The sequence below is a fragment of the Streptomyces auratus genome, from assembly GCF_050433025.1.
GTDB lineage: Bacteria > Actinomycetota > Actinomycetes > Streptomycetales > Streptomycetaceae > Streptomyces > Streptomyces sioyaensis.
The window spans coordinates 3,107,183-3,162,688 of sequence record NZ_JBNGCB010000001.1 but is presented as its reverse complement, the minus strand read 5'-3'; the positions used below and the strand labels follow the sequence as shown (position 1 = coordinate 3,162,688).

The following is a 55,506-nucleotide window of genomic DNA, read 5'->3' as shown; positions in this document are numbered from 1 at the left end:
AGAGGTTGGCTCCCCAGTGCCTCTTCGGTGCCGCCGCCGCTGCGTTCGAACTCATCGGTGTCCTCCCGGCAGTCGGCCCGTCGACAACCGCCCTGGTGCTTGCCGCATACTGGTGGTGTAGACCACTCGTGGGTGCGTTCCGGCCGGTCTTTCCGGGCCGTCCGGTGCGCACTCCGGTGATCGCCATCCTTCGTCAGACAGCGGACAAACGCCCACATAGTTGGGCCGAACGTGCGTTACGGTGTGAAACCGCCCGGCGGAACCGTCGGCGGCCGAGACAAGCAGGAGTGGACATGGCCAGCAAGGCTGAGAAGATCGTCGCCGGGCTCGGCGGACTCGACAACATCGAAGAGGTCGAGGGCTGCATCACCCGCCTCCGCACCGAGGTCGTCGACCCCTCCCTCGTCGACGAGGCCGCCCTCAAGGCCGCCGGCGCCCACGGCGTCGTCAAGATGGGCACCGCGATCCAGGTCGTCATCGGCACCGACGCCGACCCCATCGCCGCCGAGATCGAAGACCTGATGTGAGGACCTGAGCCCCGCTCAGCGCGCCTCCTTCCGAAGGCCCCGCACATCCGGTGTGGCGCCTCCCCCGAAGGCCCCGCACCGGACGATCCACCGCCCGGAGTGGGGCCCTCGCGTTGCCGATAGGGTCTACGCCATGTCTCGCATCGACGGCCGCACCCCCGAACAACTCCGCCCGGTCACCATCGAACGCGGCTGGAGCAAGCACGCCGAAGGCTCCGTCCTCATCTCCTTCGGCGACACCAAAGTCTTCTGCACCGCATCCGTCACCGAAGGCGTCCCCCGCTGGCGCAAGGGCACCGGCGAAGGCTGGGTCACCGCCGAATACTCGATGCTGCCCCGCTCCACCAACACCCGCGGCGACCGCGAATCCGTCCGCGGCAAGATCGGCGGCCGCACCCACGAGATCAGCCGCCTCATCGGCCGCTCGCTGCGCGCCGTCATCGACTACAAGGCCCTCGGCGAGAACACCATCGTCCTGGACTGCGACGTCCTCCAGGCCGACGGCGGCACCCGCACCGCCGCCATCACCGGCGCCTATGTCGCCCTCGCCGACGCCATCACCTGGGCCCAGGGCAAGAAGCTCATCAAGCACGGCCGCAAGCCCCTGACCGGCACCGTCTCCGCCGTCAGCGTCGGCATCGTCGACGGCACCCCCCTCCTCGACCTCTGCTACGAAGAGGACGTCCGCGCCGACACCGACATGAACGTCGTCTGCACCGGCGACGGCCGCTTCGTCGAGGTCCAGGGCACCGCCGAGGCCGAGCCCTTCGCCCGCGACGAGCTCAACGCCCTCCTCGACCTCGCCGTCGCCGGCTGCGGCACGCTCGACGCCACCCAGCGGGAAGCGCTGGCCCGCACGCTCTGAACACCCGCCGCAGGGGGGAGGGGCTGCCCCTCCCCCCTGTGCCCCATTTCCCCTGTGACCCTTTCTCGCAGGAGCCTCCTACCGCCGCATACCGCTGACGTGCTGGCCGGTTCGCGGCCTCGCCTGCGGCCGGGCAACCGAACGGCCGCATACCGCTGCGGCTTGGCCGGTTCGCGGCCTCGCCCTGCGACCGGGCAACCGAATCGCCGCACCCTGCGTGTCTTCCCTCGTCCGCGTACGACGCCAGGGAAGGAACCACCCATGCCGCTCCGCCCGCGCCGGCCCGGCCGCCCCGCCACCGCCGCACTCGCCGCGTCAGCCGCCGCCCTGCTCGCGATATCGCTGCTCGCCGGTTGCGGAGCGGTCCAGAAGGCCATGGACTGCACCCGGGCCGCCGGCTCCGTCGTCGACGCCGTCGACAAGCTCCAGCAGGCCGCCGGCCACGCCCTCGACGACCCGCAACAGGCCCGCCAAGCCCTCGACAGCGTGGAGAGCAACCTGCGGAAGGTCGGCAACGACACCGGCGATCCCGACCTCGCCAAGGCCATCCACGCCATGAACAAGGGCATCACGAACGCCCGCCGGGCCCTCGACCGCAACCAGGTCCCCGATATCCAGCCGATCGCCGACGGGGCCGGGGACATGGCCGAGATCTGCACACCGGGATAATCACTGCCCATGCAGCCTCACACCGGCCCTGACCCCGCACCCCAGCGCCTGATCCTCGCCACCCGCAACGCCGGCAAGATCAACGAGCTCCGCGCCATCCTCGACGCGGCCGAGCTCCGCGTCGAACTCGTCGGCGCCGACGCCTACCCCGACGTCCCCGACGTCAAGGAAACCGGCGTCACCTTCGCCGAGAACGCCCTGCTCAAGGCGCACGCCCTCGCCAAGGCCACCGGCCACCCCGCCGTCGCCGACGACTCCGGCCTCTGTGTCGACGTCCTCGGCGGCGCCCCCGGCATCTTCTCCGCCCGCTGGGCCGGCCGGCACGGCGACGACCGCGCCAACCTCGAACTGCTCCTCGCCCAGCTCGCCGACATCGCCGACGACCACCGCGCCGCCCACTTCGCCTGCGCCGCGGCCCTGGCCCTCCCCGACGGCACCCAGCGCGTCGTCGAGGGCACCCTCGACGGCACCCTGCGCCACACCCCCACCGGCACCGGCGGCTTCGGCTACGACCCGATCCTCCAGCCCCTCGGCGACACCCGCACCTGCGCCGAACTGACCCCCGCCGAGAAGAACGCCATCAGCCACCGCGGCAAGGCCTTCCGGGCACTGGCACCGGTGGTGCGGGAGTTGTTGGGCTGAGGCCCACGCAGCAAGGTGGCCTCTCCGTCCGAAGAGGGGGAGGCCACCTGGATCTGTGGGCCCGGCGGGACTCGAACCCGCGACGCACCGGTTCTAAGCCGGCGTCCTCTTGCCAGCTGGGATACGGGCCCGCGGCGCCCACTCTACTGTGCTGGACTGCGCGGCTGTGAGGGGATGGTCATATGCAGCGATCCCCGGGAGAACGTCCTGGTCTGGCTATGGCAGGAGGGGCACAGGTAGCGCAGGTTCTCCTGGCGATTGTCCAGACGGTCACCGTTGATGTGGTCGATCTCCAGGACGAGCCGCCTGCCCTGCCAGGTGTCCCCGAGCCCGCACTCGGCGCACTGACGGGGTACGCCCAGCTCGTCGAGTGCGCGGCGCAGCATCCCGGTCTTTTCCCGCTGCGAACCTGGATCGAGTCGCCGCAGGATATCGTCCGCCGATTTGCGGTTCGGGGCGGGAAGGCCGCGCCTGTGTGCCTGGCCGGTGAAGTGCGCTGTCGAGAGGCTGTACGCCTCGATGCTCTGTTTCACGGCCCTCCGGGATGTTCCGTTGTCGGCCTGCGCGAGACGCCTGAGGACATCTGCAATGCTCCGCGAGGCTGCTACGGCCTCTGCCAGTTCGTCGCGCGGCAGCAGGAGAGAGCCGTTTCTGCGGCTTGTGAAATGCGATGTGTCGATGTCGAATTGATCCAGCTTCTTGCGAAGGTGGGTGTATGCGCTGTCGTACAGCGGAACCTCCATGTAGTCCAGCATTTGCCGGATGCTGTGGGAATGAGCGGCGGCTTCTCTCAGCAGGGCTTCTGTGTATGAACGGTGCTGACGACGTGGAAGCGGTTCGTTGACAAAGTGCGCGGTGTTGATGCCGTAGTGCTTCAGTCGGTCGCGTAGATACCGGTGAGGACCGCTACCCAAAGGAGTGCCGAGTCTGCGCAGCATGTCGACCAGACTGGTTGAGACGGCTGCCGTATGGGCGAGCAACTCGCTGGTGTATGAGATACGCCGGGTCATGGCCGACACGTCACTTCCGCCGAGGCTTGCGGCCGCGGTAAGTATCCGTCATCGCATGGCAGTTGGGACACAGGAAACGTAAGTTGTCCGGACGGTTGTCCCACCATTCGCCGTTGAGATGGTCGACTTCAAGGTGTAACGGCTTGCCGTTCCATTCTGTGCCCACGTGGCACATCGCGCACCGCTCCGGCACTGCCAGCCGCAGTAATTCTCGACGAAGGCGCTGTCCCCCGACCCGCCCGTCGGACGGCGACCCCAGAATCAGACCATGGCGTCTGGTGGCCTTGATGTTCCGTCGAGGCATGGGGGTGAAATGGGAGATGTCGATGCGCAGTTCGGCGATGCGGCGGCCGATGTGTGCCTGATTGCCGCCGACCGGATTGATGCCAAGACGGCGCACGACCTCGGCGACGCTGTGCGAGCAGGCCACCAGTTCGCGGAGTCTCGCCTCGGTGTGGCGTACGCCAGCGGGCGCGAAGTGTGTGGTGTCGAGGCCTGCTTCGAGGAGCTTGGCGCGTAGGTACCGTCTGCTGCCCGGTGTTGGTGTGCCGCCGAGCCGTCGCACGGCCTCGTCGTACGACGACGATGCCCGCGCTGCCTCCGCGAGCCGCTCGCGGGTGTACTTGACCGGCATGCTTCCCCGTCCCGCGCACCAGGCCCACCCCGTGCGCTCTCTCGAACAGAACAACGATCGAACGTGGGCGCGGTTACGCCGGGTTATGGAACAAGAGCAAAGGGCCCCGGAGAAGGAATCCCCGAGGCCCTGTTCGTCCGACGGCTCGCAGATCAGAAGCGCGGCTCCGTTGTCTGGGCGGTGATGAGTTCCACCGCCTCCTCCTTGGTGGCCACGGAGGGTGGGGAGCCTTCGAGGGGCTGTTGGGCGGTTTCCTTCATGCAGGCGACGGCGATGACGCCGACGAGGGCGGCGGCCATCGTGTAGTAGGCGGGCACCATGACGTTCTGGCCGAAGGCGTCCATGAGGGCGGTGATCACCAGGGGGGTGGTGCCGCCGAAGAGGGAGACGGCCAGGTTGTAGCCGATGGAGAGGGAGCCGTAACGGACGTTGGTCGGGAAGAGGGCCGGGAGGGCCGCGGACATGGTGCCCAGGAGGCAGACCAGGGAGAGGCCGAGGAGTGCCATGCCGGCGCAGACGGCGGGGATGCTGCCCTGCTTGACCAGGAGGAAGGACGGGATCGCCAGGACGAAGAAGCCGAGCATGCCGGTCATCAGCAGCGGCTTGCGGCCGTAGCGGTCGTTGAGCTTGCCGACGGTGCTGATGACGCACATCAGGGCGGCCATGGTGCCCAGGAGGATCAGCAGGCCGTGGGTCTCCTCGTAGTGGAGGGTGTCCGTCAGGTAGGTCGGCATGTACGACAGCAGCATGTAGTCGGTGATGTTGTAGGCGCCGACCAGGGCGATGCAGAGGATGAGGGTGGGCCACTGCTGGGCGAAGATCTCGCTGATCTTCTTCTTCGGGGCGTTCTCGGAGAGGTGCGAGAACTCGGCCTCGGCCTCGACGACGGACCCGGTGGCGCTGTGGGTCTGGGCGGCCTCGAACTTCTGGAACGCGGGCGTCTCGTCGAGCTTGACCCGGAGGTAGAGACCCACCAGGCCGAGCGGACCGGCGATCAGGAAGGGCAGCCGCCAGCCCCACTGGAGCATGGCGTCGTCGCCGAGGGTGGTGTTGAGCAGCAGCACGATGCCGGCGGCGCCGGTGTAGCCGATGAGGGTGCCCATCTCCAGGAAGCTGCCGAAGTAGCCGCGCTTCTTGTCGGGGGCGTATTCGGCGATGAAGGTGGAGGCGCCGCCGTACTCACCGCCGGTGGAGAAGCCCTGGACCAGGCGGAAGAGGATGAGCAGGGCGGGGGAGAAGAAGCCGATGGTGGCGTAGGAAGGGATCAGCCCGATGCACAGGGTGCCCAGCGCCATCATGATCATGGTGAGGGCGAGGACCTTCTTGCGGCCGATGCGGTCGCCGAGCGGGCCGAAGTAGGCGCCGCCGAGAGGGCGTACGAGGAAGGCCACGGCGAAGGTCGCGAAGGACGACAGCAGGCTGGTGGTGTCGCTGCCGCCGGGGAAGAAGACCTTGCCGATGGTGACCGCGAGATAGCTGTAGATCCCGAAGTCGAACCACTCCATGGCGTTGCCGAGCGCGGCCGCCTTCACGGCGCGCCGGACGACGCGTTCGTCGGTGACGGTGATGTCGGTACGCCGCAGTCTGGGGTTCTTGCGCCGGGCGACGGCACGGAAGAGCACCCGGTGGCGCTTGCGCGCTTCCCGGTCCTGGTCGGGAGCGGCGTCGGCGTCAGTGCTGCCGGTCGGCACGAGGCGGTCCTCTCGGTCTGTCGGCGCGCGGGTGCGCGCGGGATACGACAGGTGCGCCTGCGCAATCGCGCGCGGATCAAACCACTCTGGCGGGATGAAGCGAGGTACGTCACGCGCGGCTGCGCCGTACGGAGCACCGGGGCGTGCGGCGGGCAGTGCGGTGACGGGGACACGCCAGGGGTCTCACAGGGCTTGTTACAGGACTGGTACACAGCCGCGCGGTCACCGCCGTGTTCGGGCAATCAGCTTGTGTCCAGGGGACGGGAGAGTGGCAGCGCCGGGCGCGGCATTCGTGTTTGCTGGTGGGGGTACGGGGCCTGGTCCTCGGGAGGAGATCGTGATGACGGACCGCGGAGGGCCCCGGTGGGGTCGGGGGCGTACGGCGCTGCTGGCCTTTGCCGTGGTGACGGCGCTGGCGGCCGGCGGGGTGTGGCTCGGCCAGACCTCGGACCGGGCGTCGGCGGTGGACGCCGCACCCAAGACGTCGGCCGCGGTGCAGGACGTCAAGGAGGACAGCAAGCCGTCGGACGGTCTGCCCACCGTGCGTGACTGCGGTATCGGTGCGCCCGAGGTCAAACCGCGAGTGATTACGCTGACCTGCACGGACGTCGGGATGGTGGCGACCGAGATCAGCTGGAAGAAGTACGGCGCGAAGGATGCGTTGGGGGTCGGTGTGGTGCAGGTGGAGAAGACCGCCGGCGGAGCGGAGACGGATGCCGGATTCCCGGCGACCTTCCGTCTCTACGGTCCGAAGCGGGTCGACGGCAGGCTGGCCTTCACCGGCCTGGAGGTGACGTACGAGGGCTCGACGCCGCTCGGGGACACGACGGAGATGTACAACCTCGCGTGATGGGCATTCGAGGCCGGATCGCCCTGGCCATTTCCTGTATGACGGCTCTGGCCGTGGTGGTGCTCGGGTTTTCCGTGCACCACATAGCGGATGCGGAGCGGGAGCGGTCGGCGCGGGCGTATCAGGACGACCGGCTCAGTTCGGCGCTGCAGATCTACGAGCGGGACGGCACGCTGGCGCTGGGCGCGCAGTTGGACGACGGGACGCTGCCGTCGCCGTTGCGTGCCGCGGTGTTCAAGAGGCAGTCGGGGACGTATGTCAGCGGCGGTGAGGACCCGCGGGTGTGGGCGGCGACCGGGGTCGGTGACGGCGCCGGGAGCGGCCCGGTGCGGTCGCTGTCGGTGTCGGCGCCGTATCCGGACGACGATCCGGCGCAGCTGGCGCTGGACCGGGCGCTGTTGATCGCGGGGTGCGGCACGGTCGTGCTGATGGCGGTGGTGTCGTGGTTCGTCTCGCAGCGGCTGTCGCGGCGGCTGCGGCTGAGTGCGGCGGCGGCGCGCCGGATCGCGGCGGGTGCGGAGCCGGACGCGGACGCGCTGGCCAGTCAAGGGCGCGACGAGGTGGCCGAGTTGGGCCGCAGCGTGCACCACATGGCGATGTCGCTGGCGGCACGGGTGGAGGCGGAGCGGGAGTTCACCGCGGATGTGGCGCACGAGCTGCGGACGCCGGTGGCCGGTCTGGTGGCGGCGGCGGAGCTGCTGCCGCAGCCGCGGGCGGTGGAGCTGGTGCAGGACCGGGCGCAGGCGATGCGGCGGCTGGTGGAGGATCTGCTGGAGGTCTCCCGGCTCGACGCCGGGGTGGAGCGGGCGGATCTGGACGCCTGTGAGCTGCCGTCGCTGGTGCGCGGGATCGTGCAGCGGGCGGCGCGGCAGCGCGGGGTGGACGAGGTGTCGGTGACCGTGGAGGGCGAGCCGCGGATCGTGGAGACGGACCGGCGCCGGGTGGAGCGGGTGCTGGTGAATCTGCTGGCGAACGCCGCCAAGCACGGCAAGCCGCCGATCGAGGTGGTGGTGGCCGGTGTGCGGATCGTGGTGCGCGATCACGGTCCGGGCTATCCGGCGGAGCTGTGCGCGGAGGGGCCGCGGCGGTTCCGTACGGCGGCGCCGGAGCGCGGTACGGGGCACGGCCTGGGGCTGACGATCGCGGCCGGGCAGGCCCAAGTGCTGGGCGCGCGGCTGGACTTCGGCGCCGCCGCGGAGGGCGGCGCCGAGGCCGTGCTGGAGCTGCCCGAGCGGGCGGGCAGGGTGTGCCCGACCGAACCGTGAGGCGAGTGCCGGTTGCGGTGGCCGTTCCGTGCGGCGCGCCCGCAGCCCCGGCCCGGCCGGGCGTGGTGCCTACAGCCCCAGATCCTTGATGATCTTGGCTACATGGCCGGTGGCCTTGACGTTGTAGAGCGCGCGCTCGACCTTGCCGTCCTCGTCGAGGATGACGGTGGAGCGGATGACGCCGGTGACGGTCTTGCCGTAGAGCTTCTTCTCGCCGAAGGCGCCGTAGGCGGTCAGGACGGACTTGTCCGGGTCGCCGAGCAGGGTGACCTTCAGGTCCTCCTTCTCGCGGAACTTGGCGAGCTTCTCCGGCTTGTCGGGGGAGATGCCGATGACGTCGTAGCCGTGGCCGGCGAGGAAGTCGAGGTTGTCGGTGAAGTCGCAGGCCTGCTTGGTGCAGCCGGGGGTCAGGGCGGCCGGGTAGAAGTACACGATGACCTTGCGGCCCCGGCGGTCGGCGAGCGAGACCTGCCGGCCGTCCGCGTCGGGGAGGGTGAAGGCGGGGGCGGTGTCGCCGGGCTGCAGTCGCTCGCTCATGGCTCTCCTCAGGCATGGATCCGTACGCTCCGACATTAGCCAGCCCCGCCGGGCGGTGCGGGCCCGGGAGTCCGGGCGGCGCGAAACGGGGGTGCTGTGGGGCGCCCGGGGGTGGGAGCTGACAGACTGTCCATCACGAATCGGCAGTCAGCTATGTGGCCGGTTCCGTACGGGGCCCGGTGCCCGGTCCCGTACGCATCGGCGCGAGACGACGGAGGCAGCGCGGTGGCGGAAGCCAGGACCCCGGCGCAGATCGAGGCGGATATCGTCCGCAGGCGGCAGGAGCTCGCCGTCACGCTCGACGAGATCGGTGTGCGGCTGCACCCGAAGACGATCATGGATGAGGCGAAGGCGAAGGCGGCGGAGGCCGTGGACCGTACGGCGGGGCGGGCCTATGTGGCCGCCAACCGCGCGGTGTCGGACGTGCGGGCGCAGCTGGTGTCGGAGAACGGGACGCCGCGGCTGGAGCGGGTCATTCCGGTGGCGCTGGTCGGGGTGGCCGTGATCGGCCTGCTGGCTCTGCGCACCCGGCGGCGCCGGTAGTTCCGTCCGGCGGAGGCCGCCCGGAGCGCCCCCGCGGCGCCCGTGGTGCGGGACGGACGGCGCCGGGCAGGTACGGTCATGCCGTGAGCCCGAATAACACCAAGGACACCCACGACAAGCTGCCGATCCGGATGCTGCACGACCGTGTGCTGGTCCGGACGGACATCCCCGAGGGCGAGCGCCGCTCGTCGGGGGGCATCGTCATTCCCGCGACCGCGGCGGTCGGCCGGCGCCTGGCCTGGGCCGAGGTGGTCGCGGTCGGGCAGAACGTGCGGACCGTCGAGGTGGGCGACCGGGTGCTGTACGACCCGGAGGACCGGGCCGAGGTCGAGGTGCGCGGCGTGGCGTACGTGCTGATGCGCGAGCGCGATCTGCATGCGGTGGCCGCGGAGCGCCTGGAGGGCGCGGAGGACGCGACCGGGCTGTATCTGTGATCTCGTAGTTTTTGGCCAGTGCCCCTGAAGCGGGGCGGCGGCGGGCGGTGACCGAGGTCACCGCCCGCCGTGCTGCGCTTTGCTAGCCTCGGAAGATACCCGACGAGACGCGCCGTACCGGGTCAGGACAAGACGACGCACCCCTGTTGAAGCTCTTTTCACGGAGGTGCCGCCATGGCATGGATCCTGCTCCTGGCCGCCGGTCTGCTGGAGGTCGGCTGGTCGGTCGGCATGACGTACACCGACGGGTTCACCCGGCTGTGGCCCAGTGTGTTCACCGGCGCGGGCATCGTCGCCAGCATGCTGCTGCTCTCGTACGCGGCCCGGACCCTGCCGATCGGTACCGCCTACGGCGTGTGGGTCGGCATCGGGGCGGCCGGTGCGGCGGTGGCCGGGATGACGCTGCTCGGCGAGCCGGCCACCGCGGCCCGGATCTTCTTCATCGGCCTGCTGCTGGTCGCGGTCGTCGGGCTCAAGGCGACGTCGGGGCACTGACGGCGGGAGGCCGGGAAGCCGGGAAGCCGTACGGGCGCCCCGGCCCCGGGCAGCAATACACCTAGTCGCCCCACTCCGGTGGCAGGTGCTGGTCCAGGTCGTAGGCCTGGGGGGCCACCGTCGGGAAGTCGTTCGTGGGCTCCGTGGTCGGGGTGGGCTCGGCGGGGACGGTGGGGGCGGGCGGCTCGGTGGGGGGCCGGGTGGGGGCGCCGGTGGGCGGGGTGGGGAGGGTGGCGGAGTCGCTCGGGCCGGTGGAGGGCGAGTCCGACGCGCCGGGCGACTCGGAATCGCTGGTGGACGGCTCCGGGGACGGCGACTCGGCGCCCTCCTCCAACTGGAGATCGAAGTCGCGGACCGGTTGTCCGTTCAGCGCGGCCGCGGTGTAGTCGGCCCAGATCTGGGCGGGGTAGTCACCGCCGTTGACCCGGGACAGGCCCCCCGCCCCGTACAGCGGTTCCTGTGCGGCGCTCTCCGGGTTCTGGCCCAGGACGGCGACGACGGTGGCGAGATCGGGGGTGTAGCCCGCGAACCAGGCGGCCTTGTCGTCCTCCGCGGTGCCGGTCTTGCCGGCCGCGGGCCGCCCGGCGCCCTGGGCGGCGGTGCCGGTGCCGCCGTCGACGACGCTGCGCAGGATCGAGGTGGTGGTGTCGGCGGCGGCGCGCGGGACGGCGGTGGTCTCCTCGCGCTCGGGCAGCTCGACGTCCTCCTCGTCCTTGGTGACCTTGTCGACCAGGGTGTACGGCCGGTGGCTGCCGTGGTGGGCGAGGGTGGCGTAGACCTGGGTCATGTCCAGCACGCTGGGGGTGGCGGTGCCCAGCGAGATGGCGCCCTGGGACGAGGCGAGGCTGGGGGTGTCGGCGGGGATGCCCAGATCGACGGCGGTGGCCTTGACCTTGCCGGGGCCGACGTCGATGCCCATCTGGGCGTAGACGGCGTTGACGGACTTGTCGGTGGCCTCGCTGACGGTGATCGGGCCGTACGAGCGGTCGTCCTCGTTGGCGGGGGCGAAGCCGGTGGGGTGGCCGTGACTGGTCGTCATCCGCTTGTTGGTGCCGTCGTAGACGGTCTGGGGGGTGATCCTTTCGCCGTCCTGGGTGGTGGAGCGGTGCTGGACGGCGGCGGCGAAGACGATCGGCTTGAAGGTGGAGCCGACCTGGTAGTCGCTGCGGGTGGCGCCGTTGACGTACTGCTTGGCGTAGTCGATGCCGCCGTAGAGGGCCACCACCCGGCCGCTCGCGGGGTCGATGGAGGCGCCGCCGGCCCGGACGTAGCGGTCGACCGTCCGGGAGTCGTCGAGCCGGTCCATCACCCGGGTGTTGACCGCCTTGACGAAGGCGTTCTGGCGTTTCTTGCTGATGGTGGTGGTGATGCGGTAGCCGCCGGCCCGCAGGGTCTCCTCGTCGAGGACCTTGTGGTCGGTGAGGTAGTCCTTGACCGCCTCGACGAGGTAGCCGCGCTGGCCGGTGAGGCCCGCGGAGGCCTTGGCGGGTTTCGGTTCGGGGAAGCGCAGCGCGGCCCGCTCGGCGGGGGCGAGCCACTTCTTGGTCACCATGCCCTTCAGGACGTAGTTCCAGCGCGCCAGCACCCGTGGGCGGTTGCCGGGGTGGGCGGTGAGGTCGTACGCGCTGGGGGCGTTGAGGAGGGTGGCGAGGTAGGCGCCCTGGGCGGTGGTCAGCGCCTCGGCGTTGCGGCCGTAGTAGGACTGGGCGGCGGCCTGGATGCCGTAGGCGTTGCGGCCGTAGTAGCTGGAGTTGAGGTAGCCCTCCAGGATCTTGTCCTTGCTCACCTCGCGGTCCAGCTTGATGGCGATGAAGAACTCCTTGGCCTTGCGGGTGACGGTCTGTTCCTGGCCGAGGTAGTAGTTCTTCACGTACTGCTGGGTGATGGTGGAGCCGGACTGTTTGCCCTTGCCGGTCACGGTGTTCCAGGCGGCCCGGAGCATCGCGGCGGGGTCGACCGCCGACTCGGCGTAGAAGTCGCGGTCCTCGGCGGCGAGGACGGCCTGCTGGACGGACTTGGGGATCCGGCTGAGCGTCACGTTCTGCCGGTTGACCTCGCCGTCGCGGGCCAGCTCCGAACCGTCGGAGTAGAGGTAGACGTTGCTCTGGGCCTTGGCGGCGCTGTTGGCCGGCGGGATGCCGACCAGCAGATAGCCGGCGATCATTCCGCCGACGATGAGCAGCAGGAACAGCAGCACGGTGCCCAGCACCGTGCGCCAGGTGGGGAGGACACGGCGCCAGCCCGTGCGTTGTCCGCTCATGTCGGTTGGACTCCTCGGACGCCGCCGGAGGTTGTACTGCAGCGGGTCGGTGTCATATCGGGATGTGTGCGCCGCGCGGGGGAGCAACTGCCGCACACGGGGCAACTCTCGCATCATCCGTGCCGGTCAGGAGGGGTGGCGCGCACCCGCGGCCGCCTCCTGACCGGCTGAATGGCGCCCACGGCTCACCCGAAGCGGTGATAATTCGATGGTGCCCGCCCCACCCGCGCCCTAGGCTCCGGTGTTTTGGGCGTCCGGCCCGAACGACGTGCGGGAGGGTACGCGGCGTGTGGTACGCGGCGGTGGCGGCCGGCAGCTTCCGGCGGTACGCCACGTATCAAATCGCCACCGTGGCGGGCGTGTTCACCAACACCGTCTTCGGCTTCATCGTCGCCTACACCTATATCGCGCTGTGGGACGAGCGGCCGCATCTGGGCGGCTACGACCAGGCGCAGGCGCTGACCTTCGTGTGGACGGCGCAGGCGCTGCTGGCGACCGCGGCGCTGATGGGCGGCGGCGGCCTGGAGGAGCTCCAGGAGCGGATCCGCAGCGGGGACATCGCGGTGGACCTCTACCGGCCCGCGGATCTGCAGCTGTGGTGGCTCTCCGCGGACCTGGGGCGGGCCGCGCTGCAGCTGCTCGGCCGCGGGGTGGCGCCGATGGCGGTGGGCGCCCTGGCCTTTCCGCTCGCGCTGCCCGGCGATCCGCTGACCTGGGGCTGCTTTCTGCTGTCGGTGCTGTTCGGGGTGCTGGTCAGTTTCGCGCTGCGGTATCTGGTGGCGCTGGCCTCGTTCTGGCTGCTCGACGGCTCGGGCCTGTCCCTGATCAGCGGCCTGGCCTGCATGTTCTTCTCGGGGATGCTGCTGCCGCTGCGGGTCTTCCCCGGTGGCCTGGGGGAGGTCGCCCAACTGTTGCCGTGGGCCGCGGTGCTGCAGACGCCGGCCGATGTGCTGGTGGGGGCGCTGAGCGGGGGCGCGCTGGTGCGGGGGCTGGTGTTCCAGGCGGCGTGGGCCGTGGCGCTGCTGGCGCTGGGGCGGCTGGTGCAGTCGGCGGCGACCCGCAAGGTGGTGGTGCACGGTGGCTAGCGAGCGGCCGGCGGCCCGGCCGGGGGCGGCCCGCGGCCGGGTGGCGGCGCTGGGGCAGGGGCTGTCGGCGTACGGGCTGATCGTGCGGATGTGGGTGCGCTCCAGCCTCGCCTACCGGACCTCGTTCGTGCTGATGGCGTGCGGCAACTTCGCGGCGAACGCCCTGGACTTCGTCGCGATCATGCTGATGTTCTCGCAGATCGATGCGCTCGGCGGCTTCTCGCTGCCGGAGGTGGCGTTTCTGTACGGCACCTCCGGTGTCGCGCTGGGCCTGGCGGATCTGGCGCTGGGCAGCATCGAGGGGCTGGGCCGACGGGTGCGCGACGGCACCCTCGACGCCCTGCTGCTGCGTCCCGCACCGGTCTTCGCGCAGATGGCGGCGGACCGTTTCGCGCTGCGCCGGCTGGGCCGGATCACCCAGGCGCTGCTGGTGCTCGGCTGGTCGCTGCCCCGGATCGAGGTGGACTGGACGGTGGGCCGGGTGCTGCTGGTGCCGCTGATGGCGGTGTGCGGCACGGCCATCTTCGCGGCGGTGTACACGGCCGGTGCCGCCTTCCAGTTCTGGGCGCAGGACGCGGCCGAGGTGCAGAACTCCTTCACCTACGGCGGCAATGCGATGCTGCAGTACCCGCCGACGGTGTTCGCGAAGGAACTGGTGCGCGGGGTCACCTTCCTCGTCCCGCTGGCGTTCGTGAACTGGCTGCCCGCGCTGCGGCTGCTGGGGCACCCCGATCCGCTGGGGCTGCCGGGCTGGGTGGATTTCCTGGGGCCCGTGGTGGCGGCGCTGATGTGTACGGGGGCGGGACTGGTGTGGCGGCTGGGGCTCCGGGCGTACCGCAGCACCGGAAGCTGACGGAGGGTCATGTGGCGGGCGGGCAGCACAGGACGACAAGGGGGCGGTTGCGGTGGGTGCCGAGACGGAGCAGCTGATCGAGGTGGACGGCGTCGAGAAGGTCTTCTCGGTGCGGCGCAAGGCGGGCCGGCTGCGCCGGGTGCGCGAGGAGGTCCGGGCCGTGGACGGGATCTCCTTCCGGGTGCCGCGCGGCGAGATGGTCGGCTACATCGGGCCGAACGGCGCGGGGAAGTCCACCACCATCAAGATGCTGACCGGCATCCTGGTGCCCAGCGGCGGCCGGCTGCGGGTCGCCGGCCTCGATCCGGCGCGCGAACGCACCCGGCTCGCCCGCCGGATCGGCGTGGTCTTCGGGCAGCGCACCACGCTGTGGTGGGACCTGCCGCTGAAGGACTCCTACGAGCTGGTGCGGCGGATGTACCGGGTCCCGGACGCCGTCTACCGCACCAACCTGGAGCGCTGTGTCGAACTCCTCGACCTGGCCCCGCTGCTGACCGTACCGGTGCGCCAGCTGTCGCTGGGGCAGCGGATGCGCGGCGACATCGCGGCGGCGCTGCTGCCCGACCCCGAGGTGCTGTATCTGGACGAGCCGACCATCGGCCTCGACGTGATCAGCAAGGCGAAGGTGCGCGGGTTCCTGCACGAGGTGAACGCCGAGCGCGGCACCACCGTCCTGCTGACCACCCATGACCTCACCGACATCGAGCAGCTGTGCCGCCGGGTGATGGTCATCGACCACGGCCGGCTGGTCTACGACGGCGGCCTCGACGGGCTGCGGACGGCCGGCGGCGGCGAGCGGACGCTGGTGGTGGAGCTGGAGCGCGAACTCCCGCCGATCGAGGGCGTCCCGGGTGCCCGCACGGTCAAGGTGGCCGGCCCCCGGCAGTGGCTGGCCTTCCCGGCGTCGCAGAGTGCGGCGCCGCTGGTCGCGGCGGTCGCCGCGCGCTATCCGCTGGTGGATCTGTCGGTACGGGAGCCGGACATCGAGTCCTTGATCGCCGAGTTGTACGCGGGTGGCGGGAAGCGCGTGGATGCCGCTGTAGACGGGGGAAATATCGGCCGCGCCCTCTAACCTGTCCGCATGACTGAAGACCTCCCAGAATTGCGCGCCTCCGACGCCGACCGTGAGCGGGTCGCCGAGATCCTGCGGGACGCCGTCGCCGAAGGGCGGCTGGCAATGGAGGAGTTCGACGAGCGGCTGGAGGCGACGTACCGGGCGCGCACCTACGGGGAGCTGGAGCCGCTCACCGCCGATCTGCCGGCGGCCGCGGCGGCCCCCGCGCCGCTGTCGCTGCGCAAGGACACCGCGGCGGTGACCCGGTGGTCGGAGCGGATCGTGAGCGGCACGGACGGCTCCGGCGCGGGCATCGGCATCTTGGGCGGCTTCCAGCGCAAGGGGCGGTGGACCATCGGGCGCCGCTTCACGGCGGTGTGCCTGATGGGCGGCGGCGAGCTCGACCTGCGCGAGGCGAACTTCGCCGGTCCCGAAGTCGTCATCACCTGCTGGGCGTTGATGGGCGGGGTCAGCATCGTGGTGCCGCCGGGCGTCGAGGTCGATGTGCGGGGCCTGGGCATCATGGGCGGCTTCGACGCGCAGGAGGACGGGGTGCCGGGCGAGCCCGGTGCGCCCCGGGTGATCGTCAAGGGGGTGGCGCTGATGGGCGGCGTCGCCGTCGAGCGCAAGCTGCTCAAGGAGGAGCGGCGCCGCCTCAAGGAAGAGAAGCGGCGCCTGAAGGACGAGCGGCGCAGGGAGCTGGACTAGGCCCTGAGCGGCGGCGCCTGCCCCGCCGGTGTCACAGCGAGGCGGGCGCGCCCTGCTTGAGGTGCGCCAGATTCACGGCGTTGGCCATCGCCCGGAAGCCCTCGTCGCTCGGGTGGAGATGGTCACCGGAGTCGTAGGAGGGCCGCAGCCGCACCGGCACCGACGGATCGCGCAGCGCCTTGTCGAAGTCCACGACCTCGTCGTAGACGGAGCCGGCGCGGATGATCCGGTTGACCTGCTCACGAACCGAATTCAGCTGATCGGAGTAGCCGCGGTGTCCCCCGAACGGAGTCAGGGTGCTGCCGGTGACACGCAGCCCGCGGGCATGCGCCTGGCGGACGATCTGCCGCATCCCCGCCACGATCTTCTGCGGGTCGAGCTGACGCGGTGACTTGAACAGGTCGTTCAGCCCGATCTCGACGATCACCGCCTTCACCCCGGTACGCGACAGCGCATCGCGGTCCAGGCGGGACAGCACGCTGGGCCCGTTGTTCGGCGAGAACCTGCTGCCGTTGACCAGCAGGCGGTTGCCGCTGATGCCCTGGTTGAGGACGCCGTAGCGGGGCGCGCCGGGCTCGTTGCGCAGCCGCGCCGCGAGGAAGTCCGTCCAGCGGTGGTTGGCGCCCGCGGTGGAGGTGATGCCGTCGGTGATGGAGTCGCCGATGGCGACGACCGCGCCGCGGGCCTGGGTGCTCCACACGTCCACACCGGTCAGATAGCGCCAGTACGGGCTCTGCTCGGTGTAGGCGGCGCCGGTGGCGTCCTCCGCCCGGTCGCCGCGCGCCAGGTAGGAGGTCTGCCGGGCGTACGGGTGATAGGTGGCGGGGCCCGAGGCCGACGGGGAGTACGTGGTGACCAGCAGGTCCGCGTCGCCCGGCACCGTCAGCCGGGTCGGGTCGCTGGTGACCGCGCCGCCCGCCGGGATGGTCACCGCCGGCTTGCCGCCGAAGGACAGCCGCCGCATGGTGCCGGTCGCGGCGGTGGGGTTGCTGGGGGCCGCGGCCAGCGCCAGCGAGGCATGGCTGACCACCAGCGGGCGGGTGCCGTAGAGGTTGGAGAGCTGGATGCGCACGCCGGAGCCGCCGACGCTGGTGTGCACGACGTTCCGTATCGACATGCCCGCGTAACCGGCCAGGGTGCCCGGCTCGGCCGCCGCGGCGGCCGCCGACCAGGTGCCGACCCACTGCCCGGACACCGCCGGGGCCGCCGGGTCGCGGGGCTTGTGCGGGGAGCTGCCCAGGCCGCCGCCCTCGCCGCCGAAGCCGACGAATATGGCGGTCGAGATCAGCACACACACCGCCGCCAGGCCGGCGAACAGGGCGTAACCCACACTTTTGCTCATGCGGGAGGGGTCTCCTGGGGAAAGCGGAGCAACACGCTCCGGGCGGGCAAGGGCAGCGGATGATCAGCGGCACCGTTGCGGTCCGATCGGTCCTTCATGATCCCACGGACCTCCGGGAAGCCGCCCGGCGCCCCGGACCGTGCCGCCATGGCATGGACGCGGGGAACTCGTGCTTCGTTCCGGGAGTAGGTCACAGTGGGACACGGGGCCGGACCGGAGGCCGGTCCGGAGCAGCATAGGCCGTCGGGATGACGGGGGGACGCGGTGGGAGCGGTGGAGCGGATGGAACGGACAGATTCGGACACGGCGGCGGATGCGGCGCGGACCCCGGTGACGGATGCCACGTCCACGGGCCGGCTCGCAGCGGCCGGTTTCGCCTACGGTGCCGCCGACGAGGAGCGCCGGCGCGCGGTGCGCCGGATGAAGACCCTGGCCACCGGCATGCTGCTGGCCGTCGCGCTCGTCTACGTCCTGGCGAAATGGGCGGGATCTGCTGGGGCGGGTGGCTGGACCGGGTTTGTCGCGGCGGCCGCGGAGGCCGGGATGGTCGGTGCGCTGGCCGACTGGTTCGCGGTCACCGCGCTGTTCAAGCGGCCGATGGGCCTGCCGATCCCGCACACCGCGATCATCCCCACCAAAAAGGACCAACTGGGTCAGAGTCTGGGGGATTTCGTCGGGGAGAACTTCCTCTCCGGCGAGGTCGTCCGCCGCCGGCTGCACTCCGTCGCCGTCGGCCGGCGGCTCGGCGGCTGGCTCGCCGAACCCAAGAACGCCGACCGGGTCACCGCCGAGGTGTCCACCGCGCTGCGCGGCGCGCTGACCGTGCTGCGCGACTCCGACGTACAGGCGGTGGTCGGCGAGGCGATCACCCGCCGTGCCGACGCCCAGGAGATCGCGCCCGGTCTCGGTGGGCTGCTGGAGCGGATCGTCGCCGAGGGCGGTCACACGCGGGTGGTGGATCTGGTCGTCGCCCGGGCCCATGACTGGCTGGTCGAGCACGGCGATTCCGTGATGACCGCGGTCTCCGGCGGCGCCCCCGGGTGGACCCCGCGGTTCGTCGACCGCAAGGTGGGCGACCGGGTCTACAAGGAGTTGCTGCGCTTCGTCACCGAAATGCGGGACATGCCCGAGCATCCGGCGCGTGGCGCGATCGACCGCTTCTTGCGGGACTTCGCGGACGATCTGCAGTCCGACCCCGATACCCGGGCCCGCGTCGAGCGGCTGAAGGCCGAGGTGCTGGGGCGCAGCGAGGTGCAGGATCTGATCGCCTCGGCCTGGGGCTCGGTCCGCGGGATGATCGTCGCCGCCGCCGAGGACGAGCGCAGCGAACTGCGGCTGCGGGTGCGGGCGGCGCTGCTGTCCCTGGGCCGGCGGCTGGCCGCCGAGGAGCGGCTGCAGGGCAAGGTGGACGGCTGGCTGGAGAACGCGGCGGTCTATGTGGTGACGACCTATCAGAGCGAGATCACCGCCCTGATCACCGACACCGTCGCCGGCTGGGACGCGGAGCACACCTCGAAGAAGATCGAGGCGCACATCGGCCGTGATCTGCAGTTCATCCGCATCAACGGCACCGTCGTCGGCGCCCTGGCCGGCCTGGCGATCTACGCCGTCTCGCAGGCCTTCGGCGGCTGACGCCCCGTTCGCCGCGCGGGCCGCGCATGCCTCTGGTGGCTTGTGCCCGCAGGGCTTACGGTGCCCGCGTGCGCGAGCGGATACCGGTGGTCGTACAGGGGCGGCGGCGCCGTCGCCCTGCTGTCGTACGGGTGTTGTGGACGGGTGCGGAGCTGGCCGTGACGCTCGGTGCCGTCCTGCTGCTGCTCGTCGTCCACCAGCTGTGGTGGACGAACCGTCAGGTGCAGGAGGCGGCCCGGGACCAGGTGGACCGGCTGGAGCGGCAGTGGGAGGCTCGGCCGCCGTCGCCCGATGCGTCCGCGGCGCCCGGGGGTGAGGCGCCCGACGGGGCGCGGAGTGCCGGGCGCTTCCCGCCACCCGGCGCCCCCGGACACCGCGCCGCCGCCCCGGACCCGCCGCCCCGCGCGGACCTGGCGTACGCCGTGCTGCGCATCCCCCGGCTCGGCCTGACCGTCCCCGTCGCCCAGGGCGTCGGCAAGGCAGCGGTCCTCAACAGGGGTTATGTGGGCCACTATCCGCACAGCGCGCAGCCCGGCGAGTGGGGCAACGTCGCGCTGGCCGGGCACCGCAACACCCACGGCGAGCCGTTCCGCCACCTCGACCGGCTCCGCACCGGCGACACCGTCGTCCTCGACACCGCCCGGGCCCGCGCCACCTACACCGTCCGGCGCATCCTGCCGCGCACCACACCCGGCGACGGCACGGTGCTCGCCGCGGTGCCGCACAGCGGGGTGCACCCCTCCTACCGCTTCACCGCGCCCGGTGCCTATCTGACCCTGACGACCTGTACGCCGGCCTACACCTCGACCTACCGGCTGGTGGTGTGGGGCGTGTTGCGGTCGACACAGTCCCGGTGAGCGCGGCCGCGTGTCGCTAGGCTCTCGCCTCGTGCCTCACCAGACCTCCCCAGGGCGACCCCCGGGCTCCCGCAAACGTCCCGCGCTGCTGTGGCTGTTGCTGCCGTATGTGCTGTTCCTGGCGGTGCTGCCGCTGGTGAACCGGGTGACCCCGACGGTGCTCGGGCTGCCGTTCCTGTTCTTCTGGACGCTGCTGGCGACGCTGGCGACCCCGCCGGCGGTCTGGCTGGCACGGCGCGGTGACCGTGCGCGGGGCCGGGGATGAACGCCACGGTGTCCACCGCCGTGTTCGGCGGATTCATGGTGCTCACCGTCGCCCTCGGACTGCTGGCCGTACGCGGGAGCGGCACAGCTGAGGGGCAGCCCGAAGGGCTTCCAGGGAAGGGCGGTGGCGGGCGACGGGCGGGCGGAGGGCTCACCGAGTGGTCGGTGGGCGGCCGGAGCCTGGGCACCGTCTTCATCTGGGTGCTGATGGCCGGCGAGAGCTATACGAGCTTCAGCTACCTCGGCGCGGCCGGCTGGGGCTACCAGTTCGGCGCCCCCGTGCTCTATGTGCTGGCCTATATGTCCTGCGGCTATGCGCTCGGGTACGTCGTCGGCCCGATGCTGTGGGGCTACGCCCGCCGGCACGGCCTGGTCGGCCTCACCGACATCGTGGCGCACCGCTACCGCCGGCCCTGGCTCGGCGCCGCCGTCGCGCTGCTCGCCACCGTCTGTCTGCTGCCGTACATCCAGCTCCAGATCACCGGCATGGGCGTGGTCGTCTCCACGATCTCCTACGGGGCGATCAGCCTGAACTGGGGCTACTTCCTCAGCTTCGCGGTCACCACCGCCTTCGTCACGGTCAGCGGGCTGCGCGGCAGTGCCTGGGTCTCCGTGCTCAAGGACGTCCTGGTCATCGCCACCCTCGGCTTCCTCGCGATCTATGTGCCGTGGCACTACTTCGACGGCTACGGGCCCCTGCTGCACCGGATCGTCGCCGAGAAGCCGCAGTGGCTGACCTTCCCCGGCCATGCGTCGGGCGGTCTGGGCCAGGTCTGGTTCGTCACCACCACCCTCGTCAACTCCCTGACGGTGGTGATCTTTCCGACGACCGTGGCCGGCTATCTCGGCGCCCGCAATGCCGAGGCGCTGCGCCGTAATGCCATGTATCTCCCGTTCTACAACGTGCTGTTGTTCGTGCCGGTGCTGCTGGGGATGGCCGCGCTGTTCGTGGTGCCGCGGCTGACCGGTGCGGGCTCCAATCTCGCGCTGTTCAAGCTGGTGGTGGACTCCCTTCCGGCCTGGGCCGTGGGGCTGATCGGGGTGGCCGCCGCCCTCTCCTCCATCGTGCCGATGGCCGTGTTCATGCTGGTCATCGGCACGATGTGGGGGAGGAGCGTGCTGGGGGCGATACCGCGGCTGGGCGCCGGGGCGACGGGAGCGGCCGAGGGGGAAGAGCGGGGAGCGGCGCCGGAGGGCCGGCAGAAGCTGTTCTCGCAGCTGGTCGTGGTGGTGGCCGGAGCCCTGGCGCTGCTGCTGACCTACACCGCCCCCGACACCCTCGTCCGGCTGTCGCTGATCTCGTACGAGGGCATGGCACAGCTCGTACCGATGGTGCTGCTGGGGCTGGTGTGGCGGCGGCTGACGGTGCACGCCGCGGTGAGCGGCCTGGTCGTGGGCCTTGTGCTCGTCTGTGTCCTGGTCTTCGGGGGACACGACCCGGTCTGGGGGGTGAATGCGGGGCTGGTCGGCCTCGCCGTGAATCTGGCGGTGGCGCTCGCGGTCACCTGGCTGGGGCCGCGGGGGACGGACGAGCGGCCGGACGCCGAAGTCCTGGCGCTGGACGAGGAGTTCCCCCGGCAGCGGACCCCTCCGCGGGACGCCGATGTCAGCCCGCCGGCGTCGACGTGATCTTCTTGCCCTCCTTGGAGACCGCGAACCACAGGCCCATCTTGCCCTGGCCGTTGATGTCGCCGGGCTGCTTGTCACCGGTGAAGGTGTAGACCGGCCAGCAGTCGACGGCCAGCTGACGGAGGCCGTCGGGGCGAGTGACGGTGGAGATGAGCTTGGACGGGATGCCCTTCAGCTTGGAGCGGTCGGCGGGCTTGGCGGGCTTCCAGGTGTCCAGGCAGGCGTCGTTGCAGCCGAACTTCATCGGCCAGGCGCTGTCCTTGTTGAAGCGGTAGAGGGTCATGCCCTTGCCGTCGACGAGGATGTCGCCGAGCTCGGGCTGGTTGAGCACCGAGACGTCGCCGGGCTCCTGGGCGACGGCCTTCTTGCCGTCGGCGGCCAGCGCGTTCCAGGTGCCGCCCACGCCCTGGCCCTTGGTGTCGCCGGGCTTGGTGTCCTTGGCGTAGCGGTAGGCGGGCCAGCCGCCGATGGTGAGCTGCTTGGTGCCGTCGGCGCGGGTCACCGAGCCCAGTGCGCTCTTGGCGATGCCCGCGGGGGCCTCGGCGCCGTCGGCGGGGACCACGGGCCAGGTGGTGGCGCAGGAGCCGGAGCAGTTGGACTTCGGCGGCTTGGCGGTGTCCTTGTCGAAGCGGTAGAGGGTCATGCCCTTGGAGTCGGTGACGACCGGTCCGAGCTTGGCGTCCTGGTGCAGTGCCAGCGTCCCGGCGCGGGGCGCGGACTGGGGTGCCGCGCCGCTGTCGCCGCCGGCCTGGCCGCCGTAACCGTCGCCCTGGCCGGAGCCGGAGGAGCCGTACTTGTAGTCGCTGCCCGCTCCGGCCGGCTGCACCTGGTCCTGGGTGGGGGTGGTGCCGGCGCTCTGGTTGTCGCTGCTGCCACAGGCGGCGGTCAGCGCCAGGGTGGCGACCGCCATGGCCGCAAGACCCGCTCGACGTCGCGTGATCATGATGTCTCCTCTGACGGTTGGTCGTTCCGTGCTTGCTGAGGTGGAGCTGAGGTGCCTGTCCGGGAGCCCGTGCCGCTGTGGGCCGGGGCCGGCGGGGTGCCGTCGCCGGGGATTACGGGCTACGGGGGGCCGGGCGTTCAACGGCGGCGAAGAATTTTCTCCACGCGCAAAAACCCTGCGGGCAGCGTCAGTTGCCGCCCTGCACCCGCAGCGCCAGCGCCGGGCAGCGGCGCACCGCGAGCTGCGCACGGCGCCGCATCCGGGCGGGCAGCACCATGCTGGCCTTCTCCGGGTAGCCGTCCGGGCCGAGCTTCACGATGCCGGGCACCACGTCCGCGCACAGGCCGTGGCCGCGGCACAGCGTCCAGTCGACCAGCAGCCGTTCCTGCGGCGGCGCGGCGGGTGCCGACGGTGCGGCGGCGGACGTGACGGACGGCAGCAGCGGCAGGTGCCCGGTGACCGGCAGGGCCCCGGTCACCGGGCGGCCGCACCCGAACCCCCGCGCATGGCGCTCGAACTCCTCGGGGAAGGCGGCGAGGGCCGAGGCCACGAAGCGGGCGGTGCCGTCCGGGTGGCTGCAGGCGCCGCGCTTCTCCACGGCCCGCATCCGGGCCTGCACGGCGTCCAGTGCGGCGTCTCCGCCGCCGCGGACCGCGAGGTCGAGCTGGTCGGCGAGCGCGGGCAGGCCCAGCACACAGGGGCCGCACTGGCCGGCCGACTCGGCGCCCATCCACTTCGCGACGCGGACGGTCTCGCCCGCCGGACAGGTGTCGTACGGCAGCGGGAGGACCGCACCGGCGCCCAGCACCGCGTTGTAGGTCTTCAGGTCGTCCCGGGACAGCGTCGCGGTCAGGGCGTCGACGGGCGAGATGAACGTGCCGTGGTAACCCCCGATCAGCACGCCCTGCCCCGCGTCCATTCCGCACAGCGCGAGCACCCGGTTGAGCGGGACGCCGTAGGGGACCTCGACCACGCGGCTGCCGGCCACGGTCAGCAGCAGCGTGCCGGGCTCCGTGGGCAGGCCGGCGGTGCGGTAGCCGAGCGCCCCGAGGCGGGCGGCCACGGCGAGCTGGGCGTAGGTCTCGGTGTTCGACAGCAGGGTCGGCACACCGTTCAGCCCGCGCTCGCTGGAGCGGATCTTGCGGCCCGAGGGCAGGCCGGGCCCGCCGCCCAGGCCGTTCGTCATCGCGGAGCCCTCGCCGGTGACGAACCGCTCGGTCAGCAGGGTGACCCGTAACGTCGGCCGCACCGGGCCGCGTTCGTCGATGGCGCGCTGTACGGAGTGCAGGACGTCCGTGCGGGTCACGCCGATGGCGACCTCCTGGGCGCCGAGGGAGTCGGCGGCCAGCAGGGCGCCGTCGATCACCAGATGCGGGGCGTGCAGCAGCATCGCGGTGTCCTTGAGGCAACTGGGCTCGCCCTCGCTGCCGTTGACGACGATCGCGCCCTTGCCGTCCGCCCGCTGCATGCCGTCCAGGACCGCGGACACCTTGCGGGCGAACGGGAAGCCCGCACCGCCGCGGCCGCGCAGATCGATGTCCTCGGCCAGCGCCACCAGCTCCTGAGAGGTCAGCTGGGGCAGGCTGCCGTGCCGGGCCAGATGCGCCACCCGGTCCATGCGGGGCATCTCGTCCAGGCCTGCCAGCAGCCGCGGCGGGCCCAGCGACGCCAGCGTCGGGACGGGCTCCGGACCCGGGAGGGCCGGCAGCATGCGGGTGGGGGCGGGGGCGGTCATGGGAGTTCTCCTGATTTCCTGCGGGTGTCGCGCATCCGCAGCGCGAGTCGTACGGCCACCGCGGTGAGGCAGATGGCGTAGCCGGCGAGGGCATAGCCGGCCGCGGGGCGGCCCGCCCTGAGGCCGTGCACCAGGGCCAGCCCCCAGGCGACGTACGCGCTCATGTGCAGCGCCCGCCACCACCGGGAAGCGGTGGTGCCGGTAAAGGCGCCGCGCACCGCGCCGGTCACCGCCACGGCGATGAACACGTAGGCGGCGAGGCTGCCGAGGCCGATGAGTCCGGGGCGGGCGCCATCGGTGAACGGCACCGCGGCGGCCGTCGCATCGGTGTGGCCCTCGGTGACTTTGACCCAGATGTGCAGGCCCAGGAAGCCGAGGCCGGCGACGCCGGTGCCGCGGTGCACGGCCTGGGCGAGCAGCCGGTGGTTGGAGCGCAGCACCATCCGGTCGGTGGCGGCCAGGCCCCACAGCACGGTGACCGACAGGGAGACCAGCGTGAGCACCCCGGCGGCGTAGTCGAGGAAGTTCAACAGGCCGTCCATCGCGCCGGAGCGCATCAGGACGGCGAGGAAGAGCAGCAGTGCGGCCGGAAGCGCCGGGCGGAGTACGGCGGTTCCGGCGAAGCCGCCAGCCGGTCGGCGGGCCGGCGGCCCGGGTTCGTTCGGAGGGCGCCGGGGGCGAGGCACGAAGGGCGAGGACCGGGCACGGTGTGCGCGACGGCCCTGACGGGACTGCAGACGCGGAGTCGACATCGATCCTCCCGGTGTTCGGGCACGGGTACGGGATGCGAATTTCCATGAAATCTCCCGGCGGCGGTATTTGCCCCGGGGCTTTTGTTCGGGTGACCCCCGGTAACACTAAACATTCTGTAACCGGGTGGATACGCAGGGCCGTAATCCGGATGTCAAAAGCATCTACGAACGTGTTCAGGATTTCGTAAGGTTTATCGCGCTGTGACAAATTCCTGCAGTGGCATCGCGGGCGCGCGGCACGACTCCGGATGATGCCCAATCAGGCGCACGGGGTGCGCCACCCCCCGTAACAGCCGCATCCCCGCCAGGATCGAGGTAGCGATGTGTGATCTCCTGAACCGCATCTGGTCGCGTCCCCGCGGAGAGTGGACCCGGGTAGTCAGAAATGAACTCCCCGATCTCTCCGCGAAGTTGGTCGCAGAGTTGCAACGCGGATTTCCCGCATTGTCCGCACTTCTCGGGGATACTCCCGTAGAAGAGGCACATTGGGCGCTTGAACAGGCCTTGCTGACAGTTCTTGGGTACCAAAAAGAGTCGGAGAGTAAACCTCCGGCAGGACCTTCTGTGGTGACCCCGATGCCCGTAGCCCGGGCTCGCCAGGACCTGTTCGATGTGCTCGCCGGGCAACGCGAGGTGCCGGAGGAGGGGTTGACCGAGCTGTCCCGCGCGGCCGGCTGGCCCGTCCCCGAGACCCTCCAGGCCGTAGTGCTTGCCACCCCCGCCGAGGCACCGCAGTTGGCCGCGGCACTGGGACACGCCCTCATCGGCAGTGTCGACGGCTACACCTGTCTGTTCGTCCCCGACCCGGCCACCCAGACCCGGGCCCGCCTGGAGGCGGCGCTCAAGGGACGGCCGGCGGCGGTCGGACACGTGGTGCCCGCCACCGACACCGCCTCGTCGCTGCGTTGGGCCCGCTATCTGCTGACGCTGGCTCCCGGCCGGGTCGGCCCGGAGACGCGGCCCGCGTTCGTCGACGACCATCTCTCGGCGCTGCTGCTGCTCCAGGATGAGTCGCTGGCGGACGCGCTGACGTCCCGCTGGCTCGGCCCGCTGGAGGAGCTGACGCCCCGGCAGAGCGAACGGCTCGAAGTCACGCTGCTGGCATGGCTGGAGGGCGGCGGAGCGCCCGAGGCCGCCAAGCTGCTGCATGTGCACCCGCAGACGGTCCGTTACCGCCTTCGTCAGATAGAGAAGCTCTTCGGCCCGGTGCTGCGCGATCCGCGGACCCGCTTCGAGCTGGAGATGGCGCTGCGCAGCCGCCGCCTGATGGCGCATGTCCGCAGCTACCGCGCACGGGCCGGCCGCCGTGCCAGGGCAGTCGCGTCCTCCATCCGTCCGCTGGGCGTGGCCCGCGAGGCCCGCGTCAACGGCCTTTGACGTACCGGCGGATGAAGCACCACACCCCTTGAGCTGACAGCCGTCCGGCCCGGCGAGCGCCCACCGGCACCCCGGCAGCCACCCGGCACAGCGCAGCGGCCCCGACCTCCGGAAACCCCGGGTCGGGGCCGCTGCTCTGCCGTGCCCTGGGGGCCGCTGTGCTGTCATGTCCTGGGTCCGCCCCTTCGTCTCATGGCTCCGAGCCGCTGCTGTGTCGCGGTCAGGGGCCGGCGGTGCCACGGTTCCGGGGAGTGCGCTGCCACGGCCCCGGGGGCTGCGGTGCCACGGTCCCCGAGGGGCTGCGGTGCCACGGTTCCGGGGGAGGGCACTGCCACGGCCCCCGAGGGGCTGCGGTGCCACGGCCCCGGGGCGCCCGGATGCCCCTCAGGGAGGTCTCCCTGAGGGGCATCACGTCCGTCAGATGCAGACGTCGGTCAGGTGCACTCTTGCCCGTTGTTGATGCAGTCGACGGCCTTGCTCATCAGGTCGTCCGGCATCACGTTGATGAAGTCACCGTGGTCGGTCACGGGTTTGTGCAGCTGCTCGGGGAAGCTGTCCACCGCGAAGCTGTCGCCCTGCGGGACGTCGTAGGTGATCCGCTGGGTGAGCTGCGGGATCGCCTTGAAGCCGTTCGGGCAGTTGCCGTTCTGGTCGGAGAACGCCACGTGGTCGCGGTGGTTGCCGCTGTCGATGTTCTGGCCGTCCCAGCAGTTCTGGAACGCGAAGGTGCGCACGACCTGCGAGCCCTGGGGGCACAGCGGGTACTTGTCCTTCAGCTGCCGGTCCTCGAAGCCGGTGCAGCTCCACGAGGCGTTGGCGTTCTTGGTGCCGTTGGTGAACGCCTTGGCGTCACCGGTGATGATCCGCAGGAAGCGCGGCATCGCGGTCACTTGGCCGGCCTGGCTGCCCCGGAACTTCAGGGTCACCGTCGCCGGCGTCAGCGTCGTGCCGACGTTGGCGTCCTGCGCCGCTCCCGGCTTCTGCTCCGCGTTCCCGTCCAGCTTGCGCAGCACCGGCCAGTAGTGGGTGGACTGGTCGCCGTTGGTGCAGGTGGTGTCGGAGGCGGCGAGCTTGTTGTCGTCGGAGAAGGCGTCGGTGGCCTTGTTGCCGACGTAGTCGTGCGTGTGGTGGGCGCCGTTGCTCACGCCCGGCGTCACGATGACGTTGTCGGAGTTGAAGTGCCCGTCCTCATTGCGGCCGCACTCGGTGGTGAAGCTGCCCGTCGTGGCGTTGCCTCCCTTGGGGGCGGCGAACGGCGGGGCGTCCGCGTTCGGCTGGACGGTGGTGATGTCGACGAAGTCGTCGGGGGAGGGGCCGCCCTGCTGGCCCTGCTGCTGGCCGCCGTTCTGGTTCGGGTCCTGGCTCGGCTGCTGGCTGCCGTTCTGGTTCGGGTCCTGCCCCTGGGTCTGGTCCTGGGTCTGGCCCGTCTGGGTCTGGGTCTGCCCCTGGTACCAGCCGTCCTTCACGGACTTCGTGGAGTCGTTGCCGCCCGCGCCCGCGCCCTCAGTGATGGGCTTCATGGTGCAGCCGCTCATCTTGAGCAGGTAGCCCGGCCGCTTGGCGTCCTTGGCGATCGCCGTGACCATCATCTTGATGGTCTTCTGGCGCTGCGCCTTGAGCCCGCTGAGCACGCTGGAGCCGCTGCCGCCCATCATCTTGTGGTAGGCGTCGTGCACCTGCCGGTCGAGCGAGGAGAGCCCCTTGGAGACCGGGAGCTGGGCGCTGTGCGGCACCTGGCGCAGCCGCTCGCCCACATCGGGGCAGGAGATGGTGAAGGCGGCGGCCGCGGTGTGCTGGTGGCCGGAGCCCGCTTCCGGGTGGGAGTTGCCGGCCAGCGCGGTCGTGGCGACCACGGCCAGGCCGCCGCCGCCGAGCAGGAGCGCCGCGGCTCCCACGAGCATTCTGTTCGTCAAACGCGAGCGTTTATGGGCTTGTTGCCGTTGCCTCATGAGATCACTTCGCTTCGTCCGATGTGAGGGGTGTCGTCGTCCTGTTTCGTTTCACAGAGGAGCGTGACGGGCGCCTCCCGGTGCGGGTGGCTGCACAAGGTCAGCTGGTGTGCAGGGTGTTGAAGTCGACCTGACCGGTCTTCTCCAGGACCGTGATGTGGTCCAGCACGACGTCGTTGGCGCGGTCCGCCAGAGCACGCACCATCGTGTTCTTGGTCTGGTCACGCACCAGGGCAATCAGCCCGAAGACCTTGCCGTGGGCCCGGCGCAGCAACTCGGCCAGCGTTGCGTCGAACTCCTTGCCCTGGGCGGCCTTGAGCTGCCCGAGCCAGCCCTGCTGGGCGACGTTGGGCTCCGTGGGCAGGTCGATGCCCAGTGCCCGCCCGGCCTCGTTCGACCGCCGGTCCAACTCGGTGTGTCCTGCCACGAGATGGTTGCCAGCCGTGCGGACGGCGACGGTCGTCCCGCGCTGCTGCGCCATCCGGCCCGAGGGCAGCTCCCACAGCCCGGCCAGCTTGACCTTGCGTACGAAGTCCCGGTCCATCGCGGTGAGCGGACCGTAGCGGGTGCTGACCGTGCCCCCGCCGTCGTCGTCGTACGTGAGCGTGGTGGTCGCCGCGGCTGCGGTCTCGCCGAAGAGCTGGACGGGCAGCAGCAGTGCCGCCAGTGTCGCCACGAGCGCGGCTACCACCAGTCCGGTGGCGATGGTCCGCCCGGATGTCGCGGAGTTGCTGAGGATCCGCACAGGGCCTCCCGGTTCGTCTTACTGGAACGCCACCGGACGCTAAATGCCGCGCGGGCCCCGCGGTCGCGGGTCCTCACCCCTGGACAAATAACGGCCGGGCCCGCCGCGGCACTGCTACGGTGCCGCGTGCGGGCCCGACCGGGTGAACGGGTGACGTGCGCCGGATACCGTATGCCCGGTTCGGGCCCGCACCAGCGCTCCGCCCTGCCCGCTCAGCGTGCGTACAGGCTCGCCGCCGTCCACCGGCGGCGCTCCCGCCGCGACTCGGGCTCCTCGCTGCGGCCCTGGGCGTACAGCGCCTCGATCTCCGCCGCGTACGCCCCGACGATGGCCGCCCGCCGCAGCTTCAGCGACGGCGTCACCAGCCCGGACTCCTGGCTGAACTCGCCGGGCAGCACCCGGAAGGCGCGGATCGACTCGGCCCGCGACACCGAGGCGTTCGCCCGCGCCACCGCCCGCCGCACCTCCGCCTGCAACTGCTCCTCCGGCGACGGTGCCGTACTGTCCGGGCTCGGCTCGTCCCGCAGCTTGCGCCAGTGCGTCAGCGCATCCGGGTCCAGGGTGATCAGCGCGGTCACATAGGGCCGGTTGTCGCCGACGACCACACACTGCGAGATCAGCGGATGGGCGGACAACCGCTGCTCCAGCCCCTGCGGCGCCACGCTCTTGCCGTTGCTGGTGATGATGATGTCCTTCTTGCGGCCGGTGATGACGAGATAGCCCTGCTCGTCCAGGTGCCCGAGGTCACCGGTCGGCAGCCAGCCGTCGTACAGCCCGCCGCCCGGGCTGCCGCCCTCGTCGAGGTAGCCGGCGAACACCACCGCACCGCGCACCCACACCTCGCCGTCCAGCGCCAGATGCACCGCACTGCCCGGCAGCGGCAGGCCCACTGTCCCGAACCGCACCCTGCCGGGCGGCTGTACGGTGATCGCGCCGCTGGTCTCGGTCAGGCCGTAGCCGTCGTAGACGGTGATCCCCATACCGGCGAAGAGCAGCCCCAACTCCCGCAGCAGCGGCGAGCCACCGGAGACGGCCGTCCGCACCCGGCCGCCCAGCATCTCGCGGATGCGCGAGTACACCAGCCGGTCGTAGAGCGCATGGCGGGCGCGCAGGAACGGGTCGGGGCCGCGCCCGGTGCCCGCTTCCTGCTCCGCGAGCGCCTCCGCGTAGCGCACCGCCACCGTCATCGCCGCGTCGAACGTCCGCTGCCGGCCCGCCTGTTCCGCGGCCTGCCGGGCGCGGGTGCAGATCTTCTCGAAGACGTACGGCACCGCGAACAGGAACGTCGGACGGAACGAGGCCAGGGCCGGCAGCAGTTCGCTCGACGACACATCGGGCTGATGGGCCAGCTTGACCCCGCCGCGCAGACACGCCACCTGCACCATCAGCCCGTAGACATGCGCGAACGGCAGAAAGGCCAGCAGCGACGGACGCTCGCCGGGCGCGGCCAGCAGCCCGCCCCAGCCCGCGTACAGGGTGTCGCACTCGGCGGCCAGATTGGCATGGGTGATCACACAGCCGCGCGGGCGGCCGGTGGTCCCCGAGGTGTAGACGATCGCCGCGATGTCCTCCGGGTCGACCGCATGCCGCAGCCGGTGGACATCCGCCTCGGGCAGCCGGGTGCCCTCCTCCCGCAGCCGCTGCACACAGTCCAGGTCCAGCTGCCACAGCCGGCGCAGCGCCCGTTCGTCACAGGCCTCGGCCACGGTCATGGCCTGGGCCTCGTTCTCCACGATGATCGCGGTGACCTTCGCCCCGGTGAGGATGGCGCGCAGCTGCTCGGCCGACGCGGTCGGATAGACCGGCACCAGCTGCCCGCCGATCGCCCACAGCGCATAGCTGAACAGCGTCCACTCGTAGCGGGTCCGGGCCATCAGGGCGACCCGGGTCCCGGGCCGCATCCCGTCCGCCAGCAGCCCCCTGGCCAGCGCCAGGACCTCGTCCCGGAATTCCGCCGCGGACACCTCCTGCCAGCCGCCGCCGGCTCGGGGATCGCGACGGGCGAGCTGCGCGAAGTCCGGCTGGTGGGCGGCGGTGTCGAAGACGGAGTCGGCCAGACCGCCGGTCCGCAGTGGAGCCGCCAGGGCCGGAACGCTGATATCGCGCACAGCACCTCCTTGGTGTTCCCCCTTGATTCCCCCTGGTCCTGCCGACGTCCCGACGGCAGGCAGGGCAAGTTACCGGCAGGTGTCCCGGCTGCCCAGATCTATGGCTACTCTTGAGCGGAAGACGACAAGTCTTGAGCACCGGACAACCTGAGGAGGACGCCGGGATGTACCGCATCATCGATGCTTGGCGCCTGTACACCTCAGCCCTGTTCTTCCTCCTGGCCGGTCTCCTGCTCTCGCAGACCGGCCTCACCACGGCCCTGACCGCCGCCGCGACCACCGCGGCGATGCTGCTGCTGTGCAGCGCCTTCCTGGTCGCGGCCGCCGCCCGGCCGCTGCCCCCGGGCCGGATCCGTACCGCCATCCGTGACCGCGAGCGGCGTACGGCCTTCCTGCCGCAGCGCGATCCCGACGCGGCCGGCCGCCCGCGTCCCCGAGCACCGGGCCGTCCCCTCCCGACGGCCGCGTAGGCGCACACTCCGGTCACCGCACCGCACTCCGCGTCCGCGCGGCTCGTCACGCCGATTCCGCACTCCGGCACGACGAGACCCGTGGAGGGCTCACCCATGTCCATGTTCGGCTTCCTCGGCGACGCGCTGGCGCACGGCGCCGACGCGCTCACCCCGCTCTTCGGCACCGCGGCCATGGCCGCCGCCATCGTCCTGTGCACCCTGGGCGTCCGCGCCGCACTGCACCCGCTCGCCCGGGCCGCGGCCCGCGGCGAGAAGGCCCGCTCGGCACTCGCCCCGGAGCTGGCCGCACTCCAGCGCAAGCACAAGGGCGACCCCGAGCGGCTGCAGAAGGAGACCTCCGCCCTGTACGCGGAGACCGGCTCCACCCCGCTGGCCGGCTGTCTGCCCACGCTGCTCCAACTGCCCGTCTTCTTCGTGATGTACCACCTGTTCTCCACCGGCGGGGGCGGCCTGCTGGACCACACCCTGCTGGGCGCGCCGCTCGGCGGCCACTGGAGCCAGGCACTCGCCGACGGCGGTGTCCTCGGCCCGCAGGGCCTGGTCTACCTCGCGCTGTTCGCCCTGATCGCGGCGGTCGCCACCTGGAACTTCCGACGGGCCCGCGCCACGATGGCGAAGGCTCCCGCCCCGGCCGCGGCCGGCAGCGGGACGAACGCCGCACTGCCCGGCATGGCCTCCATGGCCAAGGTGATGCCGCTGCTGTCCTTCGGCATGCTGATCACGGTCGCCGTGGTGCCGCTGGCCGCCGGGCTCTACACGGTCACGACGACGATCTGGACGGCGTGCGAGCGGGCGCTGCTGCATCGCGACCGTGGGGACGGTGACGCGGCGGCGCGGCAGTCGGATGCCGCGGCGACTCCCGGGACGGAGCGGACGGCCGCGGCCGAGGCGAACTCCGCCACCCCGGACGCGCGCACCCCGGCCCGCCGCCCGGTACCGCAGCGCGCGCCGAAGAGCCGCGCGGGCCGGCAGCGGGCGGCTCGGGCCCGGGCCAACTCCCGGGCCGGCGCCCGCCCTGCGGCCGACACCACGCCGCGCGGTGTCGGGACCGGCGAGGCCACCGCCCCGACTGCGGGCTAGGGCCTGTCCGATGGGTCAGGGTCGGAAAGGCCCTAGCCGTCGTCCACTCCATGAACGGGGTCTTGCGTCCCGGACCCCGTTCTTGGACGATCGTCCGAATCGCTCGATGGCCGTCCCCCATCGGCCGGCCCGGAAGAGCCCTTCCCGGCCGACCTATGACCACGGGAGTGGGGAACCGATGAAGCTGCTGCGTGTCGGCACGGTGGGGGCGGAACGCCCGGCGCTGCTCGACGGGTCCGGGGTCCTGCGGGACCTGTCGGGCCTGGTCCCGGACATCGACGGAACGCTGCTCGCGGACGAGCGGAAGCTCGCGGCCCTGCGCGCCGCCGCCGCGTCCGGTGAGCTGCCGCGGCTCGATGCGGACGGACTGCGCACCGGTCCGCCGCTGGCCCGGATCGGCAAGATCGTCTGCATCGGCCTGAACTACCACGATCACGCCCGGGAGACCGGGGCCACGCCCCCCGAGGAGCCGATCCTCTTCATGAAGGCCCCGGACACGGTCGTCGGTCCCGACGACACCGTGCTGGTGCCGCGGGGCAGCACGAAGACCGACTGGGAGGTGGAGCTGGCGGTCGTCATCGGCCGCACGGCCCGCTATCTGGAGACCGACGAGCAGGCGCTGGCGGCTGTCGCCGGCTATGCCGTGGCGCACGACGTCTCCGAGCGCGCGTTCCAGATCGAGCGCGGCGGCCAGTGGGACAAGGGCAAGAACTGTGAGACGTTCAACCCGCTGGGCCCGTGGCTGGTGACCGCCGATGAGGTGCCCGACCCGCAGGACCTCGGCCTGCGGCTATGGGTCAACGGCGAGTTGAAGCAGAACGGAACGACCGCCGAGCAGATCTTCCCGGTGGCCGAAGTGGTCCGCTACGTCAGCCGTTTCATGACCCTCTACCCGGGCGACGTCCTCAACACCGGCACCCCGTCCGGCGTCGCCATGGGCCACCCGGACCCCAAGCCGTATTTGCGGGCCGGCGATGTCGTGGAGCTGGAGATCGATGGGTTGGGGCGGCAACGAACCGCGCTTCGCGCGGGGTAACTTCCCACGTTTTTGTCTTTCCCGCCGTTGCGCTTTGCGGCGCCCCCGGACGTTGTCGGCTGGCCCGCCGTGGTGGCTTGTCGCCGTTGCGCCTGCGGCGGGCTGGTTGCCGCTGCGCTGGCTGTTCGGCTGCGGGACCGGCCCTCCGGACTCCGTCCTGCGGTCCGCCCCCTCCCGTAGTGGGTGGAGGAAGACCGGTGGGGGCGGACCTCATCCCTCGACTAGACGCAAACGAGGGCCGGGGCCCGCCCCCACCGGCCTCTTCCCACCCACTACGGGAGGGGCCGAGCCGCAGGACGAAGTCCGGAGGAGCGGCACCGCACCCGACAACCCACGCCCGCCGCCAGGCGCAACGGCGAAAAACCACCACGGCGGGCCAGCCGACAACGTGCGGCGGCGCCGCAAAGCGCAACGGCGAGAAGAACCACGGCGGGACAGCCGACAACGCGGGGCGGCGCCGCAAAGCGCAACGGCGAACAACACCCACGGCGGGAAAGACAAAAACGTGCGCCGCGCCGCAAAGCGCAGCGGCTCAGCGGACCGGTCAGGGGGCGATCCGCACCGTACCGCCCTCCGCCGCGGAGCGTTTGGCGGCCTCCAGGACGCGCAACGCGGCCGCGGCCTCCCTGGCCGTCACCGGCGGCCTGCCGCCTTCGCGGAGGGCCCGCTCGATCGCGGCGTAGTACGCGGGGTAGTCGCCCGGCAGCGTCGGCACCGGCTCGCCGCCGCCCATGCGCGGGGACGCCCCGGCCCCGAGCCGGCCCCAGCCGGACCTCGGCTCCACGCCCCACTCCACGCCCTCGTCGCCGGGGCGCCGGCCCTCGCGCAGCGCGGCTTCCTGCGGATCCAGGCCGTGCTTGGTGTAGCCGGCGCGGCTCCCCAACACCCGGAAGCGCGGGCCCAGCAGGGCGGCGGTGGCGCTCACCCACAGATGGGAGCGGACGCCGCCGGCGTGGGTGAGGGCGATGAAGGTGTCGTCGTCGGCCTCCGCGCCCGGGCGGCGGACATCGGACTCGGCGTAGACCGAGACGACCGGGCCGAACAGGGTCAGCGCCTGGTCGGCGAGGTGGCTGCCGAGGTCGTAGAGCAGTCCGCCGATCTCCGCCGGATCGCCGGACTCCCGCCAGCCGCCCTTGGGCTGCGGACGCCAGCGCTCGAAGCGGGACTCGAAGCGCTGGACGTCACCGAGCGCGCCGTCCTCGATCAGCTTGCGGACGGTGCGGAAGTCGTTGTCCCAGCGGCGGTTCTGGAAGACGGACAGCAGCAGTCCGCGGTGCTCGGCGAGCGCGGCGAGCTTCTCGGCCTCGGCGGCGGTGGCGGCCAGCGGCTTGTCGACGACCACCGGCAGGCCGGCCTCCAGCGCGGCGGTGGCGAGCGGCACATGGGTCTTGTTCGGCGTCGCGATCACGATCAGATCGAGGTCGTCGGCGCGTGCGAGCACCGCCTCCGCCGTGTCGGCCGTACGGACCTGTGGATGCTCGGCACGGGCCTGCGCCTGCCGCTCGGGGCTGGCGGTCGAGACGAGGTCGAGCCGCAGGCCCTCGGTCGCCGCGATCAGCGGCGCATGGAAGACCGAGCCCGCCAGGCCGTAGCCGAGCAGGCCGACACGGAGCGGGCGGTCGTGAGCCGAGGCGCCACCACTCTTCTCAGCCATCGCGCTCTCCTCGCCCCTCTCGCTCATCTCACTCATGCCGTCCACTTAAGCAACGCTGTTGCCAAAGCGCAAGCGATGCGGACAATGGACGGGTGAGCAGCAACGATCTCTCCTTCGCCGGATTCTCCGGCAGCCCGGGCGCCAATCTCCCCGCACTGCGCGGCCACAACACCGCCCTGGTGCTGGGGCTGCTGCGGGCGGCCGGCGAGGAGGGCGTCAGCCGGCGGGAGCTCGCCGCACACACCGGCCTGACCCCGCAGGCCGTCAGCAAGATCACCGCCCGGCTGCGGGCCGAGGGCCTGGCCGCCGAGGCGGGCCGCCGCGCCTCCACGGGCGGCAAGCCCGCCACCGTCCTGCGGCTGGTCCCCGGCGCCCGGCACGCCGTCGGCCTGCACCTGGACCGCGACGAACTCACCGCCGTGCTCACCGATCTGGCGGGCGAGGCCGTCGCCGTACGCCGCACCCCGCTGGCCTTCGAGGCGGGCGCCGAGCAGGTGCTCGCCACCGCCGCCCGGGAGGTCACGGCGCTGCGCGCGCGGGCCGGCGGGTCCCCGGTGCTCGGCGTCGGGGCGGCCTGCCCCGGGCCGCTGGACCACACCACCGGCGTGCTGCACCGGGTCACCGGCGCCCCCCGGTGGGACGGCTTCCCCCTGCGCGACGCGCTCGCCGCACGCCTCGGCCTGCCCGTCGTCCTCGACAAGGACACCAACGCGGCGGCCCTCGGCCTGGCCCAGGACCTGCCGCAGGCCGTCGGCTCCTTCGGCTACCTCCACCTGGGCACCGGCCTCGGCGCCGGACTCGTCCTGGGCGGCAGCCTCTACCGCGGCCCCCGCACCGGCGCCGGCGAATTCGGCCACCAGACGGTGCAGTGGGACGGGCCGCGCTGCGGCTGCGGCCGGCGCGGCTGCATCGAGGCGCTGTGCCTGGCGGCGGTGGCCCGCGGCGACCTGCCGGCCGCGGCCCGCGTACTGGGCGTGGGCGCCGCCAACCTCGTCGAACTCCTCGACATCGACCGGGTGTTGCTCGGCGGCCGCACCGTACTGGACCACCCCGCCCCGTTCCTCGACGGCGTGACCGAGGCACTGACCGACCTGGCCCGCACCCGCGGCGCGACCGGGGCCGGGGGAGCGGTACCGGTGGCCCTCGCCCGGGGCGGCGCGCGGGCGGTCGCGGACGGCGCGGCCGAGTTGGTCCTGGCGCCGCTGTTCGGGGCGCGGGGGCCGGGCCTCGGGGGCGGGCCCGGCGCTTCCTGAGACCGCGTCAGCACCGGCCCGACGGCTCGGGGTGCCCTGCCATGTCGTCTTCCGGTTCGTCTTCCGGCAGGGGAATCCGCCTGCCCCGGCTCTCGGCGACGCGTAACGCGTCCCGCAGCGCCTCGGCCAACCTGTAGACGCAGAACCGCAGTTCATCGGCCGATACCCGGTGCGCGCGGAGGAGTTCCTCGATGTGGTCGAGCAGCTCCGCCCCGGTGTCGAGCTGAAGCTCTTCCAGCCGGTCGGCGAGCCGCGAAACCGGGCCCCCGCAGGAGTCCGCCGATACGTAGCAGCGCTGTCCGTCCGGTCCTGACCAGGGGAGGAGTCGCAGGAGGTCGCTCATGAGGCGACCGCCGCGTGGGCGGAGAGTGGTGCCCGTAACCGGGCGATGGCGCGGGCGATACGGTGAGGCATGTCGACGCTCCTTGGGCAGCGTTGGCCACGCCCCGGGACCGTTGCAGCGGCCGCCGGGGCTCTTTCTTGCGCACAAGATTAGCGCAGTGCGCCATAGCACGCTAGGTGCGGAATATCTTTCCTGACGTGGTGTGGTCTGCTTAGCGTGGTCAAGTGATCGAATTTGCTCCCGACCGACCCCGATGGCGTCAGGTTGCCGATGTGATGCGCGAACGCATTGCGGACGGCACCTATCCGCCCGGAACGCGCATCCCCTCGGTGCTTCAGCTCCAGAGTGAGTTCGGCATCGCCGGAGCCACCGGTCAGAAGGTGCATCGGGCGCTGCGCGAGGAGGGCTCGATCTACACCGAGCCCGGCCTGGGCTCCTTCGTCTCCAAGAAGCGCCCGGAAGTGCCCGCCGAGGACACCGAAGGGTCCTAGGGGGTGTCCGCAAAGTCCCGCCTGGCTCGCGGCGTCTGGCATGCACGCTCGCTGCGTTGCAAGTACTACGCGGCCAAGGTCGAAATCGCAGCGCTGCTGGAGGAGTTGGGCGAGGGCGAGGTGCTGCCCGCCGAACGCGAGCTGGCGCAGCGCTTCGAGGTATCCCGCGAGACGCTGCGCCAGGCGCTGCGGGCGAGATCTTCCAGCCGGACTGGAGCGACATCGACAAGAACCTGGCGTCGTACGTCGACGCGTGGCGGACGGCGACGGGGAGCTGACCCGTTAGCGATGCGGCCGGTGCCTCCGCGACAGCGGCCCCGACCCCTGCCGAAGATCAGCAGTCTTCGCCGGGTCGGGGCCGCGGTCGGCTGACTTAGGGTGGGGGAGTCGGCCGTACGTACGACCCGGGGAGCACCCTCGTGGTCCACGGCGCGTGCGGGAGGCGGTCGGCGCCCCTGGTCATCACGCACGGCAGGAGTCCGGCAGTGGCAGAGCGCAAGCCGATCGAGTCATGGCTCACCGACATGGATGGCGTCCTGATGCACGAGGGCATTCCGGTCCCCGGGGCGGACGCCTTCATCAAGCGGCTGCGCGAATCGGGCAAGCCCTTTCTCGTGCTGACCAACAACTCCATTTACACCCCGCGTGATCTCCACGCCCGGCTGAGCCGCATCGGGCTGGACGTGCCGTGGGAGTGCATCTGGACCTCCGCGCTGGCCACCGCCCAGTTCCTGGACGAGCAGCGGCCCGGCGGCACCGCGTACGTCATCGGCGAGGCGGGTCTGACCACCGCCCTGCACGACATCGGATACGTCCTGACCGACCATTCCCCTTCTTATGTCGTGCTCGGCGAAACGCGCACGTACAGCTTTGAGGCGCTGACCAAGGCGATCCGGCTGATCAACGAGGGCGCCCGGTTCATCGCGACCAACCCCGACGAGACCGGCCCCTCGCCGCAGGGCCCGCTCCCCGCCACCGGATCGGTCGCCGCCCTGATCACCAAGGCCACGGGCGTCGAGCCGTACTTCGTCGGCAAGCCCAACCCGCTGATGATGCGGCACGCCCTCAACGTCATCGGCGCCCACTCCGAGACCTCCGCGATGATCGGCGACCGGATGGACACCGATGTCCTGGCCGGACTGGAAGCGGGCATGGAAACCTTCCTGGTCCTGACGGGGCTGACCCGTCCCGAGGAGATCGAGCGGCACCCGTTCCGCCCGTCCCGCGTGGTGGACTCGATCGCGGACCTGATCGACCTGGTCTGATCGCCGGCGCTGTGGCCAGGGCCTGCCGGTGCCCCCGGCCCCACCCGAACGGCGCAGCTACGGACCGCACCGGATGCGGGCGGGCTCGCTCGGGCGGACCTTCGGAGGTATCGGAGGTTCACCATGCGCTCACGGCAACTTGCTCTCTGTGCCGCGGTCGCGGCGTGCGCGGTGACGACGGCGCCCGCCTACGGCGTGGGCGCACGCGGCGCCGGTACCGGCCGGGCCCTTGTCGCAGCGGCCCCGCACGCCACGTACACCCCGTACGTCTCGTCCGCCTCGGGGAGCACGGTCAGTCGGCAGGTCACCGACTGTCACGCCGCACGGGACGCCGCCTGCTCGGCTGTCTTGGCCGCCGCGGCCCCGCCCGTACGGCCCGCCGAGCCCCTGACCGCCGATGAGGCTTCCCTCGCCGGCTCCCGGCCGGCCGCCGACGCCGGCCCGCGCCGCGAGCTGAGCAGCACCTCGGCCGTCGGCCTGGTGCTGGCCGGCGGCGCCGTCCTCGTCATCGCGGGACAGCTGCTCCGCCTCCGGCTGCGGTTGCGGCGAACGCGACGGAGCGACGCCGATGAGCGCTGACGAGGAAGGCGGGACCCCGTCCGGCGGGCGCGCTGCGGATGTGGTCGACAGACCCGAGCGGGCCGCGACCTGCGCCACCGGCTTGTACGGACCCCCGGGGACGCTTCAACCCCTGAAGCTGCCCGTCGCAGGCCCGGGAATCGGTACGGGAGTCGGCGTCGCAGCCCCTCCGGGCACCAGGACCGCTGCGGGGGCCGAAAGGCCCGCAGCGGCACGTACCGCTACGGCAACGTCTGGGGCAACGGCTACAACTACGGCGTCGAGCACGAGCACGGGTACAGCGACCCACACAGCTACAGCTACAGCGACCCACACAGTCAGGGGAAATGCCTCCTCCCACCGTCCGGGCCAGCTTGTCGCGGGTGTGGCCTGGGCGGTGTTGTTGCTGGGGCTGTGGTTGTGGGGGCGTGATCTGGCGGACGGGGTGGCCGCGCAGCTGGCCACGACGGGTGATGTGGCCGCGGTCGGCCGTCCGTTGGGGCGTCAGGGGCCCGCGCATGCGCATGCCCCGGTACCGGCCTCCGCGGCCGCGGATCCCGTGGGGCTCACCATCGAAGCGCTCGGTGTACGGGCGGCCGGTATCGCCGCACACGACCTCGACGAGAACGGCCTCCTCACCCCGCCCCCACCCGCCTCTCCGGATGTCGTCGGCTGGTACGCCGGAGGGCCGCAACCGGGCGAGACGGGTGCGGCGCTGCTCGTGGGCCGGGCCGGTGCCGACCGCGGCTCCGGTGCCGGACGGATCGTCTTCCGGAGTCTGACCGGGCTCAAGCCGGGGCAGCGGGTGGACGTCCGGCGTGCCGACGGCAGCACCGCGCGCTTCACCGTCGAGGACGTCCGGCTCTACGACCGCGAGCGCTTCGACCCGCACAGGGCCTACGCCCCTCACGACCGGGGCCGCTCCGAACTGCGGCTGATCGTCGATGACGGCCGCCACGGCGGTGCCTTGGCACGGCGCGACGGTGGTCTGGCGAAGGTGGTCGTGGTCTCGGCGTATCTGACGTCCTTCCAGGCAGGGAACGCGGGAGAGGATCGGAAACCATGACGGGCGCGCTTCGTCAAGTGCCTTAGCGAGGACGGTGCAGGGCCCGTCCACAGGGCGACCCGGCCGGGGGGCCGTGTGCCACGATGGGGGCGGCCGGTGATCTCCAGCCGGTCGTGTTCCGTGCTCCGAGGGGGAGTGGATGGACGGCAATCTGCGGCGGACGGCCGGGGGCGGGTCGCCGACGGGCCGGTCCGGTGCCGGCCGGCGGCGTCTCGCGCATCCCGGTGCGGCAGCGGCGGGAGCGGCGGCTCTGCTGCTGCTCGCCGGCTGTTCCTCGTCCGACGGCGGCAAGGACGACGGTCTGCCGGCCGCACCGGGCCAACGCCCCAAGTCCGTCACGCCGTTCTGGGTCAACCCGGACACCAAGGCGGCCCGTCAGATGTCCGCGTACCGCAAGGACGGCAAAGCCGCCGACGCCCGCCTGGTCAACAAGATCGCGGCGCAGCCGGTTGCCGAATGGATAGGGGTCGACGACCCGCAGGGGGAGGCCGGCGGCTTCACCGAGGCGGCCGCCAAGGCCGGCCGTGAGGCGCTGCTGGTCCTCTACAACATCCCGCACCGCGACTGCGGCAGCTATTCCCAGGGCGGCGCCGCCGACGGCAATGCCTACCGGGCGTGGCTGGACGGTGTGCTCAAGGGCATCGGCGACCGTCCCACCACCGTCATCCTGGAGCCCGACGCGCTGCCGCACCTCGCGGACAAGTGCACCCCGCAGAAGTTCCAGGAGGAGCGGTACGCCCTGCTGACGGAGGCGGTCGGCAAGCTCAAGGCGCTGCCGCACACCAAGGTCTATCTGGACGCCGGCAATCCGCACTGGATCAAGGACCCGGGCCAGATGGTCGACCCCCTCAAGCGGGCCGGTATCGACCGGGCCGACGGCTTTGCGCTGAACATCTCCAACTACCAGACCACCGCGGAGAACACGAAGTACGGCAAGCAGCTGTCCGCCATGGTCGGCGGCAAGCGCTTCGTCATCGACACCAGCCGCAACGGCAACGGCCCGGCGCCCGGTGGCGATGACCCGGAGAACTGGTGCAACCCGCCGGGGCGTGCCCTGGGCACTCCACCGACGACCAAGACCGCCGATCCTTTGGTGGCCGATTACCTGTGGATCAAGCGCCCGGGCGAGTCGGACGGCACCTGCAAGGGCGGCCCGAAGGCGGGCGCTTGGTGGCCCGCGTACGCCTTGGGGCTGGCGCGCGGCACGAAGTAGCGGACGGGCCAGCGGTCCTGGGCCGGGTGTGGTGTCCCGTCGCCGGTCCGGGACGGGACACCACCACGCCTGCCTATCCCTGCGCCCCCGGCACCTTCACCCACACCGCCTTCGACGGCGTTCCCGCGCCGTCGACCGCGGTCAGCATGTACCACCCGGGCGGCACCAGGGACGGGTCCTTGGGCAGGGTGACCCGTACCCCGTTCCCGTCCTTGGTCGCCGTGAAGTCCACTGCGATCGAGCGCTGTTCGACGTTGGTGACATGGGTGAAGGACCCGGGACGCAGCAGCCGCATCTTCTTGATGGCGGAGGCGTGCGGGGAGCCGAAGGTGGCGCTGCCGCCGAGCGGGACCGTCGTGGGGCCGCGGTCCGTCAGCTCGGGGCGGGAGTCCCGGTAGAGGTAGGGCGGGGTGTAGAGGTCGATCTGCTGCTGGAAGACGCCCGGCTTGGTGTTGTCCTTGTCGGCGTAGAGGGAGTCGGAGCCGAAGGTCATCACCCGGCCGTCGGGCAGCAGCAGCGCACCGGAGTGGTAGTTGCGGCCCACCAGCGGGTCGGCCACCTGCCGGGCCGAGTTGGCCGCCGGGTCGTACAACTCCGCCTTGAGGACGTTGGAGTCGCTGCGCCCGCGGTAGTCACCGGAGCCGTTGGTGGTCAGCACCGTGTCGTCCGGCATGATCACGCTGCTCGGGTAGCGGGCCTTCGCATAGAGCGGCGGTCCGTCCTTGAAGCGAGGTGAGGGGGAGTGCAGATCCACGATCCGGGTCTTGTCGGTGGACCTCGGGTCCTCGCCGACGCCGCCCCCGCCCAGCACCATGTACCGCTGCTGCTGGGCCGGCGGCAGCAGCACCGACATCGACGTCTCCAGGATGTTCGGGTCGCTCATCCCGGGCACCACCTGGAACTTGTTGGACTTGATGTCCCAGATACCGGGCTTGCGGCCGATGTTGTCCGGCCCGTAGCCGGCGTTGGAGCCGGTGTAGAAGATCCGGCCCTTGTCGGTGAGGAAGAGCGCCGGGTAGGTCGGGAAGAAGCGCCGCTTGGGCAGATAGCGCCACTTCTTCGTCTTCGGGTCGTAGACCTCCTGCTTGCCGGGGACGACCTGCCCGATCTCGTCGAGGCCGGAGACCGAGAGCACCTTGCCGTCCTGGAGGGACGTCAGGGTGGGGTACCAGCGGGCCTCGTTCATCGGGCTGACGGGTATGTAGCGCTCGGCCACCGGGTCGAACTCGAAGGAGTCCTTGATCCCCTGGAAGTCCTTCTTGTCGAACGACAGCTTCTGCGCGATGCCGTAGAAGTTACGGGCGTCCGCGCCGGTCAGGCCGTGGATGCGGTAGTTGTCCTGGGAGCCGGTGGAGTAGCTGCGGCCGTCCTTGAGGGCCTCGACATAGACCCGGGCCTCGCTGTGCACCACCGTGACCTTGCCGGTCGCCGGGTCGGTCTTCTTCTTCGCTCGCGGCACCACGACCGGGTCCTTGGAGGCGAAGGTCTTCCCGTTCTGCTTGCCCGTGAAGAGCGTGCCGGCCGGGAACGTCTTGGGGCCGTCCGGGTTCTCGTTGTAGACGATCATGAGGCCGCCGGCCTTCTTCACATCGCCGTTCAGCTTCTCGTAGCGCTGGGTGCCGCCGGCCACCAGGAGTTTGCCGTCCGGGACCTGGGTGTGCCCGGCGCAGAAGAGGTCCTTGGGCGTGGGGATGTTCTTGAAGGTGTTCTTCTCCGGGTCCCACAGGACCGTACGGAACGACTTCGCCTTGAAGTTCGCCGCGTTGTTGCCGGAGCCCGCGACCAGCAGCACCTTCCCCGTGTGCAGCAGGGCCGCGTGGATGGTGTTGATGCGGTACTTCTGCGGGACGTTGACGACGTCCCAGTGGCCGTTCGCCGCCTTGTACTCGGGCTTGTTGATCTTGTACTGGTGGTACTGCTCCGAGGCGAAGCTGTAGAGGGCCGGCCCGTTCATCCCGGCCAGCGCAAGCACCACTGCCGTCGCTATCGCCACTCGGCGGGTGCGACGGCTCGGACGGTACTTCATGTGTGACGTCCCCCAAGGGCGATCTGCATGGTCTGTTCGGCGGCGGCCGGGTCGGTGGCCGGGTCGTTGGTCCGGGCGGTGGTCCGGTCGCCGACCTGGTCGGTGGCCGCCGCGTCGGACTCCTCGCGGGTCCGGTCGATGGCCGCGGTCTCGGCCTCATCCCCGACGGCCCCCTCGGCCGCCGCGGCGCCCGGTGCTGCCCCCTGGGCGGCCCCCGCCGTTCCCGTCGCCCCCCGCTTCCGCTTCTCCTCCCGCACGCTCATCCGCCAGGCGACGATCGGCGCGGCGGTGATCAGCATGGCGAGCACGGCCCAGGTGACCATCGCCGGATGGCTGTGGCCCAGTACGAACGAGGCCACCAGCGAGCCGCCGAAGACGAGCAGGAAGAACAGATGCACCCGGAAGGTGCCGAAGAGGGTGTCCGGGCTGGACGAGTCGCCCTTCGGCGTCACCACGAACTTGCTCTTGCGGCGCAGCACGGCATCGAACAGCGAACGCGCGTAGATCGGCGCCGACAGCGCGGACATCACCATGCCCGCGATACCGCCGGAGCCCTCCGGCTCGTGCGGCGAGACGTTGTGCCGCCGGTTCCAGATGTACAGCCCGATCTGGAGCGCCGAGGCATTGCCGTACAGCATCATCCACACCGCCGGGTCGATCTCCACGCCCGAGGCGCCCAGCCCCAGGAACAGCGCACAGCTGAGGGCCGCCAGAATCCAGTTCAGGGCGGACATCGGGTAGAAGATGACCATCATCGAGTAGTTGAAGAGCCGGCCCGCCGGCAGGGTGAACGGCGCCTTCCAGAACTGCTTGAGGATCGTCTCGTACGTCCCGCGCGACCAGCGCAGCTGCTGGGTGAAGAAGTCCGTCCAGGCCGTGGGCCCCTCGCCGACCGCGAGCACATCCGGCGTGTAGACCGAGCGCCACTTCTTCCCGGTCGCCGGATTCCGGTGCCGGTGCATTTCAAAGCCGGTCGCCATGTCCTCGGTGATCGAGTCGTACAGCCCGCCGATCTGCTTGAGCGCGCTGATGCGGACGGCGTTGGACGTGCCGACGAACATCGGGGCGCCGTAGCGGTTGCCGGCCCGCTGGATCAGCGCATGGAAGAGGAACTGCTGGGACTCGGCGGCCTTGGTGACGAAGGTGTCGTAGTTGCCGTACACCTGGGGGCCGATGACGAACCCCACGTCCGGGTCGCGGAAGAAGCCCAGCATCCGCTCCAGGTAGTTGGGCAGCGGGACGTGGTCGGTGTCGACGGAGGCGAAGTAGTCGTAGTCGTCGCCGTGCGCCTGCAGCCAGGCGTTGTAGTTGCCGTGCTTGGTCTTGGCGCGGTGCGGGCCCTTGGGGCGGTTCCACTCCGGGACGCCCTTACGGGTGAAGTGGTGGACGCCCAGCCGCCGGCAGACCTCTTTGACCTCGGGGTCGTCGCCCTCGTCCAGCAGCCAGATGTGCAGCAGCCCGCGATGGCGGATCTTGACCGCCGCCTCCAGCGTCTTTGTCACCATGGCCAGGGGTTCCTTGCCGGGCACGAAGGACGTGAGGAAGGCGACGCGGGTGCCGCTCTCGGGTATGACGGGTATGGGGTCGCGGGCGACGAGGGTGGCGTGCGCGTTGGACAGCACGTTCATGCACCGGAAGAACTCGATCAGCCCGATCGAGACCAGCATGACGACGTCCAGCGTCGGAAGGAAGTCGTAGGCCGGGTAGTCGCGTTCGGTCCAGTGCTCCGGCAGCATCAGCCAGATCAGCAGCCCGAACGAGAGCAGCGGCGCGGCGCCGAGCAGCACGGCGGCCCGGATGCGGTGCGGTTCGCCGGAGAGCAGCGAGCGGTAGCGGACCGTGTAGGGCTGGTCCGGGTCGGGCCGGGTGAGCGGCCCGGCCAGCCTGCTGTAGTGCTCGTAGTCGTAGCGCGGCAGCGGCTTGCGCGGGATCTGCCGCTGCCGGCGGTGACGTGGCATGCGCAGGCGTGTCGTGGCGGAGGGGTCGTACGGCTGCTGCGTCCCGGCGCCCTCAGGCGGCGATGTCATGAATCCATCCCCCCGCACGCAACATTGGCTGCGTGCCCTTCTGCTGATGGCCCGGGTCCGCGGTTCCCCGCGGCCCACCCGGGCGCTCTGAAATATCGGCGACCTGCACCGTTCGGATGGTGGTGACCATCTTCCGGTTGTGTGTGAAACACTTCCGCGATCTTGCCAAGCGGAGAGTTCCCCGTGTTCACATCACGCCACCCGGCGTACCCCACTGTTCCCCCGTCACAGAACCCGGCCTGATTTCTGCTGAGGGACCAGGCCAGGGTCCCTAACCGCCGTCATGGTGGCAAGAGTCACTCTAAATGTGCTCACAGAATGCGTAATACGGGGCGCGGTGTGATGCAGCGCACATCATTTGATCCGGAACTGCTGCTAATTTTCCCGCTGTCGACGGATATCGGGGCGATGACCGAGCCCTGCCCTGCTCGTGGGCGCGCACGCGCCGGCGGGCAAAGAGGCGTGTCCCGCACCGGTAAAGTCCGCCGCCGATCAGCCATCGGCCGCTGAAGAATAGGACCCCGCCGCGGGATTCCGGGTTGCCTCGATGGGACGGTGTGGATGCCGCTGTGTCGTGAATAAACCACCTGCTCAAGGGACTTGAAGCGTGCTGCGTGCGGCATCGGGCGGCAGCCGGCGGAATTCACCGGCAAAGCGGGCGGAGGTCGGGTCCGTGCCGGGTTCGGCCCGTTTGGCGACTTCGTCGAAGTTACCTCCGCGTACGGCGATTTGGCCGAAGGTGTGAACCATGCCCCGGGAATCCCCCAGTTCTCGGCCGGCCGACGGCGCAGTGGCGTGGGGGAAGGCGCTGGAGTGTCCAATCCGTGGACAGTGCCGCCGGGATTTCGGGCGACGGTCGTCGTGGCGTCGGCAGCACCCCCATCGCCGCGAGAGTCGATACCCGGCACGGCGGATGCGGGGCGGCTCGAAAGCCGCGGAGTGCCCGATGGGAGAGTCGACGGAAAGGGAATGGCGGCCCCGGCTTCCGAATCCCTATGCGACCGAACAATTACCGTTTGTGATCGCCGGAATTTCGGCCCGCTTCCTTCCGCATATCGCGAGAGGCCTCCGCCCCCGGCCCGATCATGGCCCGCGACGCGCGGTGGGGCCCTCGCTTACGCCGTTCGGCTTCCGGACCCGCGCAAGGGGGGTGCCGGCCGACGGGGACACCCCTCCATCCGCCCGACCCCATGACTGAGGCCCCCCGCATGGCGAGGGGCCTCAGTGTGACGTGCGCCGCCAGGGACTCGAACCCCGGACCCGCTGATTAAGAGTCAGCTGCTCTAACCAACTGAGCTAGCGGCGCGCGCTGACCTGGAGAACTTTACACGAACTCGGAGGGTGCTCCGTACCCCCGACCGCGCTGCTCACGCGCCCGGGACCTGTGATCCCCGCCACTCGATCCGGCGCCCGCTCCGTCTCCCCGTACCCCGCCGGTGGTCCCTCGCGCCGCGGTCGAAAGTCCCGCGATCTTGGGACCTTCGACCGCTCGTCCGCCCGCATCGCTCTGTGAGGATCGAGAGCAGGGGGGAGTAAGGGGAGGGCAAGGGGCGAATGGGCGGTAGATCATCCGTTGCCCCGTCAACATGCGATATCGACCGATGGTTGAGAGGCTGAGGCGACCGTCAGGACGAAAAAACTGCACACGCTCGCAGAGGTGCCGGCCATGGCGTCCGTCACTCCTCCTTCACCTCTTGCAACCCCACCCTCCAAAGCAACGTCTGCCAGGACGCGCGCCCCGGACCGGTCCCCGGGACTCGCCCCTCCGTCGGAAAGGTTGATCGTCGTGGTGTCGACAGCCAAGCGCACCCTTGAGATGCAGCTCCTCCTCGGGCCGGACGAAGCAGTTCCGGTGGCCGGCCGGTTCAGCTATCGCAGTGACCGCCCGTACGAGGTCGAGGTCGCCTTCATCAGCCGCGGCCGGACGGTCGCCACCTGGCTGTTCGCCCGTGAACTGCTGCTGGCCGGGCTGCACGGCGAGGCGGGGGAGGGGGACGTACGGGTGTGGCCGTTCCGCCGGCCGGGCGAACCGCGGCGGGTGCACATCGAGCTGTCCACCGACGACAGCATCTGTGAGCTGTCGGTACGGGCGAGCGAGCTGACCCCCTGGCTGGAGCAGACCGCGGCGATCGTCCCGCCCGGCCATGAGGGCCACTACCTCGACCTGGACACCCACCTGGCCCGGCTGCTCGCGGGGAAGTGCTGATGGGGGACATGACGATCACGACCACGACCGGGCCCCCGACCGGGGCCGAGCCCATGGGGGTGACTGTGAACGGGGCTGCGACTCCGGAGGCGGGAGCGGCCGAGCCCGCCGCCTCCCCTATACCCGCCGCGCGGCAGGCCGCGCCACCGGGCCGGGCGGCGGGCGGCGGCGCCGAGGCGACCGCCGGCGAACCCGCCACGGCCGCTTCGCACGACCCCCGCACGCACGGCTTTCTGCCCGAGCGGCCCCCGGTCCGTTCCATGATCGGCACCTGGACCCGGCTGGACGCCATGGCGCGGGCGGCCGCGACCGCTCCCGACCGGGAGGCGGCCGTCGCGCTGGTGGAACGGGCCCGCCGGGCCGGTGAGTTGGCCGCCCTGCGGCAGCGCGTCTCCCGGCTCTCGCTGCGGAACGCGGAGGCCGCGGCCATGCGGATCGCGGTGATCGCGGTGTCCTGCGGCTGGTGCGGACTCGACCCGCAGGCGCCGGCCGCCCGCGAGGTCGCCGACGAGGCCTTTCTCGACCTGTGGTCGGCGATCGCGCACCGTATCGACCACGACCAGTTCGTCGCCCTGCCCACCCTCGCGCTCCACAACTGGGCCCCCGAACGCAAACCGCGCCGCCATATCCCCATCGACCAACTGGCCCGCACCGAAACGCTGGTGCCGATCGTCCGCTGGGCCCCCGAGGGGCAGCCGCTCAGCCGTCTGGACCGGCTGATGCTGGCCGCGACCCGGCTGGAGGCCCACGGGATCTGGCTCTTCCGGCTCGCCGAAACCCTCGCGGGCCGTTCGCCCGACGACTCCTCCACCCCGACGGCGCTGCGCCGGCTGGTACGCGTCCAGCACGCACTGCGCGCCCAGCTCCTCGCCGAGGCGGCGGAACTGGCGGCGGCCCCGGCCACCCCGCAGCAGCGCGCGGTGCTCGGTGCGCTCGCCGAACAGGGCGCCCTGGAACCGCCGGTCCTCCAGGCGGCCGACGCGGTGCTGGGCATCGGCGGCCGCCGGCTGGGCGAGGGCCGGCGCCAGCTCCTGCGGCGTCATCTCCCGGCGCAGCAGCGTGCCTGGCTCAGCGCGATGGACCGCCACTGCGCACCCGTACGGACCCTCGCCCACCGCGGCGGCCCGGACGCCGCCGTCTACCGCGAGGCCCAGGAGTCGCTGATCGCCCTCCGCCGTACGTACGCGGCCCTGGTGCAGGCGGCCGCCCGCCCCGGCACGGCCCCGCTCACGGTGGCCGCCTGACCTCCGGACCCGGACCCGTCCCGCTGCGCCAGGCCGCCGTGGCGCGCACCACCGCGCCCGTCGGCCCGGCCGCCGAGGTCCCCGGCGGCGGCCGCAGGAGCGTACGCGCCGGGCTCCAAATCTGACGCAGCGTCAGCTACCCTCTGCCCCCATGGCACCCAACACCCCCGCCCTCAGCGGCAGTTCCGGCGCCGCCACCCTCGCGGAGCTCGTCCGGGCGCAGTGGGGCGATCACCGGGTGGGGGCGAAGTACGGGGAGCTGCGGCTCACCCATCACCAGCTGGCGGGCGGCGCCGCGGCGCGGGCGGCGTTGCTGCGGGAGCTGCTGCCGCGTGGGGTGCCGCCGCACGTGGGGGTGCTGCTCGACAACGTCCCGGAGTATCCGCTGTGGCTGAGTGCGGCGGCGCTCGCCGGGGCCGCCGTCGCCGGGCTCAACCCCACCCGCCGCGGCCCGGAGCTCGCCCGCGACCTTGCCCACACCGACTGCGCGCTGCTGATCACCGAGCGCGCCCGGCTGCCGCTGCTGGCCGGCCTGGCCCTCCCGCTCCCGCCCGAGCGGATCCTCGTCGTGGACGACCCGGCCTACCGGCAGCTGCTCGCGCCGTACGAGGGCACGACGCCCGACGAGATCACCTCCGGCCCCGGCGGCACCCCGGCACCTGCCACCCGGATGCTGCTCACCTTCACCTCCGGCTCCACCGGCGCCCCCAAGGCCGCCGTCTGCAGCCAGGGCCGGCTCGCCGCCGCCGGGCACTCGCTGGCCGGCCGTCTCGGGGTGCGCCGGGACGACGTCCACTACCTCTGCATGCCGATGTTCCACGGCAACGCGGTGATCGCCGGCTGGGCCCCGGCGCTCGCCGGCGGCGCCGCCGTGGCGCTGTGCCGCCGCTTCTCGGCCTCCGCCTTCCTCCCCGACGTCCGCCGCTACGGGGCCACCTACTTCACCTATGTCGGCCGGGCCGTGCAGTATCTGCTCGCCACCCCGCCCGCCCCCGACGACCGGGACCATCGGCTGCGCCGCGGGTTCGGCACCGAGGCGGGCGCCGTCGACGCCGCCCGCTTCGCCGAACGGTTCGGCGTCCGCCTGACGGAGGGGTACGGCTCCTCCGAGGGCGGCGCCGCGCTCCAGCGCACCCCGGACACCCCGCCCGGCGCCCTCGGCCGGCCCGCGCCCGGCGACGATCTCGCCGTCGTCGACCCGGAGACCGGCGCCGAGCTGCCGCGCGCCCGCCTCGATCCGGCCGGCCGGCTGCTGAACGGCGCGGAGGCGATCGGCGAGCTGGTCAACCGCGGCCGCAGCTCCTTCGAGGGCTACTGGCGCAACCCCGAGGCGACCGCCGCCCGTACCCGCGGCCGGGGCGCCGAGGGGGCCGGCGCCGGCTGGTACTGGACCGGCGACCTCTTCTTCCGGGACGCCGCGGGCTTCTTCCACTTCGCCGGGCGGACGGACGACCGGCTGCGGGTCGACAGCGAGAATCTGGCCGCCGCGATGATCGAGAACATCCTCGCCCGGTACGCCCCGGCCGCCGGCGCCGCCGTCTATGCCGTGCCCGATCCCATCGCCGGCGACCAGGTCATGGCGGCCCTCGCGGTGCCGGACGGCGCCGCGTTCGACCCGGACGATTTCACGGCCTTTCTCGCCGCCCAGCCCGATCTCGGCACGAAGATGGCGCCCCGCTTCGTCCGGACGATGGCCGCGCTGCCGGTGACCGCCACGAACAAGGTGCACCGCGTCGCCCTGCGGCGGGAAGGATTCCGGTGCCCGGACCCGGTCTGGTGGTCACCGCTCACCCCGACGGGCCCGGCCGCCCGGGCCCTCCCCGCCGGCAGCACCTATCGCCCGTTCACCGCCGGGGACCGGTCCGCCCTCCTGGCGCTCTACCGCGAGCACGACCGGGCGCACCTTCTGGACCGCTGAGCCGATGCCGTCGACGGGCGCTCCCGTCCGCCCCGCCCCACACAGCAGAGTGGGCGTTCCCGGAGAACCGGAAACGCCCACTCGATACGTGCGCCGCCAGGGACTCGAACCCCGGACCCGCTGATTAAGAGTCAGCTGCTCTAACCAACTGAGCTAGCGGCGCGCGCTGACGAAAGAAATACTACCTGGTCGAGAGGGGTGCTCCGGACCACTGCCAGGAGGGCCGAGCGCCGGCCTGGCCCAGTCGCACCCGGCTCAGATCGCCAGCGACAGCAGCACCGGAGCGGCCTTGCGGTTGAGGGCGTCGGCGGCCTGGCGCAGCCGGTGGGCGTGCTCCAGCGGCATGGACAGCGCCAGGCAGCCCACCGTCGAACCGGCGGTGATCGGTACGGCCGCACAGACCGTGCCGACGGCGTACTCCTGGAGATCGAGCACGGGGACCGTGGGCGGCTGGCTGTCGAGCTTGTGGAACAGGACCTTCTCGTTGGTGATCGTCCGGGAGGTGAGCCGGGCGGTCTTGCGGCGGGAGAGGTGGTCCTTGCGGCCGTCGTGGTCGAGCTGGGCGAGCAGGCATTTGCCGACCGCGCTGGCGTGCGCGGTGCGATGGAACTCGGCCCACTCGTTGACCTTGGGAGCCAGCGGCCCGTCGGCGTAGTGGAGGATCTTCACTTCGCCGTCGATGTACCGGCTGATGTAGACCGCCGCGCCGACCGAGTCGCGCAGCTGGTCGAGGGTGAGCTGAAGCTTGTCGCGCAGGGCCTGGTTGCGTTCCCTGCCCGAGCCCAGGAGCAGCAGGGCGTGGCCGATGACATTCGCGCCGTCGGAGAGCTGCTCGACATAGCCCTCGCGCCGGAGCATCGACAGCATGTGGGCGAGGTGGCCGGGGGACAGGCCGGTGTCGCGGGCGATCTGCGCATCGGTCACGCCGCCGGCGTGCCTGGAGATCGTTTCGAGTACGCGCAGGGCGTACTGCACCGAATGGAACGGCGCGGTCGGCTCGGGCTTCAGCGCCACGGTGTCCCCCTAGCAGGTTGGTACCGCTTGCGTCGTGACCTCCGCCGGTGGTCACGGGCCGGCGGATGGTGCCCGGCCGCTCCCGGACAACGGGGGCTGTCCTCACGATAGCGGCCAACGGCCTTCGGCGGAGGGGGTCTTGACCGAAAAGAAGCGCGTCCCGGTTTTCTGGACTGGGGCGAGAGACATTGGCATATGCCAAGGTCACAAGGCCGGGTGGCCGGGAGTCGTCGGGCTCCGAGGGGGATCCGGCCATCCGCACCGGGGGGACGGCAGCGGGTGGTGTGCCCCGTCAGGGACACACCATCCGAACCCCTTGCCTACGGCGTGCCGTTCACAGCACGGCGCTCAGGAACTCCCGGGTGCGCTCGTGTTCCGGCTCGGTGAAGATCTTCTCCGGGGAGCCGGACTCGATGACCCGTCCGGCGTCGAACATCAGGACGTCGTCGGAGATGTCCCGGGCGAAGTTCATCTCGTGGGTGACGCACAGCATCGTGATGTCCGTGGTGTGGGCGATGTCCCGCAGCACGTCCAGCACCCCGGCCACCAGTTCCGGGTCGAGCGCCGAGGTCACCTCGTCCAGCAGCAGCACCTGCGGGCGCATCGCCAGCGCCCGGGCGATGGCGACCCGCTGCTGCTGGCCGCCGGAGAGCTGGGTGGGGTACTTGTCGAGATGCTCGGTCAGGCCCACCAGGTCGAGGAGATCGCGGGCCCGCTCCTCGGCGGCGTCCTTGTCCATCCCGAGGACGTGCACCGGCGCCTCGGTGATGTTCCGCAGCACCTTCATGTTCGGGAAGAGGTTGAACTGCTGGAAGACCATGCCGATCTTCTTGCGGACCTCGCGGGTGTGCTTCTCCCCGGCCGGTACGAGCTTGCCGCCCTTCTCCTCGTGCGTCAGATACTGGCCGCCGACCTTGATGGTGCCCTCGTCCGGCTTCAGCAGCGTCATCAGCAGGCGCAGGATGGTGGTCTTGCCGGAGCCGGAGGGGCCGATGAGGGTGACGTGCTTGCCCGACGAGACGGTGAAGTCCAGGGAGTCCAGGACGGTGTTGGTCCCGAACCGCTTGGTGACCTTGTCGAAGCGGATCAGCTCGGCGCCTTCCGCGGACTCCGTCCGGGAAGTGCCCCCATCCGCCGCAGGGTTCGCCGTGTCTCCGGTGTGGTCCTTCGGGTGATTGCTGTCAGCGGACAAGGCGACGCTCCAGGGCTCGCAGGAGGAGGGAGGTGGGGTAGGAGATGACCACGAAGAGGATGCCGACGACGGTGATCGGCTCCAGGTAGTCGAAGGTGGTGGCGCTGATGCTGTTCGCCTGGAAGAGCATGTCGGCGACGGTGATACCGGCCAGCAGCGGCGTGTCCTTGAACATCGCGATGACGTAGTTGCCCAGCGCGGGCACCACCCGGCGGAACGCCTGCGGCAGGATCACCGCGATCCAGGTGCGCCGGGCCGGCAGGCTCAGCGCCGTCGCGGCCTCCCACTGGCCGGGCGGGACGCCCTCGATACCGGCGCGGTAGACCTCGGAGGTGTACGTCGAGTAGTGCAGGCCCAGGCCGATGACGCCGGTGGTCAGCGGGGCGAAGGTCAGTCCCCAGGTCGGCAGGACGAAGAACAGGAAGAACAGCTGCACCAGCAGCGGGGTGTTGCGGACGAACTCGACGAAGACGCTCACCGGCCAGGTCACCCAGCGGCTCGGCGCGCGCAGCGCCAGCGCCCAGACCAGGCCCAGCACGAACGACACCAGCGAGCCGTAGATCGTCGCCTGGACGGTGATCCACAGACCCTTGAGGATGTCGGGCATGATCTCGCCGACATAGCTCCACGACCAGTTGTTCACGGCTTGCCTCCGGTGGCCAGCGCCTCGGGACCCTGCTTTTCGACGGGCAGCTTGCGGGAGAACCAGCCCTCGCCCTTGGGCACCGCCCGGCCGATCGAGGCCTTGGCGCGGCGCTCCAGGACCCGCATGATCCGGGTCAGCACGAACGCGACCGCGAAGTAGAGGACGAGGATGATGCCGTAGATCTGGGCGCTCTGACCGGTCGACAGCCGGGCCAGCTTGGCCTGGAAGGTGAGTTCGCCGATGGACAGCAGCGAGGCCAGCGCGGTGCCCTTGAGCAGCTCGATCAGCAGGTTGTTGAACGGCGGCATCATCTCGGGAACGGCCTGCGGCAGGATCACCTTCTGCAGCCGCTGCCAGGGCGTGAAGCTCAGCGCGATGGCCGCCTCACGCTGGGCGGGAGCCACCGCCTGGACGGCGCCGCGGACGATCTCGGAGCCGTATGCGCCGTACGACAGGCCCAGCGCCAGGGTGCCCGCCCAGATGCCGACCAACTGCCAGCCCAGCAGCGGCAGTGCGAAGAACAGCCAGAACATCAGCACCAGTGCCGAGGTGCCGCGGAAGAACTCCACATAGACACCGGACAGGAAGCGGACGATCCAGAACCGTGAGGTGCGGGCGAGGCCGATGCTGAAGGCGACGACCGCGGCCAGGGCGGCGCTGTAGACCATCAGCTGGATGGTGATCCACAGCCCCTCGAAGAAGAGATTCCACAGAGCGCCGGTCACTTCTTACAGAGCTCCTTCGCCGTGAGGTCGGTCTGGAACTCCTTGGTGAAGCCGTACGGCTCGGCGATGCGCAGGAGTTCGCCGCTCTTCTTCATCTTCTGCAGCTCGCGGTTGAAGGCGTCGCGCAGCTTGGTCTCGCCGATGCGGAAGCCGTAGCCGCCGCCGTCGCGCTGGGGCTTGCCGTCGACCTCCGGGGTGAACGGCCGGGTCATCCCCACCTTGGGGTGGGCGCCGGTCTTCAACGCCTCGATCATGGTCAGCGCGGTGCCGGCGAAGACGTCGATCCGGCCGGCCTCCAGGGCCTCCATGCCGGCGATCTGGTCGCCGTAGGTCTGGATCGAGCTCTTCTTGACGCCGTTGCCGACCGCGTAGTCGATCTCCGCATAGCCGATACCGGAACCCATCCGGTATTTCCCCTTGGCGATGTCCGCATAGGAGTGGATATTTTTCGGGTTGCCCTTCAGGACGAGGAAGGCGTCCTTGCTCTCGTAATCCGGGTCGGAGAAGAGGACGGCTGCACAGCGCGCCTTGTTGATGAACATGCCCGCGACGATGACGTCGTACTGGAACGAATGCAGACCGGGCACCAGAGCGCCGAATTCGACGGGTACCGGTTCGAAG

General features: G+C 71.2%; 52 protein-coding genes, 3 tRNA genes, 1 pseudogene and 1 riboswitch (2 of these 57 only partly in view). Of the genes and pseudogenes, 31 read left to right on the top strand and 25 right to left on the bottom strand.

Annotated elements, in window-relative coordinates; genetic code table 11:
• Positions 1–55, bottom strand: partial view of a PTS transporter subunit EIIC gene (locus BKA18_RS13620; protein ID WP_006605357.1) — the 5' end (the start) only. 1,259 nt of this gene lie to the left of the window's left edge; the window shows 55 of its 1,314 coding nt (coding positions 1–55); its start codon is at positions 53–55; its stop codon lies beyond the left edge, outside the window.
• 232 nt (positions 56–287) lie between these two features.
• On the opposite strand from BKA18_RS13620, the gene BKA18_RS13615 reads away from it, so the two are divergent.
• From BKA18_RS13615 to rdgB, 4 genes are all read left to right on the top strand, one after another.
• Positions 288–527 (top strand): PTS sugar transporter subunit IIB, encoded by a 240-nt coding sequence (locus BKA18_RS13615; RefSeq protein WP_256340591.1) that lies wholly within the window; start codon positions 288–290, stop codon positions 525–527.
• A gap of 133 nt (positions 528–660) precedes the next feature.
• The gene (rph, locus tag BKA18_RS13610) at positions 661–1,392 is read left to right on the top strand and encodes a ribonuclease PH (protein ID WP_006605359.1); all 732 of its coding nucleotides are present in this window, start codon (positions 661–663) and stop codon (positions 1,390–1,392) included.
• 261 nt (positions 1,393–1,653) lie between these two features.
• Positions 1,654–2,061, top strand: a complete 408-nt coding sequence (locus BKA18_RS13605) for a hypothetical protein (protein ID WP_366043382.1) — start codon at positions 1,654–1,656, stop codon at positions 2,059–2,061.
• Between the two features lie 9 nt (positions 2,062–2,070).
• Positions 2,071–2,703 carry an RdgB/HAM1 family non-canonical purine NTP pyrophosphatase gene (gene rdgB / locus BKA18_RS13600; protein WP_006605361.1) on the top strand — a complete coding sequence of 211 codons (633 nt, stop codon included), beginning with the start codon at positions 2,071–2,073 and terminating at the stop codon, positions 2,701–2,703.
• Between the two features lie 56 nt (positions 2,704–2,759).
• Here rdgB and BKA18_RS13595 read toward each other — a convergent pair.
• From BKA18_RS13595 to BKA18_RS13580, 4 genes are all read right to left on the bottom strand, one after another.
• Positions 2,760–2,834: transfer RNA gene (locus BKA18_RS13595), tRNA-Leu, on the bottom strand.
• 12 nt (positions 2,835–2,846) lie between these two features.
• Positions 2,847–3,713, bottom strand: a complete 867-nt coding sequence (locus BKA18_RS13590) for an HNH endonuclease signature motif containing protein (RefSeq protein ID WP_366043381.1) — start codon at positions 3,711–3,713, stop codon at positions 2,847–2,849.
• A 10-nt stretch (positions 3,714–3,723) separates the two neighbouring features.
• The gene (locus tag BKA18_RS13585; RefSeq protein ID WP_366043379.1) at positions 3,724–4,347 is read right to left on the bottom strand and encodes an HNH endonuclease; all 624 of its coding nucleotides are present in this window, start codon (positions 4,345–4,347) and stop codon (positions 3,724–3,726) included.
• 152 nt (positions 4,348–4,499) lie between these two features.
• On the bottom strand, positions 4,500–6,038 hold the full coding sequence (locus BKA18_RS13580; protein WP_366043378.1) for an MFS transporter: 1,539 nt from the start codon (positions 6,036–6,038) through the stop codon (positions 4,500–4,502).
• Between the two features lie 340 nt (positions 6,039–6,378).
• Here BKA18_RS13580 and BKA18_RS13575 point away from each other — a divergent pair, with 340 nt between their 5' ends.
• Entirely contained in the window at positions 6,379–6,888 is a 510-nt protein-coding gene (locus BKA18_RS13575; RefSeq protein ID WP_366043377.1) for a hypothetical protein, read from the top strand.
• Positions 6,888–8,153, top strand: a complete 1,266-nt coding sequence (locus BKA18_RS13570) for a sensor histidine kinase (RefSeq protein ID WP_366043376.1) — start codon at positions 6,888–6,890, stop codon at positions 8,151–8,153. The genes BKA18_RS13575 and BKA18_RS13570 overlap by 1 nt, the downstream gene beginning before the upstream one ends.
• 69 nt (positions 8,154–8,222) lie before the next feature.
• On the opposite strand, the gene bcp is transcribed toward BKA18_RS13570, so the two are convergent.
• Positions 8,223–8,690, bottom strand: coding sequence for a thioredoxin-dependent thiol peroxidase (gene bcp, locus BKA18_RS13565; RefSeq protein ID WP_329150835.1), 468 nt, complete (start codon positions 8,688–8,690; stop codon positions 8,223–8,225).
• Positions 8,691–8,915: 225 nt separating this feature from the next.
• Between bcp and BKA18_RS13560 the strand changes: the two genes are divergently transcribed.
• The 3 genes from BKA18_RS13560 to BKA18_RS13550 all read left to right on the top strand — a co-directional run bounded on the left by BKA18_RS13560 (position 8,916) and on the right by BKA18_RS13550 (position 10,162).
• On the top strand, positions 8,916–9,233 hold the full coding sequence (locus tag BKA18_RS13560) for a DUF3618 domain-containing protein (protein WP_366043375.1): 318 nt from the start codon (positions 8,916–8,918) through the stop codon (positions 9,231–9,233).
• 131 nt (positions 9,234–9,364) lie between these two features.
• Positions 9,365–9,667, top strand: a complete 303-nt coding sequence (locus BKA18_RS13555) for a GroES family chaperonin (protein WP_048828920.1) — start codon at positions 9,365–9,367, stop codon at positions 9,665–9,667.
• 73 nt (positions 9,668–9,740) lie between these two features.
• A riboswitch (guanidine-III (ykkC-III) riboswitch) is annotated at positions 9,741–9,809 on the top strand.
• A gap of 32 nt (positions 9,810–9,841) precedes the next feature.
• The gene (locus BKA18_RS13550; protein WP_093483420.1) at positions 9,842–10,162 is read left to right on the top strand and encodes a DMT family transporter; all 321 of its coding nucleotides are present in this window, start codon (positions 9,842–9,844) and stop codon (positions 10,160–10,162) included.
• 61 nt (positions 10,163–10,223) lie between these two features.
• On the opposite strand, the gene BKA18_RS13545 is transcribed toward BKA18_RS13550, so the two are convergent.
• On the bottom strand, positions 10,224–12,422 hold the full coding sequence (locus BKA18_RS13545; protein WP_366043374.1) for a transglycosylase domain-containing protein: 2,199 nt from the start codon (positions 12,420–12,422) through the stop codon (positions 10,224–10,226).
• A 287-nt stretch (positions 12,423–12,709) separates the two neighbouring features.
• Here BKA18_RS13545 and BKA18_RS13540 point away from each other — a divergent pair, with 287 nt between their 5' ends.
• From BKA18_RS13540 to BKA18_RS13525, 4 genes are all read left to right on the top strand, one after another.
• Positions 12,710–13,507 (top strand): ABC transporter permease, encoded by a 798-nt coding sequence (locus BKA18_RS13540; protein ID WP_006605371.1) that lies wholly within the window; start codon positions 12,710–12,712, stop codon positions 13,505–13,507.
• A gap of 88 nt (positions 13,508–13,595) precedes the next feature.
• Positions 13,596–14,360 (top strand): ABC transporter permease, encoded by a 765-nt coding sequence (locus BKA18_RS13535; protein ID WP_366043486.1) that lies wholly within the window; start codon positions 13,596–13,598, stop codon positions 14,358–14,360.
• A 52-nt stretch (positions 14,361–14,412) separates the two neighbouring features.
• Positions 14,413–15,432, top strand: a complete 1,020-nt coding sequence (locus BKA18_RS13530) for an ABC transporter ATP-binding protein (protein WP_366043373.1) — start codon at positions 14,413–14,415, stop codon at positions 15,430–15,432.
• Positions 15,433–15,441: 9 nt separating this feature from the next.
• Positions 15,442–16,122: a DUF1707 SHOCT-like domain-containing protein gene (locus BKA18_RS13525; RefSeq protein WP_366043372.1), complete on the top strand. Its 681-nt coding sequence runs from the start codon at positions 15,442–15,444 to the stop codon at positions 16,120–16,122.
• A 31-nt stretch (positions 16,123–16,153) separates the two neighbouring features.
• Here BKA18_RS13525 and BKA18_RS13520 read toward each other — a convergent pair whose 3' ends face one another.
• Positions 16,154–17,464 (bottom strand): SGNH/GDSL hydrolase family protein, encoded by a 1,311-nt coding sequence (locus tag BKA18_RS13520; RefSeq protein ID WP_366043371.1) that lies wholly within the window; start codon positions 17,462–17,464, stop codon positions 16,154–16,156.
• A 282-nt stretch (positions 17,465–17,746) separates the two neighbouring features.
• Between BKA18_RS13520 and BKA18_RS13515 the strand changes: the two genes are divergently transcribed.
• From BKA18_RS13515 to BKA18_RS13500, 4 genes are all read left to right on the top strand, one after another.
• Positions 17,747–19,096 carry a DUF445 domain-containing protein gene (locus BKA18_RS13515; protein WP_366043370.1) on the top strand — a complete coding sequence of 450 codons (1,350 nt, stop codon included), beginning with the start codon at positions 17,747–17,749 and terminating at the stop codon, positions 19,094–19,096.
• 158 nt (positions 19,097–19,254) lie between these two features.
• Complete coding sequence (locus BKA18_RS13510; RefSeq protein ID WP_429638410.1) at positions 19,255–19,953, top strand: class E sortase; 699 nt, start codon at positions 19,255–19,257, stop codon at positions 19,951–19,953.
• A 31-nt stretch (positions 19,954–19,984) separates the two neighbouring features.
• Complete coding sequence (locus BKA18_RS13505) at positions 19,985–20,218, top strand: DUF3311 domain-containing protein (protein ID WP_366043368.1); 234 nt, start codon at positions 19,985–19,987, stop codon at positions 20,216–20,218.
• Positions 20,215–21,846 (top strand): sodium:solute symporter family protein, encoded by a 1,632-nt coding sequence (locus tag BKA18_RS13500; protein ID WP_366043367.1) that lies wholly within the window; start codon positions 20,215–20,217, stop codon positions 21,844–21,846. Before BKA18_RS13505 ends, BKA18_RS13500 begins: the two co-directional genes overlap by 4 nt.
• Here the strand turns inward: BKA18_RS13500 and BKA18_RS13495 are convergent.
• The 3 genes from BKA18_RS13495 to BKA18_RS13485 form a co-directional block, all read right to left on the bottom strand.
• Complete coding sequence (locus tag BKA18_RS13495; protein ID WP_366043366.1) at positions 21,824–22,789, bottom strand: SCO0930 family lipoprotein; 966 nt, start codon at positions 22,787–22,789, stop codon at positions 21,824–21,826. The genes BKA18_RS13500 and BKA18_RS13495 overlap by 23 nt on opposite strands.
• 187 nt (positions 22,790–22,976) lie before the next feature.
• Positions 22,977–24,524 carry an NADH-ubiquinone oxidoreductase-F iron-sulfur binding region domain-containing protein gene (locus BKA18_RS13490; protein WP_366043365.1) on the bottom strand — a complete coding sequence of 516 codons (1,548 nt, stop codon included), beginning with the start codon at positions 24,522–24,524 and terminating at the stop codon, positions 22,977–22,979.
• Positions 24,521–25,276 (bottom strand): hypothetical protein, encoded by a 756-nt coding sequence (locus tag BKA18_RS13485; protein WP_366043363.1) that lies wholly within the window; start codon positions 25,274–25,276, stop codon positions 24,521–24,523. Before BKA18_RS13485 ends, BKA18_RS13490 begins: the two co-directional genes overlap by 4 nt.
• Positions 25,277–25,852: 576 nt before the next feature.
• On the opposite strand from BKA18_RS13485, the gene BKA18_RS13480 reads away from it, so the two are divergent.
• Positions 25,853–26,653 carry a PucR family transcriptional regulator gene (locus BKA18_RS13480; RefSeq protein WP_366043362.1) on the top strand — a complete coding sequence of 267 codons (801 nt, stop codon included), beginning with the start codon at positions 25,853–25,855 and terminating at the stop codon, positions 26,651–26,653.
• A 434-nt stretch (positions 26,654–27,087) separates the two neighbouring features.
• On the opposite strand, the gene BKA18_RS13475 is transcribed toward BKA18_RS13480, so the two are convergent.
• From BKA18_RS13475 to BKA18_RS13465, 3 genes are all read right to left on the bottom strand, one after another.
• On the bottom strand, positions 27,088–28,554 hold the full coding sequence (locus BKA18_RS13475; protein WP_366043485.1) for a DUF1996 domain-containing protein: 1,467 nt from the start codon (positions 28,552–28,554) through the stop codon (positions 27,088–27,090).
• 148 nt (positions 28,555–28,702) lie between these two features.
• Positions 28,703–29,347: a DUF4142 domain-containing protein gene (locus BKA18_RS13470; protein ID WP_366043361.1), complete on the bottom strand. Its 645-nt coding sequence runs from the start codon at positions 29,345–29,347 to the stop codon at positions 28,703–28,705.
• 212 nt (positions 29,348–29,559) lie between these two features.
• Positions 29,560–31,455, bottom strand: a complete 1,896-nt coding sequence (locus tag BKA18_RS13465; protein WP_366043360.1) for an AMP-dependent synthetase/ligase — start codon at positions 31,453–31,455, stop codon at positions 29,560–29,562.
• 164 nt (positions 31,456–31,619) lie between these two features.
• On the opposite strand from BKA18_RS13465, the gene BKA18_RS13460 reads away from it, so the two are divergent.
• The 3 genes from BKA18_RS13460 (at position 31,620) to BKA18_RS13450 (ending at position 34,044) form a co-directional block, all read left to right on the top strand.
• A complete protein-coding gene (locus BKA18_RS13460; protein WP_366043359.1) occupies positions 31,620–31,925 on the top strand; it encodes a DUF6412 domain-containing protein in 306 nt (101 codons plus the stop codon).
• 96 nt (positions 31,926–32,021) lie between these two features.
• Positions 32,022–33,008: a YidC/Oxa1 family membrane protein insertase gene (locus tag BKA18_RS13455; RefSeq protein ID WP_366043358.1), complete on the top strand. Its 987-nt coding sequence runs from the start codon at positions 32,022–32,024 to the stop codon at positions 33,006–33,008.
• A 178-nt stretch (positions 33,009–33,186) separates the two neighbouring features.
• Positions 33,187–34,044, top strand: coding sequence for a fumarylacetoacetate hydrolase family protein (locus BKA18_RS13450; RefSeq protein ID WP_366043357.1), 858 nt, complete (start codon positions 33,187–33,189; stop codon positions 34,042–34,044).
• Positions 34,045–34,588: 544 nt separating this feature from the next.
• Here the strand turns inward: BKA18_RS13450 and BKA18_RS13445 are convergent.
• Positions 34,589–35,698, bottom strand: a complete 1,110-nt coding sequence (locus BKA18_RS13445; RefSeq protein ID WP_366043356.1) for a Gfo/Idh/MocA family oxidoreductase — start codon at positions 35,696–35,698, stop codon at positions 34,589–34,591.
• Positions 35,699–35,790: 92 nt separating this feature from the next.
• On the opposite strand from BKA18_RS13445, the gene BKA18_RS13440 reads away from it, so the two are divergent.
• Positions 35,791–36,951, top strand: coding sequence for an ROK family transcriptional regulator (locus BKA18_RS13440; protein ID WP_366043355.1), 1,161 nt, complete (start codon positions 35,791–35,793; stop codon positions 36,949–36,951).
• A 7-nt stretch (positions 36,952–36,958) separates the two neighbouring features.
• On the opposite strand, the gene BKA18_RS13435 is transcribed toward BKA18_RS13440, so the two are convergent.
• Complete coding sequence (locus tag BKA18_RS13435) at positions 36,959–37,294, bottom strand: hypothetical protein (RefSeq protein ID WP_366043354.1); 336 nt, start codon at positions 37,292–37,294, stop codon at positions 36,959–36,961.
• A 224-nt stretch (positions 37,295–37,518) separates the two neighbouring features.
• Here BKA18_RS13435 and BKA18_RS13430 point away from each other — a divergent pair, with 224 nt between their 5' ends.
• From BKA18_RS13430 to BKA18_RS13405, 6 genes and pseudogenes are all read left to right on the top strand, one after another.
• Positions 37,519–37,785 (top strand): GntR family transcriptional regulator, encoded by a 267-nt coding sequence (locus BKA18_RS13430; protein WP_366043353.1) that lies wholly within the window; start codon positions 37,519–37,521, stop codon positions 37,783–37,785.
• 60 nt (positions 37,786–37,845) lie between these two features.
• Positions 37,846–37,977 (top strand): annotated as a pseudogene (locus BKA18_RS13425) (GntR family transcriptional regulator); the annotation flags it as partial.
• Between the two features lie 293 nt (positions 37,978–38,270).
• A complete protein-coding gene (locus BKA18_RS13420) occupies positions 38,271–39,050 on the top strand; it encodes an HAD-IIA family hydrolase (protein ID WP_366043352.1) in 780 nt (259 codons plus the stop codon).
• A gap of 123 nt (positions 39,051–39,173) precedes the next feature.
• The gene (locus tag BKA18_RS13415) at positions 39,174–39,629 is read left to right on the top strand and encodes a hypothetical protein (protein WP_366043351.1); all 456 of its coding nucleotides are present in this window, start codon (positions 39,174–39,176) and stop codon (positions 39,627–39,629) included.
• 364 nt (positions 39,630–39,993) lie between these two features.
• Positions 39,994–40,674: a sortase domain-containing protein gene (locus tag BKA18_RS13410; RefSeq protein ID WP_366043350.1), complete on the top strand. Its 681-nt coding sequence runs from the start codon at positions 39,994–39,996 to the stop codon at positions 40,672–40,674.
• A 139-nt stretch (positions 40,675–40,813) separates the two neighbouring features.
• A complete protein-coding gene (locus BKA18_RS13405) occupies positions 40,814–41,887 on the top strand; it encodes a glycoside hydrolase family 6 protein (RefSeq protein ID WP_366043349.1) in 1,074 nt (357 codons plus the stop codon).
• A gap of 73 nt (positions 41,888–41,960) precedes the next feature.
• Here the strand turns inward: BKA18_RS13405 and glxA are convergent, their stop codons facing one another.
• The 3 genes from glxA to BKA18_RS13390 form a co-directional block, all read right to left on the bottom strand.
• Positions 41,961–43,913, bottom strand: a complete 1,953-nt coding sequence (gene glxA, locus BKA18_RS13400; RefSeq protein ID WP_366043348.1) for a radical copper oxidase GlxA — start codon at positions 43,911–43,913, stop codon at positions 41,961–41,963.
• The gene (locus BKA18_RS13395) at positions 43,910–45,940 is read right to left on the bottom strand and encodes a glycosyltransferase family 2 protein (RefSeq protein WP_366043347.1); all 2,031 of its coding nucleotides are present in this window, start codon (positions 45,938–45,940) and stop codon (positions 43,910–43,912) included. The genes glxA and BKA18_RS13395 overlap by 4 nt, the downstream gene beginning before the upstream one ends.
• A 1,232-nt stretch (positions 45,941–47,172) precedes the next feature.
• Positions 47,173–47,246 (bottom strand) — tRNA-Lys (locus tag BKA18_RS13390).
• Positions 47,247–47,726: 480 nt separating this feature from the next.
• On the opposite strand from BKA18_RS13390, the gene BKA18_RS13385 reads away from it, so the two are divergent.
• The 3 genes from BKA18_RS13385 to BKA18_RS13375 all read left to right on the top strand — a co-directional run bounded on the left by BKA18_RS13385 (position 47,727) and on the right by BKA18_RS13375 (position 51,308).
• Positions 47,727–48,146, top strand: coding sequence for an SsgA family sporulation/cell division regulator (locus tag BKA18_RS13385; RefSeq protein ID WP_231976918.1), 420 nt, complete (start codon positions 47,727–47,729; stop codon positions 48,144–48,146).
• 8 nt (positions 48,147–48,154) lie between these two features.
• On the top strand, positions 48,155–49,390 hold the full coding sequence (locus tag BKA18_RS13380; RefSeq protein WP_366043346.1) for a hypothetical protein: 1,236 nt from the start codon (positions 48,155–48,157) through the stop codon (positions 49,388–49,390).
• A 151-nt stretch (positions 49,391–49,541) separates the two neighbouring features.
• The gene (locus BKA18_RS13375) at positions 49,542–51,308 is read left to right on the top strand and encodes an AMP-binding protein (RefSeq protein WP_366043345.1); all 1,767 of its coding nucleotides are present in this window, start codon (positions 49,542–49,544) and stop codon (positions 51,306–51,308) included.
• A gap of 89 nt (positions 51,309–51,397) precedes the next feature.
• Here the strand turns inward: BKA18_RS13375 and BKA18_RS13370 are convergent.
• The 6 genes from BKA18_RS13370 to ehuB all read right to left on the bottom strand — a co-directional run.
• Positions 51,398–51,471, bottom strand: a tRNA-Lys gene (locus tag BKA18_RS13370).
• A 92-nt stretch (positions 51,472–51,563) separates the two neighbouring features.
• Positions 51,564–52,322, bottom strand: coding sequence for an IclR family transcriptional regulator (locus tag BKA18_RS13365; protein WP_366043344.1), 759 nt, complete (start codon positions 52,320–52,322; stop codon positions 51,564–51,566).
• A 334-nt stretch (positions 52,323–52,656) separates the two neighbouring features.
• A complete protein-coding gene (gene ehuA / locus BKA18_RS13360) occupies positions 52,657–53,514 on the bottom strand; it encodes an ectoine/hydroxyectoine ABC transporter ATP-binding protein EhuA (RefSeq protein WP_006605410.1) in 858 nt (285 codons plus the stop codon).
• Entirely contained in the window at positions 53,504–54,121 is a 618-nt protein-coding gene (gene ehuD, locus BKA18_RS13355; protein WP_040900676.1) for an ectoine/hydroxyectoine ABC transporter permease subunit EhuD, read from the bottom strand. Before ehuD ends, ehuA begins: the two co-directional genes overlap by 11 nt.
• Positions 54,122–54,153: 32 nt before the next feature.
• Positions 54,154–54,885, bottom strand: coding sequence for an ectoine/hydroxyectoine ABC transporter permease subunit EhuC (gene ehuC / locus BKA18_RS13350; RefSeq protein ID WP_006605412.1), 732 nt, complete (start codon positions 54,883–54,885; stop codon positions 54,154–54,156).
• A protein-coding gene (gene ehuB / locus BKA18_RS13345; RefSeq protein WP_366043343.1) for an ectoine/hydroxyectoine ABC transporter substrate-binding protein EhuB crosses the window boundary here: on the bottom strand, positions 54,882–55,506 show its 3' portion. It continues 287 nt past the right edge of the window; 625 of the gene's 912 nt are visible here — the last part of the coding sequence; the start codon falls outside the window, past its right edge — the gene reads right to left on this strand; its stop codon occupies positions 54,882–54,884. Before ehuB ends, ehuC begins: the two co-directional genes overlap by 4 nt.

What these genes read in the sequence shown, in the direction of transcription:
- rph (WP_006605359.1), top strand. Translation starts at nt 661, where the DNA reads ATGTCTCGCATCGACGGCCGCACCCCCGAACAACTCCGCCCGGTCACC.
- BKA18_RS13605 (WP_366043382.1), top strand. Translation starts at nt 1,654, where the DNA reads ATGCCGCTCCGCCCGCGCCGGCCCGGCCGCCCCGCCACCGCCGCACTC.
- rdgB (WP_006605361.1), top strand. Translation starts at nt 2,071, where the DNA reads ATGCAGCCTCACACCGGCCCTGACCCCGCACCCCAGCGCCTGATCCTC.
- BKA18_RS13590 (WP_366043381.1), bottom strand. Translation starts at nt 3,713, where the DNA reads ATGACCCGGCGTATCTCATACACCAGCGAGTTGCTCGCCCATACGGCA.
- BKA18_RS13585 (WP_366043379.1), bottom strand. Translation starts at nt 4,347, where the DNA reads ATGCCGGTCAAGTACACCCGCGAGCGGCTCGCGGAGGCAGCGCGGGCA.
- BKA18_RS13575 (WP_366043377.1), top strand. Translation starts at nt 6,379, where the DNA reads ATGACGGACCGCGGAGGGCCCCGGTGGGGTCGGGGGCGTACGGCGCTG.
- BKA18_RS13570 (WP_366043376.1), top strand. Translation starts at nt 6,888, where the DNA reads ATGGGCATTCGAGGCCGGATCGCCCTGGCCATTTCCTGTATGACGGCT.
- bcp (WP_329150835.1), bottom strand. Translation starts at nt 8,690, where the DNA reads ATGAGCGAGCGACTGCAGCCCGGCGACACCGCCCCCGCCTTCACCCTC.
- BKA18_RS13555 (WP_048828920.1), top strand. Translation starts at nt 9,365, where the DNA reads ATGCTGCACGACCGTGTGCTGGTCCGGACGGACATCCCCGAGGGCGAG.
- BKA18_RS13550 (WP_093483420.1), top strand. Translation starts at nt 9,842, where the DNA reads ATGGCATGGATCCTGCTCCTGGCCGCCGGTCTGCTGGAGGTCGGCTGG.
- BKA18_RS13545 (WP_366043374.1), bottom strand. Translation starts at nt 12,422, where the DNA reads ATGAGCGGACAACGCACGGGCTGGCGCCGTGTCCTCCCCACCTGGCGC.
- BKA18_RS13535 (WP_366043486.1), top strand. Translation starts at nt 13,596, where the DNA reads ATGTGGGTGCGCTCCAGCCTCGCCTACCGGACCTCGTTCGTGCTGATG.
- BKA18_RS13525 (WP_366043372.1), top strand. Translation starts at nt 15,442, where the DNA reads ATGACTGAAGACCTCCCAGAATTGCGCGCCTCCGACGCCGACCGTGAG.
- BKA18_RS13520 (WP_366043371.1), bottom strand. Translation starts at nt 17,464, where the DNA reads ATGAGCAAAAGTGTGGGTTACGCCCTGTTCGCCGGCCTGGCGGCGGTG.
- BKA18_RS13515 (WP_366043370.1), top strand. Translation starts at nt 17,747, where the DNA reads ATGGAACGGACAGATTCGGACACGGCGGCGGATGCGGCGCGGACCCCG.
- BKA18_RS13500 (WP_366043367.1), top strand. Translation starts at nt 20,215, where the DNA reads ATGAACGCCACGGTGTCCACCGCCGTGTTCGGCGGATTCATGGTGCTC.
- BKA18_RS13495 (WP_366043366.1), bottom strand. Translation starts at nt 22,789, where the DNA reads ATGATCACGCGACGTCGAGCGGGTCTTGCGGCCATGGCGGTCGCCACC.
- BKA18_RS13490 (WP_366043365.1), bottom strand. Translation starts at nt 24,524, where the DNA reads ATGACCGCCCCCGCCCCCACCCGCATGCTGCCGGCCCTCCCGGGTCCG.
- BKA18_RS13485 (WP_366043363.1), bottom strand. Translation starts at nt 25,276, where the DNA reads ATGTCGACTCCGCGTCTGCAGTCCCGTCAGGGCCGTCGCGCACACCGT.
- BKA18_RS13480 (WP_366043362.1), top strand. Translation starts at nt 25,853, where the DNA reads ATGCCCGTAGCCCGGGCTCGCCAGGACCTGTTCGATGTGCTCGCCGGG.
- BKA18_RS13475 (WP_366043485.1), bottom strand. Translation starts at nt 28,554, where the DNA reads ATGCTCGTGGGAGCCGCGGCGCTCCTGCTCGGCGGCGGCGGCCTGGCC.
- BKA18_RS13460 (WP_366043359.1), top strand. Translation starts at nt 31,620, where the DNA reads ATGTACCGCATCATCGATGCTTGGCGCCTGTACACCTCAGCCCTGTTC.
- BKA18_RS13455 (WP_366043358.1), top strand. Translation starts at nt 32,022, where the DNA reads ATGTCCATGTTCGGCTTCCTCGGCGACGCGCTGGCGCACGGCGCCGAC.
- BKA18_RS13450 (WP_366043357.1), top strand. Translation starts at nt 33,187, where the DNA reads ATGAAGCTGCTGCGTGTCGGCACGGTGGGGGCGGAACGCCCGGCGCTG.
- BKA18_RS13445 (WP_366043356.1), bottom strand. Translation starts at nt 35,698, where the DNA reads ATGGCTGAGAAGAGTGGTGGCGCCTCGGCTCACGACCGCCCGCTCCGT.
- BKA18_RS13435 (WP_366043354.1), bottom strand. Translation starts at nt 37,294, where the DNA reads ATGAGCGACCTCCTGCGACTCCTCCCCTGGTCAGGACCGGACGGACAG.
- BKA18_RS13415 (WP_366043351.1), top strand. Translation starts at nt 39,174, where the DNA reads ATGCGCTCACGGCAACTTGCTCTCTGTGCCGCGGTCGCGGCGTGCGCG.
- BKA18_RS13405 (WP_366043349.1), top strand. Translation starts at nt 40,814, where the DNA reads ATGGACGGCAATCTGCGGCGGACGGCCGGGGGCGGGTCGCCGACGGGC.
- glxA (WP_366043348.1), bottom strand. Translation starts at nt 43,913, where the DNA reads ATGAAGTACCGTCCGAGCCGTCGCACCCGCCGAGTGGCGATAGCGACG.
- BKA18_RS13395 (WP_366043347.1), bottom strand. Translation starts at nt 45,940, where the DNA reads ATGACATCGCCGCCTGAGGGCGCCGGGACGCAGCAGCCGTACGACCCC.
- BKA18_RS13380 (WP_366043346.1), top strand. Translation starts at nt 48,155, where the DNA reads ATGACGATCACGACCACGACCGGGCCCCCGACCGGGGCCGAGCCCATG.
- BKA18_RS13375 (WP_366043345.1), top strand. Translation starts at nt 49,542, where the DNA reads ATGGCACCCAACACCCCCGCCCTCAGCGGCAGTTCCGGCGCCGCCACC.
- ehuD (WP_040900676.1), bottom strand. Translation starts at nt 54,121, where the DNA reads ATGCCCGACATCCTCAAGGGTCTGTGGATCACCGTCCAGGCGACGATC.